At 66.5% G+C, this 57,671-nt stretch carries 48 protein-coding genes (2 of these 48 only partly in view); 23 read left to right on the top strand and 25 right to left on the bottom strand.

The features are described from left to right. A protein-coding gene (locus U1763_RS00965) for a long-chain-fatty-acid--CoA ligase (protein WP_332753714.1) crosses the window boundary here: on the bottom strand, positions 1 to 705 show its 5' portion. It extends 981 nt beyond the left edge of the window; the window shows 705 of its 1,686 coding nt (coding positions 1-705); the start codon lies at positions 703 to 705; its stop codon lies beyond the left edge, outside the window. 131 nt (positions 706 to 836) lie between these two features. On the opposite strand from U1763_RS00965, the gene U1763_RS00960 reads away from it, so the two are divergent. The 5 genes from U1763_RS00960 (at position 837) to U1763_RS00940 (ending at position 6,972) form a co-directional block, all read left to right on the top strand. Then, complete coding sequence (locus tag U1763_RS00960; RefSeq protein ID WP_332753713.1) at positions 837 to 1,973, top strand: thiolase family protein; 1,137 nt, start codon at positions 837 to 839, stop codon at positions 1,971 to 1,973. After that, complete coding sequence (locus U1763_RS00955; RefSeq protein WP_332754385.1) at positions 1,973 to 4,300, top strand: 3-hydroxyacyl-CoA dehydrogenase NAD-binding domain-containing protein; 2,328 nt, start codon at positions 1,973 to 1,975, stop codon at positions 4,298 to 4,300. Before U1763_RS00960 ends, U1763_RS00955 begins: the two co-directional genes overlap by 1 nt. A gap of 272 nt (positions 4,301 to 4,572) precedes the next feature. After that, positions 4,573 to 4,983 (top strand): DUF2147 domain-containing protein, encoded by a 411-nt coding sequence (locus U1763_RS00950; protein WP_332753712.1) that lies wholly within the window; start codon positions 4,573 to 4,575, stop codon positions 4,981 to 4,983. 61 nt (positions 4,984 to 5,044) lie between these two features. Next, on the top strand, positions 5,045 to 6,349 hold the full coding sequence (locus tag U1763_RS00945; RefSeq protein ID WP_332753711.1) for an OmpP1/FadL family transporter: 1,305 nt from the start codon (positions 5,045 to 5,047) through the stop codon (positions 6,347 to 6,349). A 125-nt stretch (positions 6,350 to 6,474) separates the two neighbouring features. Beyond that, entirely contained in the window at positions 6,475 to 6,972 is a 498-nt protein-coding gene (locus tag U1763_RS00940) for a DUF2141 domain-containing protein (protein WP_332753710.1), read from the top strand. Between the two features lie 4 nt (positions 6,973 to 6,976). Here the strand turns inward: U1763_RS00940 and U1763_RS00935 are convergent, their stop codons facing one another. Genes U1763_RS00935 through U1763_RS00920 form a run of 4 tightly spaced genes read right to left on the bottom strand, consistent with a single transcriptional unit; the run spans position 6,977 to position 12,281 of the window. Beyond that, positions 6,977 to 9,376 (bottom strand): TonB-dependent receptor, encoded by a 2,400-nt coding sequence (locus U1763_RS00935; protein WP_332753709.1) that lies wholly within the window; start codon positions 9,374 to 9,376, stop codon positions 6,977 to 6,979. Further along, positions 9,363 to 10,361 (bottom strand): FecR family protein, encoded by a 999-nt coding sequence (locus U1763_RS00930; RefSeq protein WP_332753708.1) that lies wholly within the window; start codon positions 10,359 to 10,361, stop codon positions 9,363 to 9,365. The genes U1763_RS00935 and U1763_RS00930 overlap by 14 nt, the downstream gene beginning before the upstream one ends. Continuing rightward, positions 10,351 to 10,908: an RNA polymerase sigma factor gene (locus tag U1763_RS00925; protein ID WP_332753707.1), complete on the bottom strand. Its 558-nt coding sequence runs from the start codon at positions 10,906 to 10,908 to the stop codon at positions 10,351 to 10,353. Before U1763_RS00925 ends, U1763_RS00930 begins: the two co-directional genes overlap by 11 nt. After that, a complete protein-coding gene (locus tag U1763_RS00920; RefSeq protein WP_332753706.1) occupies positions 10,905 to 12,281 on the bottom strand; it encodes a lipopolysaccharide biosynthesis protein in 1,377 nt (458 codons plus the stop codon). The genes U1763_RS00925 and U1763_RS00920 overlap by 4 nt, the downstream gene beginning before the upstream one ends. A gap of 111 nt (positions 12,282 to 12,392) precedes the next feature. Here U1763_RS00920 and U1763_RS00915 point away from each other — a divergent pair, with 111 nt between their 5' ends. Next, complete coding sequence (locus U1763_RS00915) at positions 12,393 to 13,616, top strand: CDP-glycerol glycerophosphotransferase family protein (protein WP_332753705.1); 1,224 nt, start codon at positions 12,393 to 12,395, stop codon at positions 13,614 to 13,616. Between the two features lie 64 nt (positions 13,617 to 13,680). Next, a complete protein-coding gene (locus U1763_RS00910) occupies positions 13,681 to 14,607 on the top strand; it encodes a glucosamine inositolphosphorylceramide transferase family protein (RefSeq protein WP_332753704.1) in 927 nt (308 codons plus the stop codon). On the opposite strand, the gene U1763_RS00905 is transcribed toward U1763_RS00910, so the two are convergent. Genes U1763_RS00905 through U1763_RS00880 form a run of 6 tightly spaced genes read right to left on the bottom strand, consistent with a single transcriptional unit; the run spans position 14,558 to position 23,267 of the window. Then, positions 14,558 to 15,652: a glycosyltransferase gene (locus U1763_RS00905; protein ID WP_443026876.1), complete on the bottom strand. Its 1,095-nt coding sequence runs from the start codon at positions 15,650 to 15,652 to the stop codon at positions 14,558 to 14,560. The two genes, U1763_RS00910 and U1763_RS00905, sit on opposite strands and share 50 nt — an antisense overlap. 5 nt (positions 15,653 to 15,657) lie before the next feature. Continuing rightward, complete coding sequence (locus U1763_RS00900; RefSeq protein ID WP_332753702.1) at positions 15,658 to 16,740, bottom strand: glycosyltransferase; 1,083 nt, start codon at positions 16,738 to 16,740, stop codon at positions 15,658 to 15,660. 43 nt (positions 16,741 to 16,783) lie between these two features. Next, complete coding sequence (locus tag U1763_RS00895; RefSeq protein WP_332753701.1) at positions 16,784 to 17,410, bottom strand: hypothetical protein; 627 nt, start codon at positions 17,408 to 17,410, stop codon at positions 16,784 to 16,786. Between the two features lie 3 nt (positions 17,411 to 17,413). After that, the gene (locus tag U1763_RS00890) at positions 17,414 to 18,835 is read right to left on the bottom strand and encodes an efflux transporter outer membrane subunit (RefSeq protein ID WP_332753700.1); all 1,422 of its coding nucleotides are present in this window, start codon (positions 18,833 to 18,835) and stop codon (positions 17,414 to 17,416) included. After that, positions 18,832 to 22,008, bottom strand: a complete 3,177-nt coding sequence (locus U1763_RS00885) for an efflux RND transporter permease subunit (RefSeq protein ID WP_332753699.1) — start codon at positions 22,006 to 22,008, stop codon at positions 18,832 to 18,834. The genes U1763_RS00890 and U1763_RS00885 overlap by 4 nt, the downstream gene beginning before the upstream one ends. Next, the gene (locus tag U1763_RS00880) at positions 22,005 to 23,267 is read right to left on the bottom strand and encodes an efflux RND transporter periplasmic adaptor subunit (RefSeq protein ID WP_332753698.1); all 1,263 of its coding nucleotides are present in this window, start codon (positions 23,265 to 23,267) and stop codon (positions 22,005 to 22,007) included. The genes U1763_RS00885 and U1763_RS00880 overlap by 4 nt, the downstream gene beginning before the upstream one ends. 95 nt (positions 23,268 to 23,362) lie before the next feature. On the opposite strand from U1763_RS00880, the gene U1763_RS00875 reads away from it, so the two are divergent. The 7 genes from U1763_RS00875 (at position 23,363) to U1763_RS00845 (ending at position 32,623) form a co-directional block, all read left to right on the top strand. Further along, complete coding sequence (locus tag U1763_RS00875) at positions 23,363 to 24,037, top strand: response regulator (RefSeq protein ID WP_332753697.1); 675 nt, start codon at positions 23,363 to 23,365, stop codon at positions 24,035 to 24,037. Further along, positions 24,034 to 25,344: a sensor histidine kinase gene (locus U1763_RS00870; protein ID WP_332753696.1), complete on the top strand. Its 1,311-nt coding sequence runs from the start codon at positions 24,034 to 24,036 to the stop codon at positions 25,342 to 25,344. Before U1763_RS00875 ends, U1763_RS00870 begins: the two co-directional genes overlap by 4 nt. Before the next feature lie 96 nt (positions 25,345 to 25,440). Then, positions 25,441 to 29,424: a Pls/PosA family non-ribosomal peptide synthetase gene (locus U1763_RS00865; protein WP_332753695.1), complete on the top strand. Its 3,984-nt coding sequence runs from the start codon at positions 25,441 to 25,443 to the stop codon at positions 29,422 to 29,424. After that, complete coding sequence (locus tag U1763_RS00860; RefSeq protein ID WP_332753694.1) at positions 29,421 to 30,020, top strand: 4'-phosphopantetheinyl transferase family protein; 600 nt, start codon at positions 29,421 to 29,423, stop codon at positions 30,018 to 30,020. The genes U1763_RS00865 and U1763_RS00860 overlap by 4 nt, the downstream gene beginning before the upstream one ends. Next, a complete protein-coding gene (locus tag U1763_RS00855; protein WP_332753693.1) occupies positions 30,017 to 30,592 on the top strand; it encodes a GNAT family N-acetyltransferase in 576 nt (191 codons plus the stop codon). Before U1763_RS00860 ends, U1763_RS00855 begins: the two co-directional genes overlap by 4 nt. Then, positions 30,589 to 32,076, top strand: coding sequence for a deoxyribodipyrimidine photo-lyase (locus U1763_RS00850; RefSeq protein ID WP_332753692.1), 1,488 nt, complete (start codon positions 30,589 to 30,591; stop codon positions 32,074 to 32,076). The genes U1763_RS00855 and U1763_RS00850 overlap by 4 nt, the downstream gene beginning before the upstream one ends. A 100-nt stretch (positions 32,077 to 32,176) precedes the next feature. Continuing rightward, entirely contained in the window at positions 32,177 to 32,623 is a 447-nt protein-coding gene (locus U1763_RS00845) for a ferritin-like domain-containing protein (protein ID WP_277982424.1), read from the top strand. 120 nt (positions 32,624 to 32,743) lie between these two features. Here the strand turns inward: U1763_RS00845 and U1763_RS00840 are convergent, their stop codons facing one another. Genes U1763_RS00840 through U1763_RS00825 form a run of 4 tightly spaced genes read right to left on the bottom strand, consistent with a single transcriptional unit; the run spans position 32,744 to position 37,233 of the window. Next, complete coding sequence (locus tag U1763_RS00840; protein ID WP_332753691.1) at positions 32,744 to 33,025, bottom strand: DUF3325 domain-containing protein; 282 nt, start codon at positions 33,023 to 33,025, stop codon at positions 32,744 to 32,746. Then, positions 33,022 to 34,614, bottom strand: a complete 1,593-nt coding sequence (locus U1763_RS00835) for a PepSY-associated TM helix domain-containing protein (protein ID WP_332753690.1) — start codon at positions 34,612 to 34,614, stop codon at positions 33,022 to 33,024. The genes U1763_RS00840 and U1763_RS00835 overlap by 4 nt, the downstream gene beginning before the upstream one ends. After that, complete coding sequence (locus U1763_RS00830) at positions 34,611 to 34,925, bottom strand: hypothetical protein (protein WP_132734294.1); 315 nt, start codon at positions 34,923 to 34,925, stop codon at positions 34,611 to 34,613. The genes U1763_RS00835 and U1763_RS00830 overlap by 4 nt, the downstream gene beginning before the upstream one ends. A gap of 22 nt (positions 34,926 to 34,947) precedes the next feature. Next, positions 34,948 to 37,233, bottom strand: a complete 2,286-nt coding sequence (locus U1763_RS00825) for a TonB-dependent siderophore receptor (protein ID WP_332753689.1) — start codon at positions 37,231 to 37,233, stop codon at positions 34,948 to 34,950. Positions 37,234 to 37,386: 153 nt separating this feature from the next. Here U1763_RS00825 and U1763_RS00820 point away from each other — a divergent pair, with 153 nt between their 5' ends. Next, positions 37,387 to 38,268 (top strand): polysaccharide deacetylase family protein, encoded by an 882-nt coding sequence (locus tag U1763_RS00820; protein WP_332753688.1) that lies wholly within the window; start codon positions 37,387 to 37,389, stop codon positions 38,266 to 38,268. 42 nt (positions 38,269 to 38,310) lie between these two features. On the opposite strand, the gene U1763_RS00815 is transcribed toward U1763_RS00820, so the two are convergent. After that, the gene (locus U1763_RS00815) at positions 38,311 to 40,122 is read right to left on the bottom strand and encodes a DUF885 domain-containing protein (protein ID WP_332753687.1); all 1,812 of its coding nucleotides are present in this window, start codon (positions 40,120 to 40,122) and stop codon (positions 38,311 to 38,313) included. 220 nt (positions 40,123 to 40,342) lie between these two features. On the opposite strand from U1763_RS00815, the gene U1763_RS00810 reads away from it, so the two are divergent. Next, complete coding sequence (locus tag U1763_RS00810) at positions 40,343 to 41,371, top strand: YncE family protein (RefSeq protein WP_332753686.1); 1,029 nt, start codon at positions 40,343 to 40,345, stop codon at positions 41,369 to 41,371. Positions 41,372 to 41,409: 38 nt separating this feature from the next. Here the strand turns inward: U1763_RS00810 and U1763_RS00805 are convergent, their stop codons facing one another. The 9 genes from U1763_RS00805 to U1763_RS00765 are packed head-to-tail and all read right to left on the bottom strand — an operon-like array spanning position 41,410 to position 50,193. Further along, on the bottom strand, positions 41,410 to 43,086 hold the full coding sequence (locus tag U1763_RS00805; RefSeq protein ID WP_332753685.1) for a GMC family oxidoreductase: 1,677 nt from the start codon (positions 43,084 to 43,086) through the stop codon (positions 41,410 to 41,412). Between the two features lie 50 nt (positions 43,087 to 43,136). Continuing rightward, positions 43,137 to 43,970, bottom strand: a complete 834-nt coding sequence (locus U1763_RS00800; protein WP_332753684.1) for a sugar phosphate isomerase/epimerase family protein — start codon at positions 43,968 to 43,970, stop codon at positions 43,137 to 43,139. Further along, entirely contained in the window at positions 43,967 to 44,548 is a 582-nt protein-coding gene (locus U1763_RS00795) for a gluconate 2-dehydrogenase subunit 3 family protein (protein ID WP_332753683.1), read from the bottom strand. The genes U1763_RS00800 and U1763_RS00795 overlap by 4 nt, the downstream gene beginning before the upstream one ends. Beyond that, the gene (locus U1763_RS00790) at positions 44,545 to 45,375 is read right to left on the bottom strand and encodes a 3-keto-disaccharide hydrolase (RefSeq protein ID WP_332753682.1); all 831 of its coding nucleotides are present in this window, start codon (positions 45,373 to 45,375) and stop codon (positions 44,545 to 44,547) included. Before U1763_RS00790 ends, U1763_RS00795 begins: the two co-directional genes overlap by 4 nt. A 41-nt stretch (positions 45,376 to 45,416) precedes the next feature. Beyond that, positions 45,417 to 46,340, bottom strand: coding sequence for a hydroxypyruvate isomerase family protein (locus U1763_RS00785; RefSeq protein ID WP_332753681.1), 924 nt, complete (start codon positions 46,338 to 46,340; stop codon positions 45,417 to 45,419). A gap of 13 nt (positions 46,341 to 46,353) precedes the next feature. Then, positions 46,354 to 46,740 (bottom strand): c-type cytochrome, encoded by a 387-nt coding sequence (locus tag U1763_RS00780; RefSeq protein WP_332753680.1) that lies wholly within the window; start codon positions 46,738 to 46,740, stop codon positions 46,354 to 46,356. Continuing rightward, on the bottom strand, positions 46,737 to 47,897 hold the full coding sequence (locus U1763_RS00775; protein ID WP_332753679.1) for a Gfo/Idh/MocA family protein: 1,161 nt from the start codon (positions 47,895 to 47,897) through the stop codon (positions 46,737 to 46,739). The genes U1763_RS00780 and U1763_RS00775 overlap by 4 nt, the downstream gene beginning before the upstream one ends. Then, positions 47,894 to 48,958 (bottom strand): sugar phosphate isomerase/epimerase family protein, encoded by a 1,065-nt coding sequence (locus U1763_RS00770; protein ID WP_332753678.1) that lies wholly within the window; start codon positions 48,956 to 48,958, stop codon positions 47,894 to 47,896. The genes U1763_RS00775 and U1763_RS00770 overlap by 4 nt, the downstream gene beginning before the upstream one ends. After that, complete coding sequence (locus U1763_RS00765) at positions 48,955 to 50,193, bottom strand: MFS transporter (RefSeq protein ID WP_332753677.1); 1,239 nt, start codon at positions 50,191 to 50,193, stop codon at positions 48,955 to 48,957. The genes U1763_RS00770 and U1763_RS00765 overlap by 4 nt, the downstream gene beginning before the upstream one ends. A gap of 125 nt (positions 50,194 to 50,318) precedes the next feature. On the opposite strand from U1763_RS00765, the gene U1763_RS00760 reads away from it, so the two are divergent. From U1763_RS00760 to U1763_RS00730, 7 genes are all read left to right on the top strand, one after another. Next, positions 50,319 to 51,326, top strand: a complete 1,008-nt coding sequence (locus U1763_RS00760) for a LacI family DNA-binding transcriptional regulator (RefSeq protein ID WP_332753676.1) — start codon at positions 50,319 to 50,321, stop codon at positions 51,324 to 51,326. Between the two features lie 84 nt (positions 51,327 to 51,410). After that, positions 51,411 to 53,747 carry a GH92 family glycosyl hydrolase gene (locus U1763_RS00755; RefSeq protein ID WP_332753675.1) on the top strand — a complete coding sequence of 779 codons (2,337 nt, stop codon included), beginning with the start codon at positions 51,411 to 51,413 and terminating at the stop codon, positions 53,745 to 53,747. 127 nt (positions 53,748 to 53,874) lie between these two features. Continuing rightward, on the top strand, positions 53,875 to 54,705 hold the full coding sequence (locus U1763_RS00750; RefSeq protein ID WP_332753674.1) for an aldo/keto reductase: 831 nt from the start codon (positions 53,875 to 53,877) through the stop codon (positions 54,703 to 54,705). Between the two features lie 7 nt (positions 54,706 to 54,712). Beyond that, the gene (locus U1763_RS00745) at positions 54,713 to 55,252 is read left to right on the top strand and encodes a metallophosphoesterase family protein (protein WP_332753673.1); all 540 of its coding nucleotides are present in this window, start codon (positions 54,713 to 54,715) and stop codon (positions 55,250 to 55,252) included. Then, a complete protein-coding gene (locus U1763_RS00740; protein ID WP_132734328.1) occupies positions 55,249 to 55,533 on the top strand; it encodes a hypothetical protein in 285 nt (94 codons plus the stop codon). Before U1763_RS00745 ends, U1763_RS00740 begins: the two co-directional genes overlap by 4 nt. A gap of 362 nt (positions 55,534 to 55,895) precedes the next feature. Continuing rightward, the gene (locus U1763_RS00735; protein ID WP_332753672.1) at positions 55,896 to 56,825 is read left to right on the top strand and encodes a galactosyltransferase-related protein; all 930 of its coding nucleotides are present in this window, start codon (positions 55,896 to 55,898) and stop codon (positions 56,823 to 56,825) included. Beyond that, positions 56,822 to 57,671: the 5' portion of a glycosyltransferase gene (locus tag U1763_RS00730; RefSeq protein ID WP_332753671.1), read on the top strand. The gene runs 236 nt beyond the window's last position; 850 of the gene's 1,086 nt are visible here — the first part of the coding sequence; its start codon is at positions 56,822 to 56,824; its stop codon lies beyond the right edge, outside the window. The genes U1763_RS00735 and U1763_RS00730 overlap by 4 nt, the downstream gene beginning before the upstream one ends.

Raw genomic sequence — 57,671 nt, 5'->3', positions numbered from 1 at the left:
GACGAACACCATCATCGCATCGGCGTTCGACACGAGATTCGCGTGGCTGAGCATCGCCGCCTTGGGCTCGCCGGTGGTGCCGCCGGTATATTGCAGCACCGCGACTTCGGTCGGCAACACCGCGACCGGGACCGGCGCGCCCTTCGCCTTCAACAGCGAATCGAACGTGCAATGGCGCGCGTCGCTCGGGGCGTGGCCGATCTCGGCGCGTTTGAAAATGCGGTAGGCGATCGACTTCAGCGTCGGCAAAGCGCTTGCGATCGGACAGGTTATGACGTGCTTCACGCCCATCTGCCCCGCGACCTTGAGCACGCGCGCGTGGATCTCGGCGATGTCGCAGGTGGCGATGATCGTTGCGCCCGAATCCTCGAGCAGATGCGCCAGCTCGCGCTCGACATAGAGCGGGTTCACGTTGACGACGACACCACCGGCCTTGAGGATCGCGAAGAACAGGATCGGATAATAGGGCGTGTTCGGCAGGCAGAGCGCGACGCGTGTCCCCTTCACGACGCCCATGTCCTGGAGTCCGCGTGCTGCCCGGTCGACCGACTCGCCGAGCGCGGCATACGTCAGCGTCCGCCCCATGAAGTCGAGCACGTTGCGCGACCCGAACCTCTGCACCGACAGGTCGAGCATGTCGCCCAGCAGCCGCGGCTCGCCCAGCAACGGTACGCCGATCGCCTTGCCCCCGGAAGTGTCCTGCATCTCGCTCTCCATAACATGGTGTGCGTAAGCCATATTGTCGGCCGCTTCACCTTGACGTAAAGGTGAGGTATCGCACCTTAAGGGTAACCCGCAAGCGTTAACCGGGTCGACCGCAATATGAGAGGATCATCGTGACCAACGTCGTCATCGCCGGGTACGCCCGTTCGCCGTTCCACCTCGCCGGCAAGGGCGAGCTCGCCCGCGTCCGTCCGGACGATCTCGCCGCGCAGACGATTCGCGGTTTGCTCGACAAGACCGGCGTCGATCCGGCCGAGATCGAGGACATCATCCTCGGCTGCGCGTTCCCCGAGGGCGAGCAGGGCCTCAACGTCGCCAAGCTGATCGCGCAGATCGCCGACCTGCCGATTTCGGTCGGCGGGATGACGGTCAACCGGTTCTGCGGCTCGTCGATGAGCGCGATCCACATCGCCTACGGCCAGATCGCGGTCGGCGCAGGCGAGGCGTTCATCTGCGCGGGCCTCGAATCGATGAGCCGCGTGCCGATGGGCGGCTACAACCCGCTCCCCAACCCCGAGCTCGCGAAGAAGAGCGCCGGCGCGTACATGGGCATGGGCGAAACCGCGGAGAACGTCGCGCGGCAATACCAGATCACCCGCGCCGAGCAGGACGCGTTCGCGGTGAATAGCCAGGACAAGGCTGCCGCGGCGCGCGCTGATGGCCGCCTGAGCGACGAGATCGTGACGATCCAGACCAAGGCGGGCCCGGTCAGCCAGGACGGCACGATCCGCGCCGGCACGACGACCGAGGCGCTCGCCGGCCTGAAGCCTGCGTTCAGCGCGGATGGGTCGGTGACCGCCGGCACGTCCTCGCCGCTGACCGATGGTGCGTCCGCGGTGCTGGTCACCTCGGAAGAGTTCGCCAAGAAGCACGGCCTGACGATCCTCGCGCGGATCAAGTCGATCGGCGTGTCGGGTTGTGCGCCCGAGACGATGGGGCTCGGCCCGATCGGCGCGTCGAAGAAGGCGCTGGAGCGTGCCGGGATCACCGTCGCCGACCTCGACGTGGTCGAGATCAACGAGGCGTTCGCGAGCCAGGCGATCGCCTGCATCCGCGACCTCGGCCTCAAGGACGAGACGATCAACCTCGATGGCGGCGCGATCGCGATCGGTCATCCGCTCGGTGCGACCGGCGCGCGGATCGTCGGCAAAGCCGCGTCGTTGCTGGCGCGTGAGGGCGGCCGTTATGCGCTGGCGACCCAGTGCATCGGCGGTGGTCAGGGCATCGCAACGGTGCTGGAGCGCGCATGATGGTCGATCAGGTCAAGAAGGTCTGCGTCATCGGCGCTGGCGTCATGGGCGCAGGCATCGCGGCGCAGGTCGCCAATGCCGGCATCCCCGTGCTGCTGCTCGACATCGTACCGGGCGACCTGCCCGAGGGCGGCGACCGCGATGCGGTGGCCAAGGGCGCGGTCGCGAAGATGCTCAAGACCGACCCCGCGCCCTTCATGTCGAAGCGTGCGGCCAAGCTGGTCGAGACGGGCAACATCGACGATCACCTCGACCGGGTCACCGAGTGCGACTGGATCGTCGAGGCGATCGTCGAGCGGCTCGACATCAAGCAGGCGCTCTATGCCAAGCTCGAGACGTTGAAGCGTCCGGGCACCGCGGTTTCGTCGAACACCTCGACGATCCCGCTCGGCAACCTCGTCGAGGGGCGGTCGGACCAGTTCAAGGCCGACTTCCTCATCACGCACTTCTTCAACCCGCCGCGCTACATGCGGCTGGTCGAGATCGTCCGCGGCGAGCACACCGACGTCGCGGTCGCCGAGAAGGTCGAGGATTTCGTCGATCGCTTCATGGGGAAGCGGATCGTCCGTGCGAAGGACACGCCGGGCTTCATCGCCAACCGCATCGGCACCTACTGGCTGGCGATCGCGATCAACGCGGCGATGGACCAGGGGCTGACCGTGGAAGAAGCCGACCAGATCGGCGGCCGTCCGATGGGCGTGCCGAAGACCGGGATATTCGGGTTGGTCGATCTCGTCGGCGTCGACCTGATGCCGCTGCTGTCGAAGAGCCTGTCGTCCACGCTGCCGGCTGGCGATCCGTATTTCGATACGGTCCGCCCGCTGCCGCTGGTCGACAAGATGATCGCGGACGGGTTCACCGGCCGCAAGGGCAAGGGTGGCTTCTACCGGTTCGACAAGGCGACGCGGACCAAGCTGTCGCTCGATCTCGCGACCGGCGAGTATCGGCCTGAGGCCAAGCCGGCGGAGTTGCCCGGCAAGACCGGCAAGGATCTTGCCGCGCTGATCGCTGAGCGGGGCAAGATCGGCACCTATGCTTGGTCGATCCTCGGCAATACGCTGTCCTATGCGGCGATGCTCGTCGGCGAAGCAGCGGACGACGTCGTCGCGATCGATGACGCGATGAAGCTCGGTTACAACTGGAAATACGGGCCGTTCGAGCTGATCGACCGAATGGGTCCCGGCGTGCTCGCCGCGCGCCTCGCCGAGGAAGGTCGCGACGTTCCTGCGATCCTGACCACCGCGGGCGACCGTCCGTTCTACCGCGTCGAGAACGGCCAGCGTCAGTATCTCACGGCTGGCGGAGAGTATGCCGACGTGCCGCGCGCGGACGGCGTCGAGCTACTGGAGGACATCAAGCTCCGCTCGCAACCGATTCTAACGAACCTGTCGGCGTCGCTCTGGGATGTCGGCGACGGCGTTGCGGCGCTCGAGTTCCACACCAAGATGAACGCGCTCGACGATCAGGTCGTCGCGCTCATCAACGAGGCGATCCCGGTCGTCCGCGAGCGCTTCAAGGCGCTCGTGGTGTATAACGAGGCGTCGAACTTCTCGGCGGGTGCGAACCTCGGCGCGGCGATGTTTGCGGTCGGGGCGGGCCTTTGGGACATGGTCGAGGCCAGCGTCTCGGGCGGGCAGCAGGCGTACAAGGCACTCAAATACGCGCCCTTCCCGGTCGTCAGCGCGCCCGCCGGGCTCGCGCTCGGCGGTGGATGCGAGATCCTGCTCCACTCGGACGCGGTGCAGGCGCATGCCGAGACCTACGCAGGCCTCGTCGAGTGCGGCGTCGGGCTCGTGCCCGGCTGGGGTGGCAATGGCGAGATGCTCGACCGCTGGACCAAGTCGCGGACGCTGCCGAACGGGCCGATGCCGGTGCTGACGAAGGTGTTCCAGGCTGTTTCCGCCGCGCAGGTCGCCAAGTCGGCGGCGGAGGCGAAGGAGATGATGATCCTGCGCAAGGCCGACGGCATCACGATGAACCGCGACCGGTTGCTGGCCGATGCAAAGGCCAAGGCGTTGTCGCTGGTCGAGGGTTATGCGGCACCGGAGAAGCCGACCTTCCGCCTTGCCGGCGAGAGCGGCCGGACGGGGCTGAACATGGCGGTGGCGGACTTCCACAAGAAGGGGATGGCGACCGAGTACGACCTCGTCGTCGCGGATCGCCTTGCGGAAGTGCTGACTGGCGGCGAAGCCGATCTGGTTGACACCGTGACCGAGGACCAGTTGCTCGACCTCGAGCGCGCGGCGTTCATGTCAAGCGTCAAGGATCCGCGCACCCAGGCACGCGTCGTCCACATGCTGCAGACGGGCAAGCCGCTCCGCAACTGACCCTGTTCCCCCGCGAAAGCGGGGGCCCAGGATCAAGCAGCGCCGCGTTCGTTGCCCTGGGCCCCCGCGTGCGCGGAGGAACGACAAGTCCATGAAAACTTTTTCACCCGCAGGAATCGGTAAGAAGACTTGACTTGTCTTCGTACAATTCTAGTCGGGACTCACAACTGCCGTATACGGCAACAAGGTCGCGATAACGTCGACGACCTGACGAGACATTCGGTGACCGTACGCATACGGCGCCATCAAACGACACTAGGAGAGGATAGAAGATGTCCCTGTTGATTATCGGTGCTCTGCTCGCTGGCGCTTCCGCGACGCCTGAGACCGTCATCGGTCGCTGGAAGACCGAGACGCACAACGCCATCGTCGAGATCGCGCGTTGCGGCCCGTCGATCTGCGGCAAGATCCTCACCTCCGACGCACTCCGCGCCAATCCTTCGATGAAGGACGCGAACAATGCGAACACCGCACTGCGCAACCGCCCGATCCAGGGCATGCAAATGCTGAGCGGGTTCAAGCCCGACAAGGACGGCGTCTGGAGCAGCGGCCAGGTCTACAATGCCGAGGACGGCAAGACCTATAGTGGCAAGATCACGCCACTCGGCGCGAACCAGCTGAAGCTGCGCGGCTGCGTGTTCTTCCCGCTCTGCAAGACGCAGACCTGGACGCGCGTGCGCTGAGGCCACGCCTCCGCCTCCACCTCCACCTTCCCCCTATCAGTACAGCTTTCAGGACTTACCCATGACACTTCGCAACAAAGCTCCGCTTCTCGCGGTATCCGCTCTCGTGTCCGCCTTCGGCTTCGCCAGCACCGCCTATGCCGACGCCTTCTATCTCCAGGCGCAGTCCGCACGCGGCGCAGGCCGTGCATTCTCGGGCGAAGGCGCCGACACCGGTCCTGACTCGCTGTGGTGGAACCCGGCCGCAATCGCCGGCATCCGCGACGGCAGCGCGACGCTCAGCGCGTCCGCAATTCTGCCGAAGGGCGACGTCGTCGACACCGGCACGCGGATCTGCCGCCCAGGCCAGGCCTGCACCGGGATCAGCGGCCAGTCGAACTCGCGCGATCCGATCAACAAAGGTGTCGTGCCATCGGGGTCGATCGCCTATCCGCTGACCGACCGGATCGCTGTCGGCCTCGCGGTCACCTCGCCGTTCAGCTTCACTACCAACTACGATGCCGACAGCTGGGCCCGCTACAGCGCGGACAAGACGCGGCTGCGGACGATCGACATCCAGCCATCGGTCGGTATCGTCGTGACCGATTGGCTGCGTGTCGGTGGTGCGCTGAACGTCGAATATACCGATGCGACGCTCAGCAACGCGCTCCCCAACCTTTCCGCAGCGCTGCCCGATGGTCGCCAGGAACTGAGCGGCGACGGTTGGGACTTCGGCTGGACCGCGGGCGTGCAGCTCCACAACGACTTCGCGACGGTCGGCGTCAGCTACAAGTCGAGCATCCGGCACAACCTGAAGGGTGATCTCACCGTCAGCGGCCTCGTCGGTCCGCTCGCGTCGTCGAACACGACCGTGTCCGGCGCCAAGGCCGCGTTCAACACCCCGGGTCAGGTGATCGTCGCAGGCCGGTTCCGCGGTACCGACAAGCTGACGCTCAACGCGCAGGTCGTCGCGTACAACTGGAGCAAGTTCGACACGATCGATCTCGGCGCACCGCTGAACACCGCGATCCCCGAGAACTACATGGACAGCTGGAGCCTCGCGGGCGGCCTCGACTATGACGTGACGCCGAAGCTCACCGTGCGGGCAGGTCTGCAGCGCACCAAGTCGCCGACGCAGGACGGCTCGCGCGACGCGCGCGTGCCCGACGCCGATCGCTGGACCTATGCAGCGGGTGGCTCGTACCAGCTGTCGCCGCACATCGCGCTCGACGCGGCCGCGCAATATGTCGACTTCGAGAACACGACGATCGATCGCATCACGGCGGCATATGTCGGCACCGCCGCGCAGACCAACATCCTGACATCGGGTGCGCTGCGCAACGCCTCGGCGGTCGTGCTGTCGCTCGGCGGACGTGTGAGCTTATGATGTCGGACGGGGTGCGTCGCCGGTAGCGGCGCATCCCAAAGCCGGCAGCCCGGACTCAGGTGGATAACAGAGGCCACGGTGCACCGCATCTTGCACGACGCTGCCGACGCCCCACTTCCACTGCCATGGTAAGCTTATATCTGGCGGCGCTGTTGATGGCGCCGAGCGCGGCTGTCCGGCCGATCGGCCCGGACGCTGCACAGTGTGCGCCTGGTAGCGCCCATCCTGCGCTTCTGGTCGAGGTCAGCGGTTTCAAGTCGCGTGCCGGGACCGTCCGCGTGCGCGTGTTCGGTGGTGCGCCGTCGAGCTATTTCGACAAGAAGCATGCGTTGCTGCGGACTGAGATCGCCGTACCGCGTGACGGCATCGTCGCGGTCTGCATGTCGGTCGCGCGGCCTGGCGTGTATGCAGTCGACGTTCGCCACGACTATAATGCTAACGGCAAGACCGATCGCAGCGACGGTGGTGGCGCATCGGGGAACCCGCACGTGACGTTGTTCGACATGCTGTTCTCGCGCAAACCAGATCCGAAGACTGTTCAGGTCCGCGTCGCGAACGGTACGACGGTCGTCCCCGTGACGCTCACCTATCTCCAAGGCGGGTCGCTCAAGCCGATCCGCTAGGACATCACCACGCGATGCTGCCCCCGAGTCTGACCGTGCGCGGTCGCAGCGGGGTATATTCGGTGCGCGCGGCCAGGACGAACGGGTTACCACCGGCAAAGCGGTCGCCCTTGACGTCGAACACGTTCTCGATCGTGCCGCTCAGCCGGACGCGTCCTTTCGACCATGTTGTACCGAAATGCGTAGAGCCATACTCGCCTTGTGACACGTCGAGCGGCGCTTGAGTCCCGATCGTCGAGCGGCCGACATAGCGCCAGGTGGCGTTGGTGCTCATGTGTGATTCAGTGCCAAGTACCCAGGTGTAGCTTATGCCGCCCGATACCGCGAAGGGCGGCGTATTGGGCAATCTGGTACCGACCTGACGCCGCAGCGCGGGATTAGGATCGGTGACCCGCGTGTCGTTGAGGAACATCGCCGCGTCGAGGCTAAGCCCCGCCACCGGTACCCAGTCGAGGCTCGCCTCGGCACCACGAATATGGCTGTTGCCGAGATTGGTGGTGAAGGGGAAGCCCGATCGATCGACCAGATCAGCCTGGATATGCCGCCAGTCGGCCACCGAAAACCCGATCGATCCGGACAACCCTAGCGGGCCCTTGCGTTCCCGACGAAGTCCGATCTCGCCGACATGGATGCTGTCGGGCACCAGATCGGCGACCCGGCCCACACCCGGGGCGACGGTGATCCCGCCGGTCCGGAAGCCGGACTGATAGCGCGCGAACGCAGCAAGTCCGGGAGTGAGGAGCCAGGATGCGCCAAGCGTCGGATCGACCCGGGTGACGCTTCGGCCGCGGATGAAATTGGTCGTACGCAAGCTGGCGATCGGATCGCCATCGCTCCGTTGGTGGGTCAGGCGTCCACCAGCCGTGATCGTCAGCGCCGGTGTCACCGCGACGCCGACGTCGCCGAACATCGCGGCATCGAACGTCCGGTTGGTGACGCCGACGATATCGCGCAGCCGGTCGGGAACGCCGTACATGCGGGCATAGGCATCGCGGGCGTGGATCACCGCGACCCCGACCAGCCACCCGGCGCCGTTCGTCCCCGTCCGCGAAAGCCGCGTCTCGTGCGAGAACAGCCGGCTGCGCTCGTCGGTATCATAGGCGATCGGCAGGGTCGGCTGACTGGGTTTGGTGGCATCGAACCGGCTTTCGGCGTCACGGCGGACCACGCCGGTCGCGGAGACCAGATGCAGGCCGTCGTCCCACTGCTTGTCGACGACGAGGCGACCGAGGAAATACTGCTGCTCGAAGGGTTGGGCGAGCAGCGAGGCTCGCGCCAGCGGACCGGCACCGCGTTCGGCATATTGAAGGTCGGGCGCGGACACGTTTTGCCCGACGATCCCGGCGTCGATCGTCCAGCCTCGCGCCGGTGCGACCCGCACGTCGAGGCGTCCGCCGGTCGTCTCCACGCGATTGACGTTGCGCAAGCCGCGGCGCACGTCGTCGATATAGCCGCCCTCGACGAGGGTGTAGCCAATCGCGCGCACGCCGACGACCCCAGTGCGGATCGGCAGGTTGATCATGCCGGCGAGATCACCGCCCGGAGCCCCCGATCGGGTGGTGCTGACGCCGCCCGACAGGCTGCCGGCCTGTCGTGTCAGATCGACCGGGTGCGGAACCAGGCGGACGATACCGCCGATCGCGCCGGCGCCGTACAGCGTTCCCTGCGGCCCTTCGAGCACCTCCACCTGATCGACGTCGTACAGGTTCAGCCCGGGGTCCGGGCCGTTATAGGCGACCGGCACCTCGCCAAAATAGACGTTCGCGGTCGCTTGCGTCGGGCCAGTAAAGCTACTGTCGGCGACGCCGCGGATGAACAGCTTGTTGCGGCCCGCCCCGAGCGCGGTCCCCTGGAGGATCGGCGTGGCGGTGATCGCGCGGTCCATCCCGCCGGTTGCGTCGGCGCCGATCAGCGCGGTGCCATCCGCGCGCAAGATCGTCAGTGCTCCCGGAAAACGAAGGCGGGAGGTCGCGCGCTTCGTCGCGGTCACGACCACATCGGGCGTCGGCTCGGCGACGGCCGGCATGATCGGCGGCCGGTCGGGCGCTACGGACTGCGGCGAACGCCGCACCGGACGTGGCGCAATCCGGCGACGAACGATCCGAAAACCGTCCGGGGCAAGCCGTTGCGCCGTGTATCCCGTACCCGCGAGCAGTCGATCGAGCGCATCGGCGACCGTCAGCCGTCCCTGGACGCCGCGCGCGCTGACCTGCCCCAACCCAGGCTCGGCACTGCCGATATCGACCCCGGTCTGCTGTGCGAGCACACCGATCGCGCGATCGAGTGGACCCGGCGCGATGGCGATCGGCCGCCGCGCCGCCGCCTGGAGGGGAGCGGGCACGGACAATGCAAACGACGTGGTGACGAGCAGCGAAATGGCCAGGCGAAGTTTATGGACCGGCATGGCCTCCAACCAGACGCCAGCGACCATCGACTTGCTCGGCTCGAGCCCCGATCAGCGCCGCCACGCGGGGGATCAGGCGATCCGCACCGCCCGTGACTCCGATCGATCCGGTAAACGGCGTGTCCGCCAGCGCCGGTGCGACCCTGACGGCCGTCCCGGTGCTCCGCTCCAGCGCGGCGGCGACCAGCCGTACCGGAGTCTGCTGAAATACGAGCCGTCCCTTGCGCCAGCTGCCGACATCGTCGACCGCGACTCCCGACAGGCGCGGCGCCTGACCGTCGAGATGCGACAGGGCCGCGCCGGCGGTGAGCATAATCCGCTCGTCATCGGGCTGGAACATCACCGCACCCTCGGCCACCTGGACGCCGAGATGCGCGCCGACGCGTGCGACATTGAAGACGGTACCGACGTCTTGCAGCCGCATTTCGCCCGACTGGACGACGAACGGGTGCGCAGGATCGTGCGTGACGTGAAAGGTCGCCTCGCCGCGTTCGAGCGTCACCCGCCGTACGGCACCCTGGTCGATCGCCAGTCGCGTGCCACCGTTCAGGTCGATCCGGCTGCCATCGCCGAGCATGACCGCGCGACGGACGCCACGCGCCGTCTCGACGATCCGCACCGTGGGGTCGGTCTCCAACGGCAGCATCACGCCGGCGATACCCGCGGCGGCAAGACCACCCAATGCCGCAAGCGCCCAGCGACGGCGCGGTGCGGGGCGATCGTCGTTGGCCGCGACGCGGGACGTCGTCTCCGACCAATCGCGGGGCGTCGTCTCCGACCAGTCCGGTGGCGTCAGCGCATCGCCCAGTTCCGCATCGGCGCGGGTCAGCGCATCATAGGCATCGGCATGCGCGGGATCGGCTTCGAGCCATGCGGTGAACGCCAGCCAGTCGTCCGCATCGGCGGAGGGCAAGCGAAGGTGCCACGCCACCGCCTGGTCCGCCGCTGCGCCTGCTCTGCCCTGGTCGGTCCACTCATCGACCATCGCGCTGGTCCTCCTCATGAGGGAGACGTTTGGCCGGCGTGATATCCACACCGGAATTGCTGCGCTGCAAGTGGATTCTCAGATAGGCGCGGTGCAGCAGCTTCTCGACGCCGCTGACGGTGATACCCATCCGTTCGGCGATCGCCTTCTGCGGCAGGTCGTCGAACCGGTACAGGCGGAACGCCGTTGCGACACGGTCGGGCAGGCCGGCAAGCGTCGCCTCGACCCGTGCAAGCCGGTCGCGGGCGATCAATGCGCGTTCGGCGTCCGGATGCTCGTCCGCGGTCGCCTGCGTTTCGAGCCAGTCGGTATCGCGATCGGTGCGCCGCACCGCGCGACGACGCCGGTCGACCGCGATGTTGTTCGCCATCCGGCAGATATAGCCGAGCGGTTCGGCGATCGGGCCGCCGGTGACCGTCTCCAGCCGCAGCCAGAGATCCTGCAACGCGTCCTCCGCTTCCTCGACGCTCCCGAGCCGCGCGACGAGCAACCGCAGGAGCATCGCCCGCTCGGCGAGGAAAACCGCACGGAGCCCGCCTATGGTCATGCCGGTCGACCCTTTGCGTCGCTGCGGAACATCAGCGCAAGCGCGACGATCGCGGCACCGTTCTGGAGCAGCGCGTGCCATCCGGCCCCATCGGTGCCGAACGCCCAGAGCATCGCCGGCAACAGCGGGTACAGCGCGAGACTGGTCACCACCCCGACGGTCATCGAGCGGCCCGGCAAGCCAAGCGCGGTCAGACCCGATGCGAGTGGCGCGCTTGCTAGCCCCGCGGCACGCGCGCCGGCGATCAGGATCAGGAGGACGGTACCGCCGCCGAAGCTCGCGCCGCCCAGCGTGACCAAGAGCCGATCGCCGGCAAATGCAAGGACCGCCACGATCGGCACTCCGATCGCGAGTGCCAGACCCGCGCTCCGCCAGACGGTATGCCGGAGCGCGGCCAGATCATTGCGGGCGACCTGGGCGGCAAGCACAGCGTAGCTCGCCTGGCTGAGCAACACGGTCGGCTGGGCGAGCAGAGACGTGGCGCGCTGGGTTAGCGCGAGCAGCCCCGCGGCCGCCGGCCCGAGCAACCAGCCGACCGTCAACGGGGCGAGATTTGGCGCGAGCTCGCGTACGGTGATGTCGAAATTCGTGATGAGGATGAAGCGCCTGAGGCCATCGGTGTCGCGGGCGGCGTGGCGCCACGGGCCGCGCAACGGTTCCCCGGCGGCCAGCTTGCGCCATGCCACCCAGCCGAAACCCCACATCGCCAACCCCTCGGCAACGGCCGCGATCAGCCAGACCGCGATGAAGCCGATCAACCCGCCGCCCGCGAACCAGATCCCGAGCACGCCGACGAGCCGGATCAGCGGCGACACCGCCTGGTGGATACCGATCAAGTCGAACCGATTGGCAATCTGGAGCAAGCCCTGCGGTGTCGCACGGACCGTCGCGATCACCGCCAGACTATACGGAATGGCGATCCGAATAGTGTCCGGCGACCAGCCGAGCCGCGGCCCGATCAACGGCACCAGCAACGCGGCGACGATCACCGCCACCGCGCCGCAGCCAAGTTCGATCACCGCGAGGAACCGGACGATCCGCGCGAACCCGGCACGATCGCCCGCTTCGAGCGCAATCCCGCCATAGCGCACCACGCCGTGAAAACCCGAGAATGCCAGCACGCTGCCGATCAGCACCGCATAGGCGTTGACCAGCACCAGCACGCCGTACTCAGCCGCCCCCAGCCGGTGCGTCACGAGCACCAGATAAACGAGGCTCATTACCCCCGCGGCCGCCTTGCCCCCGAGCAGATGACCAAGGTTCGCGAGGACGAGCCGCAGGCCAGACCGCGTTTCAGCCGTCCGTTCGAACGCCCGTTCGGATTTCGCGGGTCGCACCTCACGAGACGTCATACGGTTGAGGAGCGAGCGCATCGCGAGCGCTTAGACTCCTCCTGTTGCAGCGACGAACAGAAAGTTCCGCCCAACCCGCAAAGTGACGAAATATTTAATGAGGGTCGGCCGCTTAGGGAACGTCTACCGGGCATGAAGATCGGTTTTCTGTTCAATCACGACCAAGTGCATCAGGTCGCGCACGCCCTACCAACCGCCTTGGCGATGGCGGAGGGCTATCCGGATGCGGAGATCGTCGTCGCGACCACCAATGCCCGGCTGACCGACGAAGTCCGGCGGCTGTGCGCAAGGCTGGGTGTCAGCATTTCGCTCGTCGAACTCGGCCTTCGCCGCACGTCGACGCGCGCGCTAGCGAGCACGCTCGAATGGGTGCTGCCGGTGACCAAGATCGGCATCTATCGCGACAATCTCGATTTCTTTCGATCGCTCGATGCGCTGGTCGTTGCCGAGAAGACGTCGCTTTTGCTGAAGACGCGCTACGGTCTCGACGATCTCAAGATCATCCACACGCGGCATGGCGCCGGCGACCGCGCGATCGGCTTCAACAAGCATAGCGCGACGTTCGATCACGTGCTCGTGTCCGGTACCAAGATCCGCCAGCGCCTTCACCGCGAGGCCGGCGTGCCGTTCAACCGGATGAGCCTGATCGGCTATCCCAAGTTCGATCTGATGCCGGAGCCTGCGCCGCGTCTGCCGTTCCAGGCGAACGGCAAGCCTACGGTGCTGTATAATCCGCATCCGTCGCCGCATTTGTCGTCCTGGTATGCGCAGGGCCGTGCGGTGCTCGAGCATTTCCTCCACGACGACCGCTACAATTTGATCTTCGCGCCGCACGTCATGCTGTTCCACCGCAAGTTCGTACTGACGATCGACAAGTTCAGGATCGACCGTGCCGGCGTGATCGAGCAGCGTTTCCGCGATGCGCCGAACATCCATGTCGATCTGGGCAGTGCGGCCTCGACCGACATGACCTACACTGCGGCGGCGGACATCTATCTCGGCGACGTCAGCAGCCAGGTGTACGAGTTCCTCCACACCCCGCGGCCGTGCCTGTTCCTCGACGCGCATGCGACCAAATGGGACGGCGATGCGAACTATGCGCACTGGCAGGCGGGCGAGGTCGTGACCGGCACGGACGGACTCGGCGATGCGCTCGACCGCGCGGTGGCGCAGCATGATCGCTATCGTCCGGTCCAGCGTGCGCTATTCCAGCGGAGCTTCGAGCTGACCGCGGAGCGCTCCGCGGTGCGTGCGGCGCGCGCGGTGATGAGCGTGCTTGGCGATACGATTCCGAGCGTGCTGCCGGAGCGCGAACCGGAGACGGCGATCGGATTGCAGGGGTTGCGCGTAGCCTGAACCGCCGCGAGAAGGCCGGCGCGGCGTCCTTGGCGGGCGTGGCATTTGGGATCGATCGACCACCGTGGCTTTACGCAAGGATATCTGGCGCCCCGCCATCGTGATGGCGACTGCCGAGGCGATCGTCGCACGGGGTTCGATCGAGGGCTTGCCGATGATGTGGCTGCCGCCGATGGGCAGCTTCCAGTTTCTCGCGGACCCGTTCGGGCTGTGGCGCGACGGGCGGTTGTACGTGTTCGTCGAGACCTACGACTACCGCGTGCGGATCGGGGCGATCGAAGTGCTGGTCTATGATGCCGAGTTCCGCCTCGTCGATCGCCAGCCTGTGCTGAACGAACCCTGGCATCTTTCCTATCCGCTGGTGTTCGAGGCGGAGGGGGAAACGTGGATGCTGCCCGAGGCGCACCGCTCGAACTGCCTGACTCTATATCGCGCGGTCGACTTCCCGACCCGGTGGGAGCCGGCGCACGTGATCGACCTCGATCACGTCGCGGTCGATGCGACGCCGGTATTTCACGACGGGCGGTGGTGGCTGTTCTATACCTCGGCGGACCGCGAACCTGACAAGATGCGTGCCCTGCACGTCGCCTATGCCGAGCGACTGGCGGGCCCGTGGACGCCGCATGCCGCCAATCCGGTGCGCGTCGACGTTGCAAGCGCGCGCCCCGGCGGGATGCCGGTGGTGATCGATGGGCACATCATACTGCCGGTGCAGGATTGCAGCCGGACCTATGGCGGCGCGATCCGGCCGCTGACGATAACGACGCTCACCACGGAGCGGTTCGAGGCTGAGATCGGCGATGCACTGGTGCCGCCGGTATCGTGCGCGCCGTATGTCGAGGGGTTCCACACGCTGTCGGCAGCGGGACCGGTGACGTTGGTCGATATGAAGCGCACCGAGTTGTCGTTGCACGGGCTTTCGATCGAAGCCGTCCGCGAAGTCAGGAAACTCGGTCGCGCAGTCCGAAAGCGCGCATCCGTTCGAGGATAGCCAGCCCGGTCGCGGCGAACCGCTCGGGTCCGAACGTGGCGAGAACGCGGGTGCGTGCGGCCTGCCCCATCGCCGCCAGTTGCGCCGGCCTCGCCAGCATCGATGACAGCGCCCGCGCCAACGCGACGGGATCGCCGGGCGGAACGGTGAAGCCGGTTTCGCCCTCGACGATCGTGCCGGGGAGTTCGCCGACCGCCGAGGCGACGACCGGCAGCCCCGCCTGCATCGCCTCGTGCGCGGCAACGCATAACCCCTCCGATCGCGACGGCTGCACATAGACATGACAGTCGGCGAGGAACGCTGCCGGGTCGGCCACGTAACCGGCGAACCGCAGCGTTGTCAGCCCGAGCGCTTGGGCGCGGGCTTCGAGCGCCGCGCGTTCTGCTCCGTCGCCGGCGATGACGATCTCGTACGGCGTACGCGTTTCGATCAAGGCGAGCGCCTCGATCAGCACGTCGTAGCCCTTGACCGGGTGGAGACGGCCGAGGCTGCCGATGCGTACGGGCTGCCCTTCCTGCCACGGGGTTGCGTGTCGCGCGTTCGGATCGGCGCGGAAGATCGACCATTGCACCAGGCGCGCGGGGGGAACGTGAAGCCGGTCCGCGGTCAGCCGGGTTACCGCGGTGGAGTCGCCCACCCACAGTCGCGACAGACGCTGCATCGCGCGCAGCAGGACGCGGTTGGCGGGCTTGAGGAACGCGGCGTGCTGCCAACTGACGACCGGCCAGCCGCGACGCAGGCCGACCATCTGGCCGAGCAGCGTCGCGCGGGTCAGCGACGTCCAGAGATGCGTCGGCGCCCAGTCGCGGAGCGTCGCATCGAGCCAGCGGAGCGCCGCGACATGATCGGTCTCGCCGCCGTCGCGTACCTGCACGTCGAACCCGGCGGCGCGCATCGCGGTTTCGCCGCGGCGGTCGCGTGCGGTCAGCGCGAACACCGCCACCTCCGCACCGCCGTCGCGCAAAATTCCGAGCACCGCGGGCACCGGCGACGCGGCCCCGCCGCCTTCGACCGAGTTGATCACATAGGCGATCCGCATCGGCAGAGCGCTCACGCGCGCACCGCCGCGAACAGATCGAGATAGGCTTTAGCGACCGCACCGATCCGGTGGTGCGCAACCGATGCTGCCAGTTGCGCCGGATCGGGCGGCGATTGGGATAGCATCTGCGTGATCGCCTGCGCCAGGGCGATGGTGTCGCCAAGCGGTACCACCTTGCCCGCCCCCGGTGCGTCGAGCAATCGCGTCGCTGGCGTGCAATCGGTCGCCACGACCGGCCTGCCCGCCGCCAGCGCCTCGACCATCACGGCAGGATAGCCCTCGAAATCGGACGGCAGCACGAACAGCCGCGCAATATCGAGCCAGGGTCGGATGTCGACGACATAGCCCGGGAATGCAATCCGATCGGCGATCCCCAGCGTCTCGGCTTGCCGCCGAAGCGCGTGCGCTTCCGGGCCGTCGCCGACGATCACCAGCCGGGCCGATTTTTCGGGTAACGCGGCGAACGCTGCGATCAGTCGCGCAAACCCCTTCTCTGGCACCAGACGCCCCGCCGCCAGGATCGCCGGGCTCTGCGTTTCCAGGATTGGGATCGGCGACGCGATATCGTCGATTAGCGCGGGCAACGCGATCGTCGTCGCAATACGGCGGCGGAGGATCCGGTCGGCCTGATCGCGCGCGACATCGGACAGCGCGACCACCGCCTGCACGTGCCGCAGCAAATATCGCATCCGACGCTCGAACGCCCATTGCCGCACCGGCCCCCGTTGCGGCTTGTCGAGCGCGGCGCTGACCTGCGCGATGACGGGTATCCCCGATCCGGCCAGCGCGGCGGCGACGGGCCAGTGGAAATTACCGGGGATGAAGACGCCGTCGAACCTGCGCGGTGCGACGAAGGCGCGGGCCGCGTGCGCCAGACGACGGCGCGATCCGCGGCCGCGCGGGATCGGCGGATCGGCAAGCGCGACGTCTACCCGATCCCCCGCCAGTCCGCGGAGTGGCCCTGCGTCCGATCCGGCAAAGATGGTGACCTGGACACCGCGCTTTGCCCACGCTTCGGCGAGCCGTACGGCAACGCGTTCGGTACCGCCCAGTGCGAAGTCATGAAGAACGATGAGGATCGACAGGGCGGCCATGACCGCGCGGTTAGCCCCGACCTTGCCCCGAAGCCAAGCCTAGTTACATCGCCACCCAGATCCGGTCGTGGCCGAGATCGAAGATTACCCGCATGTCCTCGAACGCGCCGAGCCCGACCGATGGGCTCGCGCCGTGCACGACGATGGCGGTCTTGAGGATCGAATGGCCGAGCGCGACGGCGCTGGCTACGGTCGGCGCGGTCACGGCGGTGGCGTGCGCAAGGTCGAGTACCGCAGCGGTCGGTGGCGCGGCGTCGAGTGTCAGCGGCACCGTCATCGTGCCGTCCGCCTGGTGCGTGACCGGGATTGCGGTCATGCCGCGTTCGGCGCGCGCTGCCTCGCCCGGCAGCAACAGGCGAAGTTCGCGGTGCGGGAAGTCGATTTCGATCGGGTGGGCGTCGAGGATGTCCTGGCCGATCCGCAGGTCCACGCCGTCCGCGGGGGCCGGTTCGACCGCGGCGATCGGCGCGTAGAGATACTCCGCGCGGATACCGATCTTGACCCGGTCGCGGTGTGCGATCCGATCGGCCAGCCTCGTGCCGATCGCCGAGCGCGGCGCGCCGGGGACGATGGCGATCGTCGTCGGCGCGTTGTCCACCCGGCCGTGGAACAGCAGGGTTGCCGCCATCAAGACGAACTTGCCGCTCGTCGCGCCTATCATGCCGCCCATCGATTATCCTCCTGTGACGCCGCCGCCCGCGGCCTGAAATAGCGCAACCGTGTCGGCCAACCGGGCGGCACGCGCCTGCACCGCCTGCCCGCGTGCCTGTGCGTCGGTGGCGGTCGCGTTGAGCAACGCGGGCGTGCCGACGTCGCCGAGCGCGAGTTGGCGGCGGACGAAGTCGAGCGCCCGGCCGGATGCGTCGGTCGCGCGCGTGGCGGAGTCGAGCGCGTCGGCGTCGGTGCGCAGACCGGTCAGCGCGTCGGACACGTCGCCGAACGCCTGGAGCACCGCGGCACGATATTGCGCCTTCGCCCCATCCAGCGCGGCTTCGGCGGCGTGCTGCTGATGGCGGAGCGCGCCGGCGTGGAAGATCGGCTGGGTGATCCCTCCGATCAGTGTCCAGAACGGGTTGCCGCTCTTGAACATGTCGCCGAACCGTTCGGACGTGCCGCCCGCCGATCCGCTGAGCGAAATCGCGGGGAGCCGTGCGGCAATGGCAGTGCCGACATCGGCCCCTGCCCCCTCGAGTTGCGCTTGCGCGGCCAGCACGTCGGGGCGTCTTGCGACCAGATTGGAGGGGACTATCAGGGGCAGATCGCGTGGAAGGGTCAACGACGCGAGCGTCGGTAGCGGCGGCATGTCCGAGCCTGCCGAGCGCCCGATCAGCGTTCCGATGACCACGCGCTGATGCGCTTCGGCGCGGACCAGCGGGGGGAGTGCGCCTTCGGCCGTCGCGAGTGCCGCCTGTTGCGTCGAGACGTCGGCGGCGCCGACGGCGCCGAGTTGCTGGCGCTTGACCAGTGTCTGCAGGATGTCGCGGTTGACCGCGATCGCGGTCTGCGCCGCGACGATCTGCTCGGCGACCGAGGCGCGCTGGATCACCGCCTCGACCAGGTTGGCGATTACCGTCGTCCGTGCCGCCGCGAGCCGCTGCCGCTGCGTCTCGGTCGCGGCGCGCGCGGAGTGGATCTTCGACCGCGTGCCGCCGAACAGGTCGGGCGCATAGCTCACCGTCACCTGCGCGGTATGCAGCGTGTAGAGCTGCTGGTTCTGGTCCGCGACCGCGGGCGACAGCGCGTTCGAGATCCGCGTGCGCTCCGCCTGATAGTTCACGTCGGCCTGCGGCAGCGCCGAGCCCGCCGTGGCGGAACCCTGCTCGCGGTATTGCCGCAGCGTTGCCTCTGCCACGGCGATGTCGGTCGCGTGCGCCTGCGCCTCGGTCACCAGCGTATCGAGCTGTGTGCTGCCGAAAGTCCGCCACCATTCGGTCGGTACTGCCGCGAGGGTGGTAGCCTGGGTCGCGCCACTGGACGGCGCGAAGGTCTGCGCGGTGGGCGCCGGCGGCAGGCTGGCGTGTGCGTCGAGATTGCGCGGACCCAACGTGCAGGCGCTCGTAACGCCGGCGAGCAGGAGGATGGCGAGACGCTTCATGCTTGGACCTCCGGATGGGCGTGATGGCCGACGTCACGCCCGTGCGCGCCGCGATCCTCGGGCGGCACGCGCTTCGAGAAGCGGTCGATCAGCACCGGCAGAACCAGCAGGATCAGGATCGGCGCGAGCGTCATGCCCCCGACCACGACCAGCGCGAGCGGCTTCTGCACCTGGCTGCCGATCCCGCTCGACAGCGCGGCGGGGAGCAGGCCGATCGCTGCGACGAGGCAGGTCATCACGACCGGGCGAAGGCTGTGGCGCACGGTGGTCGCGAGCGCATTCTCCCGCCGCGCGCCCTCGTCGACCGCGTGGTTGTAGGTCGTGACCACGAGGATCCCGTCCATCACCGCGATCCCGAACAGCGCGACGAAGCCGATCGCCGACGAGATGCTGAACGCGGTCCCGGTCAGCGCCAGCGCGAGCACGCCGCCGATGATCGCCATCGGGATCGCCGAGAACGCGAGCAGGCTGTCGCGGATCGAGCCGAAGTTCGCATAGAGCAGCAGCAGGATCACCAGCAGGCTGATCGGCACCACCACTTCAAGGCGCGCGACCGCGTTGTTGAGGTTGTCGAGTTCGCCCGCCCATTCGAGGTGATAGCCCGACGGCAGGTGGACGGTCCGCTCGATCCGCGCATGCGCCTCGTCGACCGCCCCGCCGAGATCGCGGCCGCGGACCGAGAACTTGATCGGGATGTAGCGCTCCTGATGCTCGCGGTAGATGAACGAGGCACCCGTCGTCAGCTTGACGTCGGCGACTTCCGACAGCGGCACCTGGATCGTGCCCGCGCCATCGGGCGACGGCGCACCGATCGTGATCCGGCGGATCGCGTCGATCGTGTCGCGCTGTTCGGGTTTCAGGCGGACGACGATCGGGAAGTGGCGATCGGTGCCCTTCTCGTACAGATCGACGTTCGACTGCCCGCCGATCGCCGCCGCGACGGTCGCGTTGATGTCGTCGGGGGTCAGCCCGTAGCGCGAGGCCCTCGCGCGATCGACGTCGATCCGCACCGTCGGCTGGCCGAGCGACTGGAACACGCCCAAATCCTCGATCCCGCGGACCTTGCCCATCTGCGCCTTGATCTGGTCGGCGTATTTCTCGAGCGTCGCGAGATCGGGGCCGAACAGCTTGATCGAGTTCGCGCCCTTCACGCCCGATGCGGCTTCCTCGACGTTATCCTCGATGATCTGCGAGAACGAGAAATCGACGCCGGGGTATTTGGCGGTCAGGCGCTTCGACAGTTCCTCGGTCAGCGTCTCCTTGGTGACGCCGCTCGGCCAGGTATCGAACGGCTTCAGTGGCACGAAATATTCTGCGTTGAAGAAGCCCGTCGAGTCGGTCCCGTCGTCGGGACGGCCATGCGCGGACAAGACCGCCTGCACCTCGGGATATTGCATCAGGATGCGGCGGACGCCGTTGACCACCGGCTGCCCCGCCTCGAGGCTGACCGACGCGGGCAGCGTCGCGCGGATGTACATGTTGCCCTCTTCGAGATGCGGCAGGAACTCGATCCCGAGCGAGCGCACGCCGACCAGAGCGAGCAGCATCAGCAACGCGGCGCCACCGATCGCGACGACCCGGTTGCCGAGCGCGAACGCCGCCGCCGGCTCGTAGACGCGGCGCAGCTTGCCAACGATCCACGTCTCCACTTCGGAGAGCTTGTCGGGCAGCAGCAGCGTCGCCAGCACCGGCGCGACCGTGAAGGTCGCGATCAGGCCGCCGGAGATCGCATAGGCATAGGTCTTCGCCATCGGCCCGAAGATGTGCCCCTCGACGCCGGTCAGCGTGAACAGCGGCAGGAAGCTGGCGATGATGATCGCCGCCGCGAAGAAGATCCCGCGGCTGACCTCGGAGCTGGCGCCGAGCACCGCCGAAAAGCGGTTGGCCAAGGTATAATGCCCCTTCCCGCTTTCGACATGCGCGGATCGCTCGACCATGTGGCGGAAGATGTTCTCGACCATGATCACACAGGCATCGACCACGAGCCCGAAATCGAGCGCACCCACCGAAAGCAGGTTCGCGCTTTCCCCCTGCAAGACGAGGATCAGGATCGCGAAGGCGAGTGCGAACGGGATCGTCGCGGACACGATGATCGCGCTGCGAAGATTGCCGAGGAATATCCACTGGAGCGCGAAGATCAGCAGGATGCCGACCACCATGTTCTCGAGCACGGTGTGGATCGTCAGGTGGATCAGGTCGGAGCGATCGTAGATCCGGTCGAGATGCACGCCCGGCGGCAGGATTCCCGACGCGTTGATGTCGGACACTTCCTTCTGCACGGCGAGGATCGTCGGCATCGACTGCGCGCCGCGCTGCATCAGGACGATGCCCTGGACGATATCGTCCTGGTCGTTGTAGCCGGCGATGCCGAGCCGCGGTGCGTTGCCGATGCGGACGTGCGCGACGTCCTTGAGCAGGACCGGCTGGCCACCGCCGGTGCCGACGAGCACGTTCTCGATGCCGCCGACCGACTGGATCAGCCCGATGCCGCGGACGATCGCCGCCTGCGCCCCGAAGTTGATCGTCTGGCCGCCGACATTGCCGTCGCTCTTGGCGAGCGCGGCCAGCACCTGCGATACCGTCACATTGTGCGCGGCGAGGCGATCATTGTCGATCACCACGTCGTAGGTGCGCAGCTTGCCACCCCAGCCGGTGACGTCGATCACGCCCGGAATGCGCTTGAACCGGCGCTGAAGCACCCAGTCCTGCAACGTCTTGAGGTCCATCACCGAATAGCCTTTCGGCGCGGTGATCTTGTAGCGGAAGATCTCGCCGACCGGGCTGGTCGGGGACAGCGTCGGCTGCGCGCCACCCTGGAGCGGGGGGAGCTGCGACAGGCGGTTGATGACCTGCTGCTTGGCCTCGTCGTTGGTCAGGTCGTAGCTGAACTGGATCTTGATGTCCGACAGCCCGAACAGCGAGATCGCGCGGATCGCGGTCAGATGCGGAATGCCCGCCATGCCGACCTCGATCGGGATGGTGACGTTGCGCTCCATCTCCTCGGCGGAGAGGCCCTGCGTCTGGGTGATGATCTCGACCATCGGCGGGACCGGGTCGGGATACGCCTCGATGTTGAGATTGTAGAAGCCGACGCCCCCCGCCACCAGCATGGCGACGAAGATGCCGACGATCAGCAGGCGCTGACGCAGCGCGAATTCGACGATCCGGTTCATTCGCCGAGACCGGCTTCGTTGACGAAGAGCGCGCCCGCGGTGACGATGCGCTCGCCCGATCGCAGACCGGCGGTGATCGCGACCTTCCCATCCTGCTCCTCGCCCGCGGTGACTTTGCGCGCGACCAGCAGGCCATCGGGGCGCACCACCCACACGCGTGCGTCGTCGCCTTCGTGGATCACCGCCACGGCGGGAACGAGCAACGCATCGCCACTGTGCGGGCGCTGGATCGAGAAGCTCGCGAACATCTGCGGCTTCAGCGCGCCGTCGGGGTTGGCGATCGTCGCACGCACCGGCAGGCGACGGCTCTGCGGATCGAGCGCGGCACCGACCAGATCGATCGTCGCGTGGAAACTGCGGCCCGGTAGCGCGGGCGTCGTCACCGTGACGCTGTCGCCGCGATGCACTGCGCTCGCGTCGTTCTCGGCAAGTTGCGCGATCAGCCAGACACGCGACGGATCGGTGATCGTCATCACCGGCTTGTCACCGCCCTGCGAGAGATACTGCCCCGCCGACACGTCACGCGTCGCGATCAACCCGGAGATCGGTGCGTGCAGCGTGGTCACGTCATGGATGCCCGAGACCTCGCCGACGCTCTCCAGCCGCGAAATCTCACCCTGCGACTTGCCGAGGATCGCCAGCTTGTCGCGCGCTGCACCGAGCGAGGCGGCGGCGGTCCGCGCGGTCGCCTGTGCGGCAGCGAGATCGGTCCTGGCCTGCTGGTAATCCTTCAGCGCACCGCCGGCCGTCTCGTAGATCAACCGCTGGCGCTCCGCGGTCCGCTGCGCCGTCGCAAGTTGTGCCTGTGCGTTCTGCAACCCGGCGCGTGCCGCGAACAGCCCACTGCGCGCATCGACGAAATCGCTCGTCTTCACCAGCAGCAGCGGCTGGCCCTCGGTCACGTGCTGCCCCGCATCCGCGAGCACGCGCACCACCTGCCCCGAATACGGCATCAGCACCGGCGTGCTGCGATCGCCATCGACGGTGATCGCGCCGCTCGCGAGCGTCCGCGCATCGGACGCGCCATAGCCGACGCGCATCGTCGTCAGCCCGGCCATCTGGTCCCTGGTCGGCCGGAACGTCCCCGGCGGCGTGACCGGTGCCGGCGCAGGTTCGTGGTGCGTGAGCTTGCCGACCAGCACGACGATCAGCACCAGCCCGACGATCACGCCGGCGGCGATCCCGAGCCAGCGCATCTGCGCGGATCGCGAAAGCGTGGCGGCGGGAGAGAGCGTTTCGGGTGTCGTCGATGCGTGCATAATCAGCCCCTTGGGGATTAGACTGGAGCCGGTAGCGCCGCTGGCTTACAGCGCGCTTACGGATGCTGCGCCGCGGCAAGATGAGGTCGAGTCCGATGCGGGTGCTGTTGATCGAGGACGACGCAGACCTGGCGCAGGCGCTGACCGCGGCGCTGGCCCCGCGCGGGTTCGCGGTCGATCTTGCGCGCACCATTGAGGACGCCGAAGCGTATCTGAAGGATGGCGACTACGCCGCGGTCCTGCTCGATCTCGGCCTGCCGGATGAGGACGGACTGGCACTGCTCCACCGGATGCGGTGCCGGGGCGACACTCGCCCAGTGCTGATTCTGACGGCGCGTGGCACGATCGACGCCCGCATCCGGGGCTTGAACGAAGGCGCCGACGATTATCTAGTGAAGCCGTTCGACGTTGACGAACTCCACGCCAGGTTGCTCGCGGTGATGCGGCGCCAGGGCGGATATCTCGGCCGCTCGCTGACGTGCGGACGGCTGGTGTTCGACGTCGAGATTCGCGTCGCACACGTAGAGGGTAAGACCATCGCCCTGTCGGTCCGCGAGACCGAACTGCTCGAACTGCTGCTGCGGCGCGCGGGCAACGTCGTGCCGAAGCGGATCGCGGAGGATCACCTGTTCGGACTTGGCGGCGAGCTCGGCTCGAACGCGGTCGAGGTCTATGTCCACCGCCTCCGCAAGAAACTCGACGACGCATCGAGCGGCGCGCGGATCGAGACGGTGCGCGGCGTCGGCTACATCATCGTCCCCAAGCCATGAAACCTCGGCTGCCCAAATCGCTGTTGGGCCAGTTCGTCGCATTGCATGTCGCGACGGCGCTGATCGCCACGATCGCGCTGTCGCTCGGCGTCGCTGCGCTGCTCCACAGCACCGCGGATCACTACCAGCGCCGCCTGCTCCGCCAGCAGGCCGCCATCGTCGCGAATGCCCTGCCGCTGATCACGCTCCCCAGCGATGTCCTGACCGACGGCATGGCGGTCGCGATCATCGACCGCCGCCGCGCCGTCCTGATGACGAAGGGCCCCGCCCGGCCGCGGATCGTCGCAGCCGTACCCATGGACCACGGCGCGCACTTCTTCCGCCGCGGCGTGATCGAGGCTTACAGCGTCCCGATATCGGGCGGCCGGTGGATCGTCGCGTCGCAGGACAGCGCCGCCCCCGAAGTCATCACCGACGACATCGTCAGCGCCTTCCTCAAACGCTTCGCGCTGCTCGTCCTGCCGATCGCCGCGCTGGTGCCGCTGATCGGTGCGCTGCTCACCCGCCGCCTCACCCGGCGGATGCAGGCGGTGTCGGCGACCGCCGCCGCGATCGGCCCGCGCACGCTCGACACGCGGTTGCCGCGTGGCACTTTGCCGTCCGAGGTAGAGCCGCTCGCCGCCGCCACCAACGAAGCGCTCGACCGGCTCGAAGACGGTTTCCGCACGCAGACCGCGTTCGCCGCCGACATCGCCCACGAGCTCCGCACGCCGCTGTCGGTGATCCGGCTGCGCGCCGATGCAGTCGGCGACGCAGCGGTGAAGGACGCGCTGCTCGCATCGGTGGACCGCGCCGCGCGCGTCGTCGCGCAACTCCTCGCGCTCGCCGATCTCGAACGCCCGGTGGAAGATGCCGGCGAACCGCTCGACCTCGCCGCGCTGGCCGAAGCAGTGGTCACCAATCGGGCACCGGGCATTCTGGCCGACGGCCGAACGATCGCCCTAGAGAATCTGTCGGCAGACGCCGCGGCCATTGGTTATCCCGGCGCAATTCTCCTCGCGCTGGAGAATCTCGTCGACAACGCGGTTCGCCACACGCCGCCCAGTACCGCGATCGTCGTGAGGGTCGGCCCTGGCGCGCGGCTCAGCGTCGTCGACGACGGCGATGGCGTGGCGCCCGAGCACCTCGCGCGGCTCAAGCATCGCTTCTGGCGCGGCGACGGAACTCGTTCGGAAGGCTCGGGAATCGGTCTGTCGATCGTCGACCGCGTCGCGCGCGCGCATCACGGCGTTCTCGACGTTGCACTTGGTCCCGGCGGCAAGGGACTGTGCTTCGAGATCGCGTTCGGATCGATCCAACCGCAATAGAGCTAGCCGCGAGACAGGTAGCAAACCACGCGACAGTTCGGCTAAGCACCCCGGATGCAGCACGACACTTCGGTAAGCCCCTCGGATCATGCTATTTTGCTGCAGCGAGGCGTCGCGTCGATCGCTCCCGCGCCGGCGCTGCGACCGGCCGAGCCGTATGCGCGTGACGAACTGTTGCACGAGCTGTTCGACGCGACGCGCGCGGCGCATCCCGACGCGACGGCGCTGCGGTTGATCGGGGCGGACGAGGAATACGACCGTAAGACCGAGTGGAGCTACACCGACCTCGCCACGCGCAGCCTCGCGCTCGCACACCGCCTACGCGCGATGGGGATCGGCCGCGGCGACCGCGTCGTGCTGTGCCTGCCGCGCGGGCTCGACCAGTATATGGCGATCCTCGGCGTGCTGCGCGCTGGTGCCGCCTATGTGCCGGTCGACTGGGGCTATCCGCAGGACCGCATCGACTTCATCGTCGAGGACAGCGAAGCCGCGCTGACGATCACCGTCGCCAGTCGCGTCGCCAACCTCAAGGGGGCCACGCTTGCCCTCGATGCGGCGCTGGGCGATCTCGCGGCGGAGCCGTCCGAACCGATCGGCCGCGATGTGACGCACAGCGATCCGCAGGACCTCGCGTATATCATCTACACCTCGGGCACGACCGGGCGCCCCAAGGGCGTGATGATCTCGCACGGCAATGCGTGTCACTTGGTCCGATCGGAAAGCGCGATCCTCGATCTGACCCCGGCCGACGTGGTGTTCGGCGGGTTCAGCCTCGCGTTCGACATGTCGGTCGAGACGATGTGGAGCGCATTCTTCGTCGGCGCGGTCGTGCTGGTCGCGACCGAGGCGCTGGCAACCAGCGGCCCCGACGTGGCGATCGCGCTCGCCGAGGCGAACACGACGATCTGGCACGTCGTCCCCTCGCTGATCGCGCTGGTCGAGCATCCGGTGCCGACGCTGCGCCTGCTCAACATGGGCGGCGAAGCGTGCCCGGCAGACCTGCCACGCCGGCTCGCGCGTCCCGGATTGCGGTTGCTCAACACCTACGGTCCGACCGAGACGTCGGTCACCGCGACCTGGACCGAGGTGTTCCCGGGTCAGCGCATCACGATCGGCAAGCCCCTCCCCGGCTACACCGCCTGGGTGGTGGACGAGCATATGCAGCCGGTCCCCGACGGCCAGGAAGGCGAACTCGTGATCGGCGGCCCCGGCGTCGGCGTCGGCTACGTCAACCGCCCCGATCTAACCGCCGAAAAGTTCATCATGACGCCGTTCGACGGGCCTTCCGGTGCTCCGGAACGTATCTACCGGTCGGGCGATCTGGTGAAGCTCGACGCGGCGGGCGACATCGATTTCGTCGGGCGCATCGACACGCAGGTAAAGATCCGCGGCTTTCGCGTCGAACTCGCCGAGATCGAGGCGGTGATCGGCGAATGGCCGGGCGTCGCGCAGACCGTCGTCCAGCTGTTCACAGACGATGACGGCTCGGAGTTCCTCGCCGCCTTCCTGATCGCCCGCCCCGCCGAAGAGATCGACATGGTCGGCCTCAAGGCCCGCGTCGCCGAGCGTCTCCCCAATTACATGCGCCCGGCTGGGTATCAGCTGCTGTCGCACATGCCGACGCTCCCCGCCTCGGGGAAAGTCGACCGCAAGGCGCTGGTCAAGCCCGAGATCACCGTGACGTCGGACCGCGAGATGGTCGCTCCCGCCACGCCGATGGAGGAAAGTCTGCACCGTGTCTGGGCCGAGGCGTTCGCGCCGCAGCCGGTATCGGTGCTCGACGACCTGTTCGAAGATCTCGGCGGCCATTCGCTGAAGGCCGCACGCCTGGTTTCGGCCGCGCGAAAGGTGCGCGGCCTCGAAGGGCTGTCGCTCGAGGACGTCTACGCCGCGCCGACCATCCGCGCGCTCGCGCTGCGGATTGGCGGGACCACGCCCGTCGCGATCCTAGACGAGACCAGCTTCCACCATATCGCGCCGTGGAAGCGTCGGTTGTGCGTCGCCGCGCAGACGCTCGCGCTGCTGCCGATCTACACGCTGGCGGGGCTCCAGTGGTTCTCGCCCTATCTCGCCTACACGCATCTCGCCGGCGACATGCCGCGGGTCGACGCGCTGATCCTCAGCGGGCTGTTCTTCACAGTCGTGCCGATCGCGTCGATGTTCCTGTCGATCGCGCTCAAATGGCTGATCGTCGGGCGTTTCAAGGCGGGCGATTACCCGCTCTGGGGCAGCTATTATTTCCGCTGGTGGCTGGTCCGCCGGATCATCGGCGTCACCGCGACGCCGTATCTCGCGGGCACGCCGATGATCCGCGGCTATTATCGGATGATGGGCGCGAAGATCGGCCAGCGAGTCCATATCGGCACCGGGATCATCGACACCGCCGACCTGCTCCACGCCGACGACGATGCGATCATCAGCGATCAGTCGGTCCTGTCGACCAGCTCGGTCGAGCGCGGGCTGCTCCGACTAGGGACGGTAAAGCTCGGCAAGGGTGCGTTCGTCGGGTCGATGGCAGTGGTTGGCCGCAACGCCGCGCTCGGCGACGATGCGATGCTCGACGACCTGTCCGCACTGCCCGCGGATACGACGATCCCCGCCGGCCAGCGCTGGGCGGGGTCCCCCGCCGCGCATGACGGCGATGCGCCCCGCCGCCCGGCCACCGCAGCCCCGCGCAACGCCGGCCCGGCGATCGGCCTGTTCCTGTGCGCGCTGATCCTGCCGCTGGTCGCGATCCTGCCGATCGCTCCCGGGCTGATCGCGCTGATCGAGCTCGACTGGGCGACCAGCGGCTATGCCTATGTCGCGGTCGCGCCGCTGCTCGCGGTCACCTATGTCGTGATGATGTGCGTGCTGACAGTGGCGGCCAAGCGCCTGATCCTCGGCCGCGTCGCGCCCGCGGTCTATGCGCTCAACAGCGGGTTCTACGTCCGGTACTGGTTCGTCCAGCAGATCAACGACCTCGCGCTGCGCCTGCTCCACCCGATCTTCGCGACGCTCTACGTGGTGCCGTGGTACCGTGCGCTCGGCGTGAAGGTCGGTCGTCGCGCGGAAATTTCGACCGCCAGCGCGATCGTGCCGGACCTGGTCGAGATCGGCGAGGAGAGCTTCATCGCGGACTCGGTGATCTTCGGCGCGGCGCGGATCGGCCACGGCACGATCGAACTCGCGCATACCAAGATCGGCCGCCGCAGTTTCATTGGCAATTCCGCGCTGCTGCCGAGCGGCACGCAGATCGGCGACGAAGTGCTGGTCGGCGTCCTCTCGAAGCCACCGAGCGATCCCGCACTCGCCATCGAGGCGGGCAGCACGTGGTTCGGCTCACCCGCGATCAAGCTGCCGGTGCGACAGGTCAACACGATGTTCGACGAGGGCGCGCGGTTCAATCCGTCGCGCGCGCTGATCGCCACGCGCCTGTCGATCGAGGCGGTCCGCACCACGCTGTCATTGACCGCGTTCCTGGTGTTTTTCAGCTTGCTTCTGTCGGTGGTCGGCGACATCGACGATCTCGAGAATGGCGGGCTGCTGGTCTCGGCGACGTTCCCGTTCCTTTATGTCGGCTTCTGCCTCGCCTGCGGAATCTTCGTGCTCGCGTTGAAGTGGCTCGTCGTCGGCCGCTACAAGGTCACGACCGCGCCGCTCTGGAGCATTTTCGTCTGGCGCACCGAACTCGTCACCGCGACCTACGAGAATCTGGCGGTCGCCAACCTGCTCGAGCCGTTGCGCGGGACGCCGTGGATCGCGCTCTACCTCCGGCTGATGGGCGCGCGGATCGGCAAGCGCTGCTACATCGACACGACCGACCTGACCGAGCACGACCTGGTCGACATCGGCGACGACGTCGCGCTCAACGACTTCGCTGGCCTGCAGACGCATCTGTTCGAGGACCGCGTGATGAAGGTCGGCGCGATCCGCGTCGGCGACCGCGCGACGATCGGTTCGCTCGCGATCGTCCTGTACGACGCCGAGATCGGTGCCGACGCGCAGCTCGGCGACCTGTCGGTGGTGATGAAGGGCGAAACCTTGCCCGACGGCACGAGCTGGGACGGAAGCCCGGCGCGGATCGCCGTGGCGACGTGACGCCGGTCTGGCACGACGGTCCGCTCGACGCGCTCGTCTGGGACGGGCAGTCGCCAGTGGCGTGGAGTGTTGCCGAGACCGGACCGTACGCCGGCGGCCGGCAAGGCGATGCGCGCGCGATCCGGCACGGCCTGGCCGCCGCCCTGATCCGCAAACTCGCCCGCGACTCAGACGATGTTCGACTGACACGCAGTCCGGCCGGCGCGCCGATCGTTTCCGCCCCCAACGGCTGGTATCTCAGCCTCTCCAGCCGCGGTGCACGCGCCCTGATCGGCGTTGCGCGCGCACCGATCGCGGTCGACCGCGAAGTTGTCGATGACCACCCGCCCCTCTGGGACATGCTGACCTCGACCGAAGCAGCCTCGCTCCGCCGCCTGCCCGCTCCCCCGCAGCCCGCCGCGTGGCTCCGCCGCTGGACGATCAAGGAAGCGCACGCGAAGCTCATCGGCGAGCCCCGCCGCATCCGCCCCGAGGCGATCGAAACCGTCGTGACCGATCCGACCCACGCGACCGCGACGTTCGAAGGCACTTCGCGCTGCTGGAGCCGTTCCACCACCGACGCGATCGAAACCGTCGCGCAGTGGAGCCAGCCATGACCAGGATTCTGACCCGCCGCTACGAGGAGAAAGACCGCGCCGCCGTCCTCGCGATCTTCGACTCGAACCTCCCCGAGTATTTCGGCGCCGGCGACCGCGAATGGCTGGAGGAGACGCTCGACGAGCCCGACGGCCCGGCATTCGTGGTCGACGTCGACGGCGTGCCCGGCGCGTTCGGCGGCTACGAGATCTGGGAGCATTACGACAAGGCGCTGCTTTTCTGGGGCATGGCCGCGCGCGCCTATCACGGCGCCGGCCTCGGCAAGCTGCTGCTGTTCGAACGCCTGCTCCACGTCGCCACCAGCGCAGAGCCGCCCACGCGCTACGTTACCGTCGATACGTCGCCAGAGGTGTCGCCGTTCTTCCAGCATTGCGGCTTCGAACTGACCAGCGTCTGGCCAGGCGGCTACCGTTCCGGCATGGACATGCACGAACTGCGCTTCGACCTTGCGGGGATTTCGCTCGCGGAACTCGAGGCGAGACGCGGCGCAGCGCTTGCCCGATGTGCGACATTCTCGACACCGACCGTGGCCGGGGATCGGTCGCAACCCCCAATGGTTGGACAGCCATGACCAATCCTCTTCCCGACGCGCTTGCCACCTGGGCCGAGGCGGCGCGCGTTCGTTCGCTGAACGCGCACGGTGTCCGCCCCGCCGCGCGCTATGTCCTGTGCTGGTTGCAGCAGGCGTTGCGCGCGCGGGACAACCCGGTGATCGACGCCGCGATCTGCCTCGCGAACGATCTCGGTCTTCCCGTCCTCGTCTATCACGGGCTGCGCGAGGATTATCCCTACGCCTCCGATCGCCTGCATCGGTTCATCCTCGGGGCTAGCCGCGATCTTGCCCTGGAATGTCGGCAGCGTGGCGTGACGTGCGTCCAGTATGTCGACCGGGCCGAGAAGCGCGAAAAGGGACTGGTCTATCGGCTGGCGGCGGAAAGCGCCGCGGTGCTGGTCGAGGATCAGCCGACGTTTGTCGCGCGCTGGCAGTCGGAACGTTTTGCGGCGCGGACGGATCGCGGCGTCCTCGCGGTCAACGCTGCCTGCCTGGTGCCACCCGCCATACTCGGCGACGACATTGGTTCGACGACCGCGTTCCGGCGCCGTCATGAGCCGCTGCGCGCGGATTGGCTGACCGCGTCCGACCTGATGCCCGAGCTAGCCCCCTATGACGGCCCGCTCCCGTTCGTCCCCGATCGGCTCGATACCAGCACCGATGCGGACATCGATCGGCTCGTTGCCGCGGCCGCAATCGACCATTCGCTGCCGCCGAGCCCGATGTTCCCGCTTGGTCGAGCCGGCGCCTTGGAGAAGCTCGAACGGCTGATGGACACGGTGCTGCCAACCTATGCCGCCGTGCGCAACGATGCGACCAATCCGGTCGGTGCCAGTACGCTGTCGCCCTATCTGCACTTCGGCGTCGTCGGCCCCCGCGAGATCATGGCCACGGTCGAGGCCGCCGCGGCACCGGCCGGCGCCAAGGACAAGTTCGCCGACGAGTTGCTGACGTGGCGGGAATGGTTCCATTATCAGGCGTCCGCGCTGGCGGCGCCGGAACGTTACGATCGGATTTCCGGATGGGCACGCGAGACGCTTGAAGCGCATGCCGCGGACCCGCGGCCGGAGCTCGAGATGCTCGACGCGTTGCTGTACGGCGAGACGCGCGACGAAACCTGGAACGCGTGTCAGCGGCAGTTCCTCGTCGATGGCTGGATGCATAACAATTTGCGGATGTATTGGGGCAAGCGGATCATTGCCATGACGCCGGACCCGCAGACCGCGTGGGCGACGGCGTGCTACCTCAACGATCGACTGAGCCTGGATGGTCGCGATCCGTCGACCTATGGCAATATCGCGGCTTCGTTCGGCGGGGGATCTCCCGGTCGGGAGGGCCCCGCCGTCTACGGCAAGGTACCGACGCGATCGGACGGATCGACACGCCACCGCCCCGGTGGTCCGGCCTGGCTCGAGGCCGCCGCAACGCGACCACGGCCCGAGGTGGCTGTGCCAGCCGATCTTCCGGTGGACTTGTATCTGGAGGGGCGAGCGCCGGCCTGACGGATTTGCGACGACTTTGGCAAAATTCATCGCAAGAGATACTCTGCACGCGACTAAATTCCCAGGCGATCGTTGAGCGGACTTCATCACAGGAGCTACCATGAGCAACGACCACGACGTGTCCGTCCTGAACGGCCTGATCAAGACCACCCTCGACAGCATGAAGGGGTATGAGGACGCCGCGAAGGATGCAGAGAGCACCCAGTATGCAACGATGTTCGCCGACTTCGCGCGCGATCGGGCCCAGGTTGCCACGCAGCTTCAGGGTCAGGTCCGTACGCTCGGCGGCGAGCCGGAAATGGAGTCGAGCATGCTGGCCGCGGCGCATCGCACGTTCATGGATCTGAAGCAGGCGCTGACCGGCAAGGACGACAAGGCGATCATCCTCGAAGTCGAGCGTGGCGAAGATCACATCAAGGCCAAGTACGAAGAGGCCATGAAGGATACCGACCTGTCGTCGGCAACGCAGACCGCGATCTCGGACGGCTATGCGTCAGTCCGCGAAGGTCACGACAAGATGAGCGCGCTGAAGCACAGCCTCACCTGATCGATCCGAGGCGGCAGGCATTGGCTTGCCGCCTCGGCTGTTGGCGTGGGGAGTGGCCCGACGGGCCATCTCCCCCGCTTGGAAACCGTAGCGTCCCCGGCATATGTAAGTGGTCGTATGTTACCGCGGTGGAGATCGCGAGACGATCAAGTTGAGTGACAGGAACGCGACCCCCGCCCCTGCCATCACCGCAGCGATCCAAAAGATCGGACCAAAGATCCAGCCACGGGCCAATATTGCCGGTGCGACGCTGACGATCAGGACGCCCCACCCCCCGTTCCGCAACAGACTGCGTCCCCGGCGCGAAAGCCCCGTACCGAACCGGCGCCAATACTGCGCGTCGGTGGCCAGCCCGAGCAGCAAGAAGGCTGTAGTCGTCAGGATCAGGACGACGATACTCATTCGACCGATTCCAATAGTTTGGGGACCACATTGGCTCGTGACGGTCGGACTCGTTGGGCCGGCGGGCGATAGTTCGAGACGCGTCTGGCCAACAGAAGGAACGTGACACCGAACGCCAACAGCGTTGCGTCGATTCCGGCGATCATGAGGTCTCCGATCGCGATCATCGCAAACAGCCCCCGATCCGTCGCGACGATATCATACAGCGGTAGCGTGACGAGCAGCAGGCCGGTCGCGGCGAACACCGTCGGCCAGACCCGTGACGGCTTGGCGATAACCGCGGCCAGCGCGGCCATGCCCCAGGCGATGAACAGCGCGTGGACTTCCCAGGTCGCACGACCGCTCAGGGCCAGAGGTAGCAGTCGGTTCGCCCAGAAGAAGCAGGCGATGCCGAATGGAAAGCCGCCGACCACTGCGACGTTGAGACGCTCGACCAGCTGAAAGCCGAAATGCGGTCGGGTCGGGTCGGGGAGGCGTTCACGGCGCTTCACGGTCCAGAGAACGAGCCCGCTCGCGACCATCAGCGTCCCGGCGATCCCGCACAGGAAATACAGCCAGCGGCCGCCATAACCGGCAAACCGTCCAGCGTGCAGGCCGATCATCGCGCCCGCGGTCTCGGCCGCCGCCCCGGGCGGAGGCGAACGCCACACTAGGCGTCCCGATACACCGTCATAGGTCAGTCGGGGTGTCCGCGACGACAGCATCGAATGCGCACTCTGACTGACCGAGACGCGCGCCGATGCATCGCCGGGATCGCTTACCTCGATGAAGCTCGCCGGTGCGCCGAGCCGGCGTTCGGCATCAGCGGCGATCGTTCGGAGATCGATCAGCGGTGCTGGCCGACCGCTGCGCTCGACCACAGCGGCGGTGGGGAACAGCGTCTCCGACACGGTACGTTCGCTGGTGTAGTTCGCCACGACCGCCCACGGCATCAGCAACGCCATCAGCGTGACGAGCCCGGTATAGGTGATCATCAGATGGAACGGCAGTGCGAGCACCGCGGTGGCGTTATGGCCATCGAGCCAGGACCGCTGGCCCTTGGCACGCCGCAGCGTGAAGAAGTCCTTGAAGATCTTCTTGTGCGTGACGATCCCGCTCATGATCGCGACCAGCATCATCATGGTCGCGAAACCGACCAGCCACCGTGCCCAGATCACCGGCATGTACTGAAGATCGAAATGGAACCGGTAGAAGAACTCGCCGCCACGCGTGTCGCGGGCGTTCGCAGGCTTGCCGTCGGCACCGATCAATGCCTGCGTGTCGCGACGGCCGCGCCGGCCACGCCCGCCCGTCTCACCGGGCTTGGGCTGGGGTATCCAGAACAGCTGTGCGCCCGGTGACTGGTCGGTCGCCACGGCGATGATCCAGCTCTTCGCATCCGGCGCCTTGCCGGCGAGGAACGCTTGCGAGCCGGCGAGCACGCGCATCGGCTGTTCGACACGTGCGAGCTCGGGCCGCATCCAGCGGTTCAGCCCTTCGCGCCAGAACGCGATCGTGCCGGCGACGAACACCAGGAACAGGATCCAGCCGAGCAACAGCCCAGACCACGTGTGCAGGAACGCCTGCGACTGTCGGAACCCCTTGCTCATAGCCGCCCCGACGCATCGATCGAGATCCACGCGATCGCACCACCGACCGCGCCGGCAACGACGAGGGTCCAGAGTGCGCGCCAGCCGCTACGGGCTGCGAACGCCCACATCGCCGCAATCGCGCACAGCATGAGGGCTATCAGCGACGCGGTGACACTCGCCTCGGCTCGGTCACCGGGCAGCAGCCGCGCGATCGCCATCGCCCATAGGCTGGCCGTCGCATAGCCGAGCGGTACCGCCGCGACGACGCGCAATCCGATATCGCCACGCCGTGCCCAACGTGCGCGGGCATGCGCATCGCCCGCGGTCATCGACCGCTCCCCCCGACCGCGATCATTCGAACGTGTACCGAAGCGTCGCGAACGCGGTGCGCGGACTTCCGTAGTAATTGCCGCGGCCGGTGGCGGCGATGCGCGCATAATAGGTCTTGTCGAGCACGTTGTTGACGTTGACCGATACGCCGAGCCGTTCGCTCAGTCGGTAGCCTGCTCGCAGGTCGAGGACCGCATAGCTCCCCTGGCGAACGATCGTCGACGGACGGAACGATCCATTGGCGTTAACCCCCGCCGCGACACCTCCATAAGTGCCGCTGAACCACGTCACGCCGCCGCCAAAGCTCACGCCTGCCAGGGCGCCGTTGGTGGGCGCATAATTGGTGAATGCCTTGGCCATATGCTTCGGGATGATCGGGACCAGCGGCAGGCCTTCGTTCGCGGTAGTCTGGTCCTCAAGATAGCGGGTCTTCGTGTAGGTATAGCCACCATTGATCCGCCAGCCGGGCAGGATTTCGCCAGACGCCTCGGCCTCCAAACCCCGCGCCCGGACCTTGCCGGTCTGGAGTACCACGGTCGCGATATCGGGATCGTTGAACAACCGGTTGGTCTGCGTGATCTGGTAGACCGCCGCCGACAGCAGCAACCGGTCGTTCATCAGCGAGAGCTTGGTCCCCGCCTCATATTGCGCACCGACCAGTGGTTCGATCCGTCCACCATCGGGCCGCGCCCGTCCGACCGGGGCTGCCTGCGGCGTGAAACTGTCTGCATAGCTGGCATAGAGGTTCAGGGTGCGCGTGACGTCCCAGACCAACCCGGCATAAGGCGTGAAGCGATTGTCGATTCCGTACCGGATCGGCGCCGGCAGCACCCCGCTCGGTGCGAGCAGCGTCGCGGTCGTCGTATCCCACCATGTCAAACGCCCGCCGCCGATCAGCGTGACGCCATCGACGGGACTGAGCCGCATCTGTCCGTACAGGCCGTATTGCTCGATGTCGGTCGATGATCCGCCATAGACCTGCAACACGCAATTCGCCGGCGCGGGGACGATAGCGGTACTGGCATTGGGGCACGTCGCGCCACTGCCTTGCACCGGATAATAGGGCGACGCCGCGTAGGGGTTGAGCGGCGGTTCCAGCGGCGAGACCGGGTTGTACACATCGATCCGCGCATAATTGGACAGGCGGGTGGCGTAGGAGGTTCCCGAACTCGCCTGGTAGTCCGCCCCTAGGATGAGGACCTGGTCCCGCCCGAATAGCGGAAAGCTGCCCACGCCGTTGAAATCGAACGAGCGAGTCTGCTGCTTGCTGTCGCCACGATAGGCGATGTGGCTGGTCGTGCCGTTGGTCGCCGTGACCGGCTGGTTGCCGATATAGCTATAGATGTCGACGCGATCGACATCGGTGAACAACCCCGTCGCACGCAATGTCCAGCGATCGCTGATCTTGTGCGTGATCTCGGCGAATCCGGTCCAGGTCTCGGCGTTGAACCGATTCCAGTCGGCCCCGAGATAGGTCGAGCGCTTCACGTCGAGCAGTCGGCCGTCGCTACCGTCCAGGCCACCCAGGATGCCGGGCAGTCCCGACTGGACCGCGGGTCGAAAGCGATCGTAATTGCCGCCGACGGTCAGCGTGGTGCGATCGCCGATCTCGAGCGACCCCACGGCGAATGCGCCGATGCGGTTGCGGTGCGCGGTGTCGAAGAACTGGTCCTGATCCTGCGCCATGACGCCGACGCGAAGCCCTGCCTTCGGACCGATCGGTGCCGACACATCGAGTTCGAACCGGGCATTGTCGTAGGTGCCGTAGCCCGCGCTTGCCTGCATCTTGAACGAGTCGAGCGGGCGCTTGCGGATCATGTTGATGCTGCCCGCGGGATTACCCGAACCGCTGAACAGTCCCGCCGGACCGCGCAACACCTCGAGCCGATCGTAGAAGAACAGGTCCGGGACGGCGGACGGGAAGTTGAACGCGAACGTGGGGACGCCGTCGATCAGGTAATTCGAGATCGCGAACCCGCGCGAGAAGAACGATGGATCCTCGCTGCCGACGCCGTTGACGGTGATGCCGTTGGTCGCCGTCAGCGCATCCTCCAGCGTGAACAGGTTCTGCGCCTCGATCTGGTCGCGCTCGATCACCGTGACGGTGTTGGGCGTGTCCTTGAGCGGCGTGACCGTCTTGCCGACCTCGCGACCGTAGCTCTTGCCGAGAACCAGGATTTCGTCCGATTTCTGCGCGTCGTCGGGGCTTTCGGCAATGGCCGAATCCCGCGCCGGCGCAGCCGATATGGCCGCGTCCGGGATACCGACGAACGCTGCGCCAGCCAGCAATATACTCGTTACACTCATTCTGAACCCCCGTGTTGGAGGCGCTCCTAGATCAATCGCTTTTGCGAGTCACTATCAATCTAAATATTCTGTCATGTTTGTTCGGCATCTCACTCTCATGACGATTTTTACAGATCCTACGCATCGCATCGCGCGGCGGCACGTTGCGACGGGATGAGTCACACCGCTGCTGTCCGCTACCCCTATCGTCCGATCACCGATCGACCCGACTATGACTGGCCGGAAGGCAAGCGGCTTGCGATCTACTTCGGCGTCAATCACGAGGTGTTCGACTTTGGCGGCGGATTGGGTGCCGAGTTGGCGCCATCGCAGACCGAGCCAGACGTGATGAATTACGCGTGGCGCGATTATGGCAACAGGGTCGGCGCGTGGCGGCTGTTCGACCTGTTCGACAGACTCGATCTGCGCACGACCGCATTGTTGAACGCCGACATACTCGATCGCTGTCCAGGCCTGGCCGAAGCCTGTCGCGATCGTGGCGACGAGATTGCGGCACACGGCCGGACTAACGCGACCGCGCAAGGGACCCTGTCGCGATCAAGCGAACGCGCCATGATCGCCGATGTGACGCAGCGACTGGCGACGCTGGGTGTCCGTCCGACGGGGTGGCTCGGCCCCTGGATTTCGGAGAGCAAGGATACCCCCGATGTGTTGGCCGAGGAGGGCTATCGATATGTGCTGGACTGGGCCCATGACGATCAGCCGACCCGCCTCGCCACGACGCACGCCAGCCTGTTGTCGATACCCTATTCGCAGGAGATCAACGACTTGCCCGCGGTGATCCAGCGTCATCGCGAGGCCGAGGACTTTGCGGCGATGATCCGCGCCGCGGTCACGCAATTGTTATCGGAAACCGACCGCCGCCCCTCCGTTTTGGGGATCGCGCTGCATCCCTATATCATGGGACAAGCACACCGCGTCCCGGCGCTGGCCAGCATATTGGAGGAGCTTCGCGAGGCGAACGATCCGCGCATCTGGTGGACCACGGCGGGCGCCATCGCCGACCATGTCGAGACGCACGACCTGGCGGTTTGACACCCGCGACCGAACGCCCCGCTGATTTCAATAGGGCCGGTTTCAGCGGCGGCGGTCGGCGATATACCGGTTCACCTGTTCGTCGAGCACGTCCAGCGGGAGCGCACCCTGGCTCAAAATCGCCTCGTGAAAGTCGCGAATATCGAAGCGGTCCCCGAGTTCGCGCTTGGCACGATCGCGCAGTTCGGTGATCTTGAGCTGGCCGACCATGTAGCTGGTGGCCTGGCCAGGCCAGTTGAAATACCGGTCGACCTCGCGGCCGATATCCGTATCCGATACCGAGCTGTTCGCCTTGAAGTACGCCACCGCTTGGTCACGGGTCCACCGCTTCGAATGGATGCCGGTGTCGAGCACCAGCCGGATCGCGCGCCAGACCTGCAGCGATAACATGCCGAACCGGTCATAGGGTGTCTTGTAGACGCCCATCTCGTTCGCGAGCCGTTCCGAGTACAGCCCCCACCCCTCGACATACGCGCCATAGCCACCGAATTTGCGGAACTTGGGAATGCCGACGAGCTCCTGCTGGCGGGCGATCTGGAAGTGATGACCGGGCGCGCCCTCGTGCGCGGCGATGCCAGCGACCTGCACCTTCTGCGTCTGGTTCATGTCGACCAGATTGACGTAGTAGATGCCAGGACGCGTGCCATCAGCGGACGGCGGATTGTAGAATGCGGTCGACGCGGTACCTTCACGCCACTTTTCCACCGCGCGAACCTCGAGTGGCGCCTTGGGCAGCTTTCGGAAATAGCGCGGTGCCGCGACCATGACCGAAGCGATCACGCCGCGGGCATCGCCGAGATACTGTTCGCGACCTTCTGCCGTATTCGGATATTTGAACTTCGGATCGGTCCGAATCTGATCGAAGAATGCCTCGAGCGTGCCGGTAAAGCCAACCTCGCGCTTGACCGCCTCCATTTCCTGGCGGATCGCGGCGACCTGCCTCAGACCCAGTGCGTGGATCTGGTCGGCGGTCAGGTCCGTCGTGGTCGAGTTCTTCAACCGATCGGCATAATAGGCCGCGCCATTCGGCAGACTCCAGGCACCGAAATTCCCCTTGGACTGGGGTTCGATCTCGTCGAGCGTGGTCAGCAACACGCCGTACCCCGTGCGAAACGGCCCCGTCAGCGCGACACTGCCATCGGCCAGGAGTTTCGCCTTGACGGCGGCCGGCGCAGCCAACGCGCCGACCTTCTTGCGAAAGTCCGCCCACACGCTTGAGTCCGGGCCGGCGTCGAACGGTGCACCGGTTATGATCGCCTTCGCATCGCCGCGCGCCGGCGCGAAGTTCACCTTGTTCGGGACGATGCCCGAGGCCGCCTGCGCGCGCATCGTCGCCGACACCTCGCGCATCACCCGCTCGGTATCGCGCAGGCGAGCGATGTACGCCGTCGCATCGGCGACCGTCTCGACCTTGTGATTGTTGATGAGCAGAACGGGGATCTCGCCCGCCGGACTGCCGTTGGTCGATACGGGGAACCGCAACTTGCGAAATTGCAGCGACTGACGGCCGCGCTCGACTTCATATTCGAACAGGCGGTAGCTCACCCGCGCGCTTTCGCTCAACTGTTCCGGCTTAAACTGAGCGTGCATCGCTGCAAGCTGTCGTTCGGCGAGCGCTTCGGCACGCAGCGATGCGGCATCGGTATAATCGTCGAGCCGGTCGTAATTGGTTTTCAGGCCCAGCTGGGTCTGCGATTCCGGACTGAGCGCGAGTTGCTCGTCATATGCACGATCGAGGAACGCGAGCAGTGCGGCATCCTTCACGGTCGAGCGCGTTACCGCATCCGGCGCCGCGAGATTGGCCTGTAGGAGCGGAACGGCCGGCAGCAGAACGAGGGCGAAAGCTAGACGCATGAAATCTCCGATCGAGCTGCTTGTCGCCCGCCGCTGGATGCATTGCAATCGTCTCCTGCCCGTTCGGCGAACCGACCCGAGGCCGAACCTCGCAACGCGCGACATCTTTCGTGCTCGCACTTGCCTCCGAGGCTGGAACGATGGTCGACCCGACGGCGCGCGAATGTCGCGGAACCCGTCCGTCGCTCATGTCTTTGAAAGACAAACAAGGAGTTTCGACATGTTGCTGATCAACCGCCGTCAAGGTCTGTGGACGCTTGCAGGGGGCGCCCTGGCCGCAACCGTGATCGGTACGCGCGCAGCCGCGCAGGTCCTGGCGAAACCAGCGGCGAAGATGGAAACGCTTGCCGTGGTCGAGAAGAACGAGGGTCGCGTCGCCTTTTACGCGGTTCCCGGCGGCAAGCGCGTCGGTGTCGTCCCATTGGGGACGCAACCGCACGAGATCGTCGCCGATCCCACCGGCCGCTATGCGTTCGTCGGCGATTATGGCGTCGAAAGCTGGAAGGCGCCGGGCGTCGGCGGTCATCGCGTCTGGGTTATCGATCTCGAGAAAAGGACTCTTGCACGAACCATCGACATGACCCCGTTTGGCCGGCTGCACGCGGTGCGGATGGACTCGAAGGGGCGGTTGTATGTCTTGTCCGAGAAAGACAGCGTATTGGCGCGGTTCGACACCCCGCAGACGGACGACGCGCCCGCGCGACTGGTGCCGGTCAATGGAGCGCGAAGCCATTACCTGGTCATCCGCCGCGACGGCTCCCGCGGCTATGTCGCCGACACGCTGAGCGGTGCGGTCATCATGGTCGATACGGACGACGTCGGCGTAGCCCCGGTCCGCCAGCATATCGGCGTCGCTCCCGAAGCGATGACGTTGAGCGCCGACGAACAGACGCTGTTCGTCATCGATCGTCCCAGCGGCACGCTGCATGCTCTCGATGCGACATCGCTGACCCGGCGGATGCAACGCACGATGCGCGGTGAAGCAGTCAGGATCGTGACCCAGACGGACGGCAAGCTGATCGTATCGAATACGCAGGACAAGAGCTTGTCGAGGCTGAACCCGACGACGTTGGCCGAGGAGGACTATTTGCCGCTTCCGGCGGCGGCACCGGGTCTGAACATCGTCGGCGACACGGTCTATGCGTCGTTGCAGAACGACCGGGTAGCAATCGTCGATCTGCGCGCGTGGAAAATCGTCGGCGGCTTCGCGACGGGATCGGCACCGGACTCCGCAGTCCTGATGCGGTGAAGCCGCTGGCTCCACCGCACTCGATTACGAAATCGCGCTCAGGCCTTCTTCATCTGGCGCACCGCATGATCGGCGGCACGAGCGGTGAGCGCCATGAACGTCAGCGACGGGTTCACGCACGAGATCGACGCCATCTGCGCGCCATCGGTGACGTAGAGGTTGGACGCCGCATGCGCCTGGCTCCATTCGTTGAGCACCGACGTGCGTGGGTCGCGGCCCATGCGGGCACCACCCATTTCGTGGATCGCGTCGCCGGGTACGTGCTCGCTTTCCGAACTCTTGACGTTGGTCAGGCCCGCCGCCTTCAGCATCGCCTCGCCCTGCGTTCGCGCGTCGGCCATCATCTTCAGTTCGTTGTCGCGGAAGCGCACGTCGAACCGCACCAGCGGCACCCCGAACCGGTCGACCTTGCTCTGATGGAGCGAAACCTTGTTGTCCGCATAGGGTAGGCATTCGCCGAATGCGCCCATGCTGAACCGCCACGGCGCGTATTTGCGCATGCCCTGCTTCATCGATGCGCCGAACCCGACAGGGGCGGCAAGGTTGCGATAGGCGCTGCCCTGATAGCCATAGCCGCGCTTGAAGCCGACGCCTTCGTCACCGCCGATATTGCGGAAACGCGGGACGTAGACGCCGCCCGGACGACGACCGAATTCGATGAACTCTTCCATCCCGGGGATGTCGCCCTCGACCCCGACACGGAAGATGTGATCCATCACATAGCGCCCGAGCGTGCCGCTCTCGTCGAAATAGCTGCGGTCGCTACCCGGCGCGCGCGAGTTGAGCAGGATCTGCGTCGACGCGATCGCCGAGGCGCAGAGGAAGACGAGGTCCGCGTTGACGGTTTCCGCCTGGCCGGTCTTGGCGTCGATATAACGGACGCCGGTAACCTTTTTCCGCGCCGCATCGTACACTAGGTTGGTGACGACCGAGTCCGACTTGAGCGTCAGGCGACCGGTCGCGCGCGCGGCTGGCAGGGTGACGGCCTGGGTCGAGAAATAGGCGCCGAACGAGCAGCCATTGCCGCACTGGTTGCGGAACTGGCACTTCGTGCGGTTCTGGTCGGGCTTGTCCTCGGTCATGTTCGACAACCGGGTGTTGATCAGTTTCCGGCCGGGAAACTTGCTTTCGAGATTCTGCTTCAACCACTTCTCGGCGACGTTCATCGGCATCGGCGGCTGGAACTCGCTGTCGGGCAGATAGGCGAGGTTCTCACGCGAGCCCGAGACGCCGATGTATTTCTCGACATAGCTGTACCACGGCGCGACGTCGTCATAGCGGATCGGCCAATCGCCATCGATGCCGTCGCGCTTGTTCGCCTCGAAATCGGCGGGGCTCCAGCGGAAGCACCAGCGGCCCCAGATCAGCGACTTGCCGCCGACCGCACCGGGCCGGATCCAGTAGAATTTGCTGCCCTCGTCATAGGCGTAGGGGTTGAGCCGGTCGTCATTGTGGAACTCGCGGTTGCTGGGCTGGACATAGCCGTGCTTGGCGATGAAATAATCGCTGTCTAACAATGGCTTGGGCATGATGTTGCGTGCCGGCACTTCGTAGGCGGGTTTGCCGTCATAGGTGTAGCCTTCGCCGTGCTCGACCATCTTGCCTCGGTCCAGCATCAGGACGCGAAGGCCCTTTTCGGTCAATTCCTTCGCAGCGAAACCGCCGCTTACGCCCGAACCAATGACGATCGCGTCGAACCTGTTGGTCTCAGCCATGATCTTCCTCTCCTAATACTCAGAAACACGCCCCGTCAGGAGCGCCTCATTTAAAAACGAAGCGCGCGCAGTGTCCGGAAACTCGTGGTGATGTCGGGCAGATACGGCGCGGGGGCCTGATCGTTCTCGACGTAGAAATGGCGCACGCCGGCACTGCCCTTCAGCTTGAACAGCGCGCCGAAATCGACCGTGCCCGCGCCGACTGCCGCCATGCTGCGATCGGGCCGCATGTCCTTTACGTGATAGGCGTAGATCCGCTGGGACAGGCGCTCGATCAGCGTCGTCAGGTTCTCGCCGGCATGCAGCGCCCAGTAGAGATCGAGCTCGAGCTTCACGAGCGCCGGATCGGTCTCCTTGAGCAACCGCTCGTACAGGCTGACGCCACCCGGCTTGGTAGTGAACTCGAAATCGTGGTTGTGATAGGCGAAGCCCAGCCCGGCCTTTTTCAGGTCGGTCGCGAACCGGTTGAAGTTCGGCAGCGCGGCGTTCCAGCCCGCTTCGTTGCGATGCTCGTCGGTCATGTACGGCAGTACGACGGTGGTCGCGCCGAGCGTCTTGGCCATCGTCACCGACTGGTCGAACTGCTTGAGCAGCGCGTCGTAGCCGATATGCACCGAGGGCGCGGTCAGGCCGAGCTTGTCCATCGTCCGGCGCAGCATCGCATGATCCATGCCGTCATAGCCGCCACCGCCGAATTCGACCTCGCGGTAGCCGATCTTGGCGACCTGCCCGAGCGTGCCGACCGGGTCCTTCGAGAAGATGTCGCGGATCGTGTAGAGTTGCAGGCCGATAGCCTTCAACTGTGCGGCCGATGCGGTCGGCACGAACGCGAGGGCTGCGACGGCACCGGAGCCGGCGAGCAGGTTTCTACGGCTGAGGATCATGCGGAATACACCTTGTTGACCTGAGAATAGGGAAATGCGCCGTTATACTCGCCCGGCACCGGCAAATACTCCCGCTCCTGCGTCATGCCGATTTCCGACGTGTAATAGCCGGTGATGACGAGCTGTCGGAATGCCTCGAAGAAGACGCCCCCGGACGGGATCTGGTCGTTCATCGCGAGCGTGAGCAGCGCATCCTGCTGCGCCGCGGTCGCCTTTGCGCCGGCGACCTTATAGTCTTTCAGGCTGCGTGCCTCGATCGCGTCGAGACCGGCGAGGATCGGCACCTGGTCGGCCGGTGCGGCCCAGTCGGCGAGCAGCTTCTCGATATAGGCCGGGACACCGGCAGCGATCGCGCCCGGCGTATCGGTGGTCGGCAGGACTCGTTCGCTGAGTGCGGTCATCAGCGCGCGCTGGGGGGCTGTGAAGACCGCGACGCTGGGCGGGCCTTCGCTGATGACGGGAATGCCGACCGCTGCGCCCGGCGCCTGTGCGACACCGGCGGCGCGGGCGATCGGCGCATACAGGGCCGTGCCGAACATGGCGACGACGCCTGCGAGTGCTGTTCTGCGATCGATCATTTACCGTCCTTTCCAAGGTCCTGTGCGATCGCCGCTTCGGGCAGCGGACGGACCCAGATGTTGCGGAACGACACCGGCGAATCGTGATCCTGGAGCTGGATCGGCGCGGCATCGGCGTGCGCGGTATAGCTGGCCACCTTGCGCCAGATGGTGGTTCCGAGCATCGCCTGGTGGTTCTGGACGAGCACGCCGTTCAGCAGCGCGGTGACGTAGGCCGGGCGGAGCAGGCTGCCATCGGCGGCGAACCGGGGCCGCTCGAACACGATGTCGTAGGTCTGCCACTCGCCTGGTCGACGAGCAGCATTCACCAGCGGCGGTTTCCAGCCATACACCGCGCCGACTGTGCCATCAGCGTAGGTCGGGTTCTGCGAACCATCGAGGATCTGCAGTTCGTAGCGCTGCATGAACCAGATGCCGCTGTTGCCGCGATCCTGCGAGGTCTTGGTCGGCGGGTTTGGCGAGCGGAATTCGAGATGCATCTGCACGTCGCCGAAGCTCTGCTTCGAGACGAGGTTGTTCTCGCCGCCGCTCTTCGCACGTGACGGGATCGTCAAGATGCCCTTGTCGATCGGCCACGCGATCCGATCGGGCTTCCATGCGTCGAGCGAACGCCCGTCGAACAGCACGACCGCGTCGGCGGGCGGACCGCCGGGGGTCGCGGCCGGGGCGACGACGACCGGCGCGGGGCGGTCGGCGTCGTGCACCCGCCACTGGCCGCCGGGCAACATCGGTGTGTCCGTGAAGCCGGGCTTTTCCTGGGCCGCGACTGGCGTCGTCGTCATCAGCGCGATCGCCGATACAGCGCTCGCCATCAAACAGGTCTCCATGCGTCTTCCCCTCATCCCCGTTCCCCTCATGCCCGTCCCCGTCATACTGCGTCGATTTCGCGGTACGCGGCGATCAGGCGGTCCTCGCCCGCGCGACCGGCGATCGAATTGCCGTGTTCCATGCCGATCACGCCGGTGTAGCGTTTCGCCTTCAGCCACTTCACGATCGACTTGAAGTTGATCTCGCCGGTCGAGGGTTCGTTGCGGCCCGGATTATCGCCGAACTGGATATAGCCGATCTCGTTCCAGCAGGTGTCTAGCGTCGGGATCAGGTTCCCCGACTGGATCTGCTCGTGATACAGGTCGGCGAGGATCTTCACCGCCGGGCTGTTGGCGCCGCGCGCGACCGCATAGCCCTGCGAAATCGACTGCATATAGACGCCGGGATGGTTGGTCCGCGTGTTGAGCGGCTCCATCACCATCGCCGTGCCCGATGGCGCGACGATGTCGCCCGCGCGGCGCATGATGTCGATCACGCGCGCCGTCTGGATATCGACCGGCACCTTCGGATCCATGAAGCCGGTAACGACGGTCATGTGCTTCGCGTTCAATCGCTTGGCAACGTCCAGCGAGGCGCGGATGTCGGCGAGGAACGCCTCGCGCTCGGCACCGTCGGTCGCACCGAGCAACGGCCGCGACTGCGACCATTTCGGCATGCTGGCGACGAACACGCCCATCGTCATGCCGCGCTGCGCGAGCGCCTTGGCCATCTGCTCCTGCTCGGCCACCGACCGCGTCGCCGCCTCGTTGTCCTCCCAGGCGGTGAAGCCCTGGTCCGCGGCGTAGGCGATCTGCTCGATCCGTCCACCGCGGCTGGCAAAGCTGCCCTCATGCGGCGCGTAGCCAAGCGCAAAGCGCGCGGCGTTCGAGCTGCGGCGTTGCCCCCCGGCCATACCTGGCACCAGCGACGCGGCGGCGCCGGCCGCGAGCCCAGCCCCGAGCAGATTTCGGCGGGAGAGCGTCATGCGACCATTACCGTCATTTCGAGCCCTCGGCCCTGAGATACGCGATGATCGCGGCACGCTTGGCCGGATCGGGCGTCGCGATCGGCATCCGCGTGCCCGGCACCTTCTTCTGCGGCGCGGTCAGATATTCGTTGAGCGTCTTCTCGTCCCAGCGCAGCTTCGATGCCTTCATCGCGGGGGAGTAGTTGAAGCCGGGCGTCGCGGCGGCGGCACGGCCGACCACGCCGTACAGGTTCGGGCCGATGCCGTTCCTGCCGCCCTTCACGACGGTGTGGCAGGCGCGGCAGGCGGCGAAGGCAGGCGGCGCGGCGGCGGTCGACTGTGCGGTGGTCGGCGCCGAGACCGTGACGGCCGCAACCGCCGCGATACTTCCTGCGACCAGAGCCATGAGCAGCTTCATTCATTCTCTCCCGGATTTACTGAAGTCCATTTCCGATCTGCGCCGGCGTTGGCGATCACCGCCTCGATGAAGCGCATCGTGCGCAGGCCATCGGTCACGCCCGGAAACCAGCGGCCGTCTTCTCGACTGCCGCCGCCATCACCGCGGATCGCCGAGGCGAACGCGCGGTAGAGGTTGGCGAACGCCTCGATATAGCCCTCGGGATGACCCGCGGGTGTACGCACCAGCGTCGCGGTGGCGTCGAGCATACCCGGACCGCCGGTCCGCACGCTCTCCGCGGGGCGGTCGAGCCAGCGCAGCGTCAGCGTGTTGGGTTCCATCTGCGACCAGTCGAGGCCGCCGCGTTCGCCGTGGATGCGCAGTCGAAGCCCGTTCTCCTCGCCCGCTGCGACCTGGCTCGCCTTGAGCGTGCCGCGGGCGCCGCCCTCGAACCGGAGCAGCGCGCTGACGTCGTCGTCGAGCCGGCGACCCTCGACATGCGTCGTGAGGTCCGCCGAGACCGATTGCACCGACAGGCCGGAGACATGCTCGGCGAGCTGGAACGCATGCGTGCCGATGTCGCCGAGACAGCCGCCGAGTCCCGCGCGGGCGGGATCGGTGCGCCATTCGGCCTGCTTGTTGCCGTCGGTGTCGATCGATTGACTGAGCCAGCCTTGCAGATATTCGACCTGCACCAACCGGATCGCGCCGAAATCGCCGCGTTCGACCCGCGCGCGCGCCTCTTCGATCATCGGGTAGCCGCTATAGGTGAACGCCAGCGCGAAGTGGCGGCCGCTGGCCTTGGCGGCGGCGGCGATCGCCTCGGCCTCGACCACGTTCATCGCCATCGGCTTTTCGCAGAAGACGTGGAAGCCGGCGTTTAACGCGGCGATCGCCATCGGCGCGTGGAGATGGTTCGGCGTAACGACCGCGAGCGCTTCGATGCGCTGGTCCGCGGGCAGCGTACTTTCGTGCGCGATCAGCGCATCGAGCGTCGGATAGACCCGCTGGGGATCCAGACCGAGCAGTGCGCCGGTGCGCGTGTTGCGCCCACCATCGGTGCTGAACGCGCCCGCGACGAGGTCCCAGTCGCCGTCGAGCGCCGCCGCCATCCGGTGGACGGCGCCGATAAAGGCCCCTTCCCCGCCGCCGACCATGCCGAGACGAAGCCGGCTCATGCCTGCCCCTCCGACAACCCGAGCAGCTTGCGGATCGCGGCGCGATCGATGCCGCTGGCGGCGAAGTCGTCGAACGGGCGCTCGGTCAGGCGGATGATGTGGTCGCGGATGAACGGCGCGCCTTCGCGGGCGCCGTCGTCGGACCGTTTCAGCGCGCACTCCCATTCGAGCACTGCCCAACCGTCATAGCCATACTGCGCCATCTTGCTGAAGATGCCGGAGAAATCGACCTGCCCGTCGCCGAGCGAGCGGAAACGGCCGGCACGGTCGACCCAGTTCTCGTAGCCGCCATAGACGCCGGTGCGCCCGTTCGGGTTGAACTCGGCATCCTTGACGTGGAAGCACGAGATCCGGTCGTGATAGCGGTCGATGAAGTCGAGATAGTCGAGCTGCTGCAACACGAAATGCGACGGATCGAACAGCAGGCGTGCGCGCGGATGGTTGTCGACTGCCGCCAGGAACCGCTCCCAGGTCGCGCCGTCGTGGACATCCTCGCCCGGATGGACCTCGAACGCGCAATCGACGCCCGCATCCTCGAACACGTCGAGGATCGGGGTCCAGCGGCGGGCGAGTTCGGCAAAGGCCTCCTCGATCAGTCCGGCGGGACGCTGCGGCCAAGGATAGACGTACGGCCACGCCAGCGCTCCCGAGAAGGTGGCGTGCGCGGACAGGCCCAGATTGGCGCTGGCGCGCGCGGCGAGCTTGACCTGCTCGACCGCCCAAAGCTGGCGCTCGGCGGGCTTGCCGTGGACCTCGGGCGGCGCGAAGCCGTCGAACAGCGTGTCGTACGCCGGGTGCACCGCGACCAGCTGGCCTTGCAGATGCGTCGACAGTTCGGTGACTTCGATGCCGTGCTTCGCCAGTCGCCCGCGAAGATCGTCGCAATAGGTCTTGCTCTCCGCCGCGAGCTTCAGGTCGATCAACTGCGCGTTGCAGGGGATCTGGACGCCGACGTAACCGAGGCCCGCCGCCCATTCGGCCAGCGCGTCGAGCGTGTCGAACGGCGCTTCGTCGCCAAGGAACTGGGCGAGGAATATCCCGGGGCCCTTCATGCCGGTCATGCTGCACTCTTTCTGGTGTCGTCGCGGAACGTGAACTGGAACAGCAGCGCGATCACTGCGGCGGCGATGGCGGGATACCACCACATATGCTGCCAGTCGGCGATGGTCGGCGATGCGGGCAGTTGCGCATACAGAAGCGCGCCGATCTGCGACCCGAGCAACATGCCGACGCCGTAGGTGAACAGCGTCAGCATGCCCTGCGCCTGCGCGTTGACGCCCTTGGGCGTGGCAATCGTGCCAGTGTAGATCGCGCCGGCGACGAAGAAGAAATCATAGCACACGCCGTGCAGCGCGACGCCGAGATACACCGCCCAGATCGACGAACCGCCGTCACCGATCGCGAACAAGGCGTAGCGCAACGCCCATGCCGCCATGCCAACCAGCAGCAGCGGCTTCACCCCGAACCGGCGGTACAGCCACGGCATCGAGAACATGAACACGAGTTCGGACATCTGGCCTATCGCCAGCGTACCCCCGACGTTGCTGATCCCGGTCGCGCCGACATAGGGAGAGGCATAGGCGTAATACATCGCGAGCGGGATCGAGATCAGCGTCGCGCAGGTCATGAAGATCAGGAACGAGCGCTGCTTCAGCAACCCGAACGCCTCGACGCAGAACACCTGGCGAAGCACGCTCTCGTCGCGCGGCGCGTCTGCCGTCACGTTCGGCAGCGTGAAACTGTAGAGGCCGAGCGCGATCGACACGACCGCCGCAACGCGGAAGATCTCCGGGCTTGCCGACAGGCCGGCCCAGCCGATGATCAGGCCGGCGGTGATCCAGCCGAGCGTACCGAACGCGCGGACGAACGGGAACTTGTCGGTCCGCTCGCCGAAGCTCTTCAGCGCAATCGTGTTCGCAAGGCCGACGGTCGGCATGTAGAGGATCATGTAGCAGAGCAGCAGCCAGACGAAGGTCCGGCCATTCTCCGGCGTCACCAGCGACGGCAGCACGAACAACAATACGCCGCCGATCAGGTGCAGGATCACCATCAGCATCCGCGGGCTAACATAACGCGCCGCAGCCATGCCGAGCAGGAACGAGCCGACGATCGACGCGATCGGCCCGACCGAGAACGCGTTGCCGATCAGGTTGCCGATCCCCACGGTCTGCATGACGAGGCCGAGGGTTACGGTCCAGGCGCCCCAGACGAAGAATTGCATGAACATCATGGCGCTCAGGCGGCCGGTTAGCAGGCCGCCGGTCGTGGCTTGGGGCCCAGTGTCTGCACGCGCCATTCGCTACCTCTCCGATCGCAGTTTTCCTGCTTGTCGACCCGGAAGCTACGGAGCCGCGATACGAATGTAAAGGATTACATCGGATATATATCGACAGTGCCGACGACCGGATCCATGACGACCCTATGCCGACGATCATCGAAGTGGCCGCTCTCGCAGGCGTCTCGACCGCCACGGTTTCGCGCGTTCTCAGCCGCCCCGAACAGGTGTCCGACGACACGCGACGGCGGGTGCTGGCGGTCGTCCGCGAGTCCGGCTACGCGCCCAACGTCGCCGCACGGAGCCTGCGGACGTTGCGCGCGGCGAAGATCCTGCTGACCGTCCCCGATATCTCCAACGCGTTCTTCGCCAGCGTCATTCGCGGCGCCGAAGAAGCCGCACGAGACGCGGGATATTCGGTCGTGGTGGGCGACACGCGGCACGATCCGGACGTTGAAGACCAATATGCCGACATGCTCTCCCGCCGCGAGGTCGACGGGCTGATCTTCCTTGGCCACCGCCTGCCAACCAGCCTCGCCCCGCTGATGGCGCGCAAAGGGACTGCCGCGCCGATCGTCAATGGCTGTGAATACAGCTCCGATCTGGGTGTCCCGAGCGTCCACATCGACAATGCCGCAGCGAGCGCCGATGCGATCGAGCATCTCGTCGGCCTCGGCCACCGCAGGATCGGCGTCGTCACCGGCCCGGAGATCAGCCCGATCAGCCGCGATCGTCTCGCCGGCGCGATCGACGCCGCGACCCGCGCCGGCCTGCGCGACAGCCTGCACATCCGGGTCGGCGACTATTCCGCCGGGCCCGCCGTCGACCAGACCCGCGACCTGCTCGCCCAGGACGTGACTGCGATCTTCTGCTTCAGCGACGAGATGGCGATGGGTGCGCTCAGCGCGATCGGCGACGCGGGGCTGTCATGCCCGAAAGACGTTTCCGTCATAGGCTTCGACGATCTCCCGCTCGCGCGCTATTTCCAGCCGCCGCTGACCACTATCGCGCAGCCCAAGGCGATGATCGGCCGCCGCACCGTCGAACTGCTCGTCAACATATTGCGCGGCATCGACAGCCCGTCGCGACAGGTCACGCTCGATCACGAACTGATCGTTCGCGGCAGTACTGCACAGCCAGCTTCGGCTCGCTGACCGATTAAATCGGGCGGCGCTTCTCAGATCGACGATCGCCTGCAATATTCCGCGGCAATCTCTTCCTCCATACGGGCGATCTCGATGTCGGTTTTCAAGCGATCACGCCTTGCGGGCGCCTTGCTGGGTTTGTTTCTCTCCACCAGCGCCAATGCCCAGGACGCGGCCACGCCGAGCGATGCGGTCGATCCGTTCATCGGCACCGGCGGCGAAGGGCACACGTTCCCAGGGGCGGTCGCACCGTTCGGCATGGTCCAGTTGTCGCCGGACACCGATACGTCCTGCGTGATCCGCACCTGTTACGGCCACGCGGCCGGCTATCGCTATGACGATCCGACGATCGAGGGGTTCAGCCACACGCATTTCTCGGGCGCAGGGCATTCCGATCTCGGCGATATCCTCGTCATGCCGGTGTCGGGCGACACCGTGCCGATGGACCCCGGCACGCCCGCCGCGCCCGGCTATCGCTCGCGGTTTTCGCACGCCACCGAGGTCGCAAAGCCGGGCTATTACGCGGTCACGCTTGAGGGGCCGGCGGTGCGCGCGGAAATGACGGCGGGCACGCGGATCGGCGTGCATCGCTATAGCTTTCCCAAGGGCAAGGCCGCGCACCTTGTCGTCGACCTTCGATCGTCGCTTTATAATTACCCCGGCAAGATCCTGTGGTCGGGGCTGCACCTGCGCGACGACGGCGTGCTCACCGGCTTCCGCGAGACGCGCGGCTGGGCGCCCGGGCGCAAGCTTTACTTTGCGATGCGGTTTTCCGCGCCGCTGGTGGGTCACGCGCTGGTCGATCGCGAGAAGGACATCGCGTACAAGGGTTTCCAGGGTCCGGGCCGTGGCAGCGATGCGCTCGCAGAGAAGCTGGGTCGGGCGCTGGAGGCGCGGCTCGATTTCGGTCCGCTCGACGCACCGCTCGAGGTTAAGGTCGGGATCTCCGGGGTCGACGAAGCCGGCGCGCTCGCCAATCTCGACAGTGAGCCCGGCGGCTTCGACGCGGTCCGAGCTAAGACGCAGGGCGACTGGGATAATGCGCTGGGCGCGGTCAAGTTCGAGGCCGCGGCCCCGATGCGCCGGATCTTCGCGACCGCGTTGTACCACAGCCTGCTCGCGCCGAGCGTCTGGAGCGACAGCGACGGGCGGTATCGCGGGCCCGACGATCAGGTGCATCAGGCCGATGGCTTCACGGTCCGCTCGACCTTTTCGCTATGGGACACGTTCCGCGCCGAACATCCGCTGCTGACGCTGATCCAGCCGGAGAAGACCAACACCGATATCGTCCGCTCGCTGATCGCCAGCCAACAGCATAGTCCCGACGGGATCCTGCCGGTCTGGCAGTTCGCCGGGCGCGAGACGTGGACGATGATTGGTTATCATGCGGTCCCCGTCATTGCCGACGCGTATATGAAGGGCATCGGCGGCTTCGACGCGGACGCCGCGTTGCAGGCGATGGTCGCGAGCGCCGACCATGCTTCCTATGGCGGGCTCGGCGAGTATATCCAGCGCGGCTACGTCCCGATCGACGAGGAGCCGGAGGCCGCATCCAAGACGGTTGAATATGCCTATGACGACTGGACGATCGCGCGGATGGCGCGGCGGATGGGCAAGACCGACATCGCCGAGCGGTTCGAGAAGCGCGCGGGCAACTGGCGCAACAGCTTCGACGCGAAGTCAGGCTGGCTGCGCGCAAGGCTCGCGAACGGCAGTTTCCGCACGCCGTTCGATCCGACCGCGATCAACTACGGCTCGGATTATACCGAGGGTAATGCGTGGCAATATAGCTGGTTCGTTCCGCAGGATCAGGCGGGACTGTTCCGGCTGCTCGGCGGCGATGCGAAGACCGTGAAGAAGCTCGACGCGATGTTCGATTTCGACAATTCGAAGGTCGATTACAGCCATGCGGAGGATATCGCCGGGCTGATCGGCCAATATATCCACGGCAACGAACCGAGCCATCACGTCGCCTATCTCTACAGTTACGCCGGCGCGCCGTGGCGAACGCAGGAGCGACTCGGGCAGATCGTCGCCAGCCAATATGGTGCCAAGCCCGAGGGGCTGAGCGGTAACGACGATCTCGGCCAGATGTCCGCATGGCTGGTGTTCACGGCGCTCGGCTTTTATCCGGTCGCGCCGGGGTCGAACGAGTATGTCATCGGTCGCCCGTTCCTGTCGCGGGCGACGCTCGCGCTGCCCGGCGGCAAGCAGTTCGCGATCCGGACGGACAATCTGTCGGACGCTAACCCGTATATCCGGTCGGTCACGCTGAACGGCACGCCCCTCACGCGCAGCTATCTGCGCGACGACGAGATCCGGCAGGGTGGCGAATTGCGGTTCGTGATGGGCGCCCAGCCGAACACGCTCTGGGGCAAGCGTGCGAAGGCCCGGCCGTTTTCGTCCTCGACTGCCGCCCTGCCCCACTGATTTGCCCCGCTGATCTGCGTCCGTCCTATGGCGGAGCGGGTCGACATTGCGGAGACTGGGTGGAGCTATGCGCCCGAACGGCCCCTTCCGCGTTATCCTCTGGAACCGATACCGCGAGAGACAGACCATGAAGAGCGTGACGCTTCCAGGCGGAGAAACGATACCGGCGCTTGGCCAGGGTAGCTGGATGATGGGTGAGCGCGCCGCGCACCGTGCCGACGAGATCGCCGCGCTGCGCCAAGGCGTCGAGCTTGGCATGACGTTGATCGACACCGCGGAAATGTATGGCGACGGCGCGGCCGAGACGCTGATCGGCGAAGCGCTGGGCACCGTGCGCGATGACATATTTCTCGTCAGCAAGGCGTATCCGCAGAACGCATCGCGCAAGCGGCTGGCGGCGGCATGCGAGGCGAGCCTCAAGCGGCTGGGGACAGACCGGCTCGACCTGTATCTGCTGCATTGGCGCGGATCGGTGCCGCTCGCCGAGACGGTCGAGGCGATGGAAGCGCTCAAGGCGGCGGGCAAGATCCGCCATTGGGGCGTGAGCAATCTCGATACCGACGACATGGCCGAACTGATCGAGGGTGGCGGCGATCGCTGTGCGACCGACCAGATCCTCTACAATCTCTCGCGGCGCGGGCCCGAACTCGACCTGATGCCGTGGCTGGCCGCGCACAGCATCCCGGTGATGGCCTATAGCCCGGTCGAGCAGGGCCGGTTGATCGCAGATCCGACATTGGCGCGGATCGCCCGGACGATCGGCGCGAGCCCGGCGCAGGTCGCGCTCGCCTGGGTGCTGAACCGTGATGGCGTCATCGCAATTCCGAAGGCCGGCACGGTGGCGCATGTGCAGGACAATCGTGGTGCGGCGGACCTGCTGCTGTCGCCGGACGATCTGGCCGCGCTGGATACCGCGTTCGCAGCGCCACGGACGCGTCGCCCACTCGAGATGCTGTGAGCGTCGGATGACTGTGTATTTCACGGCGGATACGCATTTCGGCGATCATCGAACGCTCAATATTCATCGTCGTCCGTTCGCCAGCGTCGCGGAGATGGACGCCGCGATCGTCACCGGCTGGAACGCGGTCGTTGGTCCCGCGGACACGGTGTGGCATCTCGGCGATGTCGCGCGCCGCCCGTCGGACGTATCCGACCTGCTGGCACAATTGCACGGGACCAAGCACCTGATCCGGGGCAACAATGATCCGCCCGCAACCGGCGCGGCCGAAGGGTGGGCCAGCGTGCAGGATTACGCCGAACTGACGCTCGACGGGACGGCTCTGGTGCTGTGCCATTACCCGTTCAGCCGCTGGAACGGGCAGCATCGCGGGTCGATCAATCTGCACGGGCATAGCCACGGCAAGCTCAAGCCGGTGCTGCGCCAGTTCGATGTCGGCGTCGACCCGCGCGGCTTTCGCCCGGTAACGCTTGCCAATCTGCTCGACCGTTCGCCACGTACCGAAATCCACGATCCGATCATCCGCCGAGGGACTGCAACCGCATGAAGACGTCTTCGCCACACCAGACGGCATCGGACGATTATGCCCATGGCCGACGCGACGGGTTGCGGCTGGCGCTGTCGATCCTCGCGGGCGAGGAGGCGAAATGGGCGGCGCTGCTGGGGGAAAGCTCGTCGTGGCGCACCAATGCGATCCGTGAAGTCCGATACAAGACGTTGCAGGTCGCGCAGAGCCGGATCCACACGGTACTCAATCGCATGACGCCGAAAACGGGTGTCGCGATCGATCCGGAGATCGCCGCCGCGCTCGAAAAGGCGGGACTCTAGCGCCGCGACGTGCGGCGCTCCCGGTCGGCTGTGTGAAGATCCAGGGCATATGCGGCCGCCCAAACCGGGGTGGTAATTTTGTTCGTCGGTCGTTCTGGCTCGGCAACCATGTCCGCCTTCACGTCGTTCTCGACGCACTCCGGTTTCTCGAAGCAATCCGGGCTCTCGACGCAATCCGACAATCCTGTGCGGATCACACTGCTTTGCCGTGGAAAGACGGGCCTTATGCCGAGTGCGACGACCGGATTGCCGCCGTGCCCGCGATGATCGCCCCCAATCCCTGGACCGCGCGGCGCTGACCGAGCGGACCGCCTGCCCCGCCTGCCCTTTTGCACCCTTCCCCTTCACGCAGAGCTATCATCATGACCGAAGTTTCCGTCGTCACCCTGGGCAAGGGGCGTCCCGATCATCTCGTCAACGTGGTCCGCGGACTGATGCGACAAACGCTGATGCCGGTCGAGCTGATCGTCGCGGTGATGCAGGACGATCTGTACGACCTGCCCGAGGCGCCGTTCCCGATCCGCCAGATGCGGATCGTCGCCGATGCGTTGCCGCTTGCCTCCGCGCGCAACGTCGCGGCGCGGGCAGCGACCGGCGAGGCGATCGTCTTTCTCGACATGGACTGCATTCCGACGCCGAGCCTGCTGGCGGATTATGCCGGGTTCCTCGATAGCTTCGACGGTCTGCTGATGGGCGAGGTCCTGTACCTGCCGGGTGGCGCGACCGCGGGCGACTGGTCGTATGAGCGGTTCGCGGAGATTGCGGTTAAGCATTCGGATCGTCGCGGCCCGCCGCCGCAGGGGATCGAGATCTGCACCGATTATCGCTGTTTCTGGTCGCTCAATTTCGCGATGCGGCGGGCGACGTTCCTCGGCCTTGGCGGCTTCGACGAACGCTATGTCGGCTATGGCGGCGAGGATACCGATTTCGGCAAGGCGCTCGACGAGGCGGGCATCCCGATCGCCTGGATCAAGGGCGGTCTGGCGTATCACCAATATCATCCACACCACATGCCGCCGGTGCATCATCTCGACAGCGTGGTGCGCAACGCCGAGCTGTTCGAGACCAAATGGGGGTATCGGACGATGGGGCATTGGCTCCAGGCGTTCCGGCTGATGGGGCTGATCGATCCCACCCCGGGCCGGCCGATCCGGATCCTGCGACGCCCCGATGCCGCCGATCTCGCGCTGACCGGACAGCAGAGCCACCAGCCTTATGCGAACACCGCCGTCGTTATCCGCCTGCTGGAAGACCGGCTGGCGGCGAGCGAGAGCGCCGAGGCGGCCGAATGAGGATCGCCGTCCTGTGCCATGTTCGCCAGCCGATCGCCCAGCCCTTTGCCGGCGGGATGGAATCGCAGTGCTGGCAGCTGGCGACAGGACTGCAAGCGCGCGGCCATGACGTCGTGCTGTTCGCGTCGGGTGACAGCGACCCGCGGTTTGCGCTCGATGCGGTGATCCCGGAGGCCTACGAGCGGAGCTTTCCCGGCGCCGAGCATCGCGGCGTCGCAGCGCTGATCGCGCATCTCGATAAGGGGTATGCGGCCGCCTGCGACCGGATCGCCGCGGGTGGCTTCGACGTGGTGCACAACAACAGCCTGCACCGGTTTCCGCTCGAGCCGGCGCGGACCGCGATGGTGCCGACGGTCACATCGCTGCATGTGCCGCCTTACGATGCGCTGCGCTGGTTCGTGCAGGCGAGCGTGGCACCGACGCACCGCATGACCGCGACCTCGGCCCGCCAGCTAGCTGCCTGGTGGCCGGAGGGGTCCCCGCGCGAGGCCTCGGTGCTGCACAACGGCATCGATCCAGACGCATGGCCGTTCGTCGCGCGGGGCGACGGCAGCGCGGTCTGGTGCGGCAGGATGACGCCCGACAAGGCACCGCACCTCGCGGTCCAGGCGGCGCGGATCGCGGGAGTCCCGCTGACGCTGTTCGGACCGATCGAGGATCGCGACTATTGGGATGCTGCGGTGGTGCCGTTGCTCGACGGCGACGCGCGCTACGGCGGACATCTCGGCGGCGCGGCGCTGGCGATCGAGCTGGGACGCGCCTCGGTCTTCGTCTTCACGCCGTGCTGGGACGAGCCGTTCGGGCTGGTCGCGGTCGAAGCGATGGCGTGCGGCCTGCCGGTCGCGG

This window comes from Sphingomonas sorbitolis (genome assembly GCF_036663875.1).
Lineage (GTDB): Bacteria > Pseudomonadota > Alphaproteobacteria > Sphingomonadales > Sphingomonadaceae > Sphingomonas.
This window is presented reverse-complemented; position numbering and strand designations above follow the sequence as displayed.

What these genes read in the sequence shown, in the direction of transcription:
- U1763_RS00775 (WP_332753679.1), bottom strand. Translation starts at nt 47,897, where the DNA reads ATGAGCCGGCTTCGTCTCGGCATGGTCGGCGGCGGGGAAGGGGCCTTT.
- U1763_RS00925 (WP_332753707.1), bottom strand. Translation starts at nt 10,908, where the DNA reads ATGACCATAGGCGGGCTCCGTGCGGTTTTCCTCGCCGAGCGGGCGATG.
- U1763_RS00880 (WP_332753698.1), bottom strand. Translation starts at nt 23,267, where the DNA reads ATGCACGCATCGACGACACCCGAAACGCTCTCTCCCGCCGCCACGCTT.
- U1763_RS00890 (WP_332753700.1), bottom strand. Translation starts at nt 18,835, where the DNA reads ATGAAGCGTCTCGCCATCCTCCTGCTCGCCGGCGTTACGAGCGCCTGC.
- U1763_RS00935 (WP_332753709.1), bottom strand. Translation starts at nt 9,376, where the DNA reads ATGCCGGTCCATAAACTTCGCCTGGCCATTTCGCTGCTCGTCACCACG.
- U1763_RS00815 (WP_332753687.1), bottom strand. Translation starts at nt 40,122, where the DNA reads ATGCGTCTAGCTTTCGCCCTCGTTCTGCTGCCGGCCGTTCCGCTCCTA.
- U1763_RS00790 (WP_332753682.1), bottom strand. Translation starts at nt 45,375, where the DNA reads ATGGAGACCTGTTTGATGGCGAGCGCTGTATCGGCGATCGCGCTGATG.
- U1763_RS00915 (WP_332753705.1), top strand. Translation starts at nt 12,393, where the DNA reads ATGAAGATCGGTTTTCTGTTCAATCACGACCAAGTGCATCAGGTCGCG.
- U1763_RS00840 (WP_332753691.1), bottom strand. Translation starts at nt 33,025, where the DNA reads ATGAGTATCGTCGTCCTGATCCTGACGACTACAGCCTTCTTGCTGCTC.
- U1763_RS00825 (WP_332753689.1), bottom strand. Translation starts at nt 37,233, where the DNA reads ATGAGTGTAACGAGTATATTGCTGGCTGGCGCAGCGTTCGTCGGTATC.
- U1763_RS00770 (WP_332753678.1), bottom strand. Translation starts at nt 48,958, where the DNA reads ATGACCGGCATGAAGGGCCCCGGGATATTCCTCGCCCAGTTCCTTGGC.
- U1763_RS00850 (WP_332753692.1), top strand. Translation starts at nt 30,589, where the DNA reads ATGACCAATCCTCTTCCCGACGCGCTTGCCACCTGGGCCGAGGCGGCG.
- U1763_RS00900 (WP_332753702.1), bottom strand. Translation starts at nt 16,740, where the DNA reads ATGGCCGCCCTGTCGATCCTCATCGTTCTTCATGACTTCGCACTGGGC.
- U1763_RS00820 (WP_332753688.1), top strand. Translation starts at nt 37,387, where the DNA reads ATGAGTCACACCGCTGCTGTCCGCTACCCCTATCGTCCGATCACCGAT.
- U1763_RS00955 (WP_332754385.1), top strand. Translation starts at nt 1,973, where the DNA reads ATGGTCGATCAGGTCAAGAAGGTCTGCGTCATCGGCGCTGGCGTCATG.
- U1763_RS00940 (WP_332753710.1), top strand. Translation starts at nt 6,475, where the DNA reads ATGGTAAGCTTATATCTGGCGGCGCTGTTGATGGCGCCGAGCGCGGCT.
- U1763_RS00805 (WP_332753685.1), bottom strand. Translation starts at nt 43,086, where the DNA reads ATGGCTGAGACCAACAGGTTCGACGCGATCGTCATTGGTTCGGGCGTA.
- U1763_RS00920 (WP_332753706.1), bottom strand. Translation starts at nt 12,281, where the DNA reads ATGCGCTCGCTCCTCAACCGTATGACGTCTCGTGAGGTGCGACCCGCG.
- U1763_RS00885 (WP_332753699.1), bottom strand. Translation starts at nt 22,008, where the DNA reads ATGAACCGGATCGTCGAATTCGCGCTGCGTCAGCGCCTGCTGATCGTC.
- U1763_RS00795 (WP_332753683.1), bottom strand. Translation starts at nt 44,548, where the DNA reads ATGATCGATCGCAGAACAGCACTCGCAGGCGTCGTCGCCATGTTCGGC.
- U1763_RS00780 (WP_332753680.1), bottom strand. Translation starts at nt 46,740, where the DNA reads ATGAAGCTGCTCATGGCTCTGGTCGCAGGAAGTATCGCGGCGGTTGCG.
- U1763_RS00735 (WP_332753672.1), top strand. Translation starts at nt 55,896, where the DNA reads ATGACCGAAGTTTCCGTCGTCACCCTGGGCAAGGGGCGTCCCGATCAT.
- U1763_RS00875 (WP_332753697.1), top strand. Translation starts at nt 23,363, where the DNA reads ATGCGGGTGCTGTTGATCGAGGACGACGCAGACCTGGCGCAGGCGCTG.
- U1763_RS00785 (WP_332753681.1), bottom strand. Translation starts at nt 46,340, where the DNA reads ATGACGCTCTCCCGCCGAAATCTGCTCGGGGCTGGGCTCGCGGCCGGC.
- U1763_RS00845 (WP_277982424.1), top strand. Translation starts at nt 32,177, where the DNA reads ATGAGCAACGACCACGACGTGTCCGTCCTGAACGGCCTGATCAAGACC.
- U1763_RS00930 (WP_332753708.1), bottom strand. Translation starts at nt 10,361, where the DNA reads ATGGTCGATGAGTGGACCGACCAGGGCAGAGCAGGCGCAGCGGCGGAC.
- U1763_RS00830 (WP_132734294.1), bottom strand. Translation starts at nt 34,925, where the DNA reads ATGACCGCGGGCGATGCGCATGCCCGCGCACGTTGGGCACGGCGTGGC.
- U1763_RS00945 (WP_332753711.1), top strand. Translation starts at nt 5,045, where the DNA reads ATGACACTTCGCAACAAAGCTCCGCTTCTCGCGGTATCCGCTCTCGTG.
- U1763_RS00855 (WP_332753693.1), top strand. Translation starts at nt 30,017, where the DNA reads ATGACCAGGATTCTGACCCGCCGCTACGAGGAGAAAGACCGCGCCGCC.
- U1763_RS00760 (WP_332753676.1), top strand. Translation starts at nt 50,319, where the DNA reads ATGCCGACGATCATCGAAGTGGCCGCTCTCGCAGGCGTCTCGACCGCC.
- U1763_RS00895 (WP_332753701.1), bottom strand. Translation starts at nt 17,410, where the DNA reads ATGGGCGGCATGATAGGCGCGACGAGCGGCAAGTTCGTCTTGATGGCG.
- U1763_RS00835 (WP_332753690.1), bottom strand. Translation starts at nt 34,614, where the DNA reads ATGAGCAAGGGGTTCCGACAGTCGCAGGCGTTCCTGCACACGTGGTCT.
- U1763_RS00750 (WP_332753674.1), top strand. Translation starts at nt 53,875, where the DNA reads ATGAAGAGCGTGACGCTTCCAGGCGGAGAAACGATACCGGCGCTTGGC.
- U1763_RS00755 (WP_332753675.1), top strand. Translation starts at nt 51,411, where the DNA reads ATGTCGGTTTTCAAGCGATCACGCCTTGCGGGCGCCTTGCTGGGTTTG.
- U1763_RS00810 (WP_332753686.1), top strand. Translation starts at nt 40,343, where the DNA reads ATGTTGCTGATCAACCGCCGTCAAGGTCTGTGGACGCTTGCAGGGGGC.
- U1763_RS00870 (WP_332753696.1), top strand. Translation starts at nt 24,034, where the DNA reads ATGAAACCTCGGCTGCCCAAATCGCTGTTGGGCCAGTTCGTCGCATTG.
- U1763_RS00740 (WP_132734328.1), top strand. Translation starts at nt 55,249, where the DNA reads ATGAAGACGTCTTCGCCACACCAGACGGCATCGGACGATTATGCCCAT.
- U1763_RS00765 (WP_332753677.1), bottom strand. Translation starts at nt 50,193, where the DNA reads ATGGCGCGTGCAGACACTGGGCCCCAAGCCACGACCGGCGGCCTGCTA.
- U1763_RS00950 (WP_332753712.1), top strand. Translation starts at nt 4,573, where the DNA reads ATGTCCCTGTTGATTATCGGTGCTCTGCTCGCTGGCGCTTCCGCGACG.
- U1763_RS00800 (WP_332753684.1), bottom strand. Translation starts at nt 43,970, where the DNA reads ATGATCCTCAGCCGTAGAAACCTGCTCGCCGGCTCCGGTGCCGTCGCA.
- U1763_RS00745 (WP_332753673.1), top strand. Translation starts at nt 54,713, where the DNA reads ATGACTGTGTATTTCACGGCGGATACGCATTTCGGCGATCATCGAACG.